The following is a 55,366-nucleotide window of genomic DNA, read 5'->3' as shown; positions in this document are numbered from 1 at the left end:
GTTTCGGCGATGCCCTGGCCGTCTTCCGTCAGGCTGATGCGGACCGAGCGACGGTCGATGCGCGAGCGCTGGTGGTTGATGAAGCCGAGGTCGACGAGCTTCTTGACGTTGTAGGAAACGTTGGAGCCGAGATAGTAGCCCCGCGAGCGCAGCTCGCCGGCCGTCAGTTCCGAGTTGCCGATGTTGAAGAGGAGAAGGGCCTGGACGGCGTTGACGTCGCTGCGGCCCTGCCGGTCGAATTCGTCCTTGATGACGTCGAGCAGGCGGCGGTGCAGGCGCTCGACGAGGTGCAGCGATTCCATGTACAGGGAGCGGATCGCATCTTCCTGCGGATCTTTGTGAGCAACGGTGTTGCCCGAGCTATTGGACGAAGCCTGTGCCTTGAGCTTGGTGTTCATGATGACGGTCTCTCTCTGTTTGGGTGGCGGTGGTTATGTTTTCCCGCCTTGAGGGAGACACTATCGAATACGTATAAAATTCTACTTAAACCGCAGCCTTAACATGAGCTTACCATTGGCGGCATCTGTGTCAGGGTGAATCAAATCTTGCAACCCGCCGCTAACGCATGCGCTGGTAGAGGATCACGCCCCGAAATGCGACGAAGATCAGAGCGGCCCCGCCATGCAGCACAAGGATCAGCGGCTTGGTGCCGAAGAGGTCGGGATAGAAGCCGAACATGACGATTTCGGTCGCCGCCGCCACGACCCAGATGACCGGTCCCCAGGACACCAGAAGCCACAAGCCCAGCGCCGCGACTGGATAGGCAACCGCGAGCGTCGCCGCTGCCACGCGCCATGGCACGGTCAAAAGATCGAACCGACCGGACCCGTTGAAGGAATAGCCGATCAGCAACGCCCAATAGTTCAGACCGAACCAGAAGCACGAAATCGCCACCAGCCGCAGGAAGACGCCGAACAGCGTCTCCGTCAGCGAGACCTTGGGGACATGGACAGAATCATTGGACATGGCGGCGACCATAAGGGCGGATGGCGGGTACCGCTAGACTGGGATGGGAGCAGGCGGCAACGTGATCGATCGTCACGTTTGTCCAGGCATGGCGGCGGGATCGCGGGAACCATGCCGCACGGCATGAATGACGATCTCGGCCTCGGTGATCTCGTAGAAAATCAGGTAGGGATAGGGCAACGCGATCAAACGACGAATCGGGGGATCTTGCGTACGGGCGCCGGCAGAAGGCTGATCCTGAAGCTGCTCGATTAAGGTCTTGATACGCTGCATGACTCGACGCGCGCCTTGCGGTGAACGCGCACCGATATAATCCGCAACGTTCTCGAGGTCGATCATCGCCGGTCTGGTGTAGCGAAGCCTCACAGACCGTGTGCGGCCCAGATAAGGCGCATGTCCTCGTCGGTTGCAAACTCGCCGCGGGAGGCTGCGCTCTTGGAAACGGCAATCGCTGCAAGCTCCCCCGCGCTCAATGGAACCGGCTCCGACTCCTCGCGGGCGAGGATCAGTATCGTGCGAGCGATCTCGTCCTGGACGACGGCAGGAAGAGCACGGGCGGCCTCAACGGCTTTTTCTAGGAGCTCGGTCATGCCCCATTATGCAGGAAACAGCGGCGCGGAAAAGCCGACTCTCCGGAAACTGTTGCATCGTGCCCCCACGATCGGACGCGCCAACACACGCATTACACGCAGAACCGGGGCGAGACGCCGCACCTCCGATGTTTTGCCTCCCTGCCCCCTCGTGATAAATGTTCGTCAAATGCTGCCTGGCGCGTGCTCGCGCAATTTTCGAAAGACGCCTCTCATGACCGACAAGACAGATATCGTGGACCTCATCACCGGACACCGCCGCATGCGCCGCAACCGAAAGGCGGACTGGACGCGGCGAATGGTGCGCGAGAACCAGCTGACGGTGGACGACCTGATCTGGCCGATCTTCCTCGTGCCCGGCACGAACGTGGTGGAGCCGATCGCGGCCATGCCCGGCGTCATGCGCCTCAGCGTCGACAAGGCGGTGGAGGCCGCACGCGAGGCGGCCGATCTCGGCATTCCCGCACTCGCCACCTTCCCGAATGTCGATATGTCGCTGCGGGACGACGCGGGCTCCCACAGTCTGGATGCCGACAACCTGATCAATCAGGCGACCCGCGCCATTAAGAAGGCCGTACCCGGCATCGGCGTCATCACCGACGTCGCGCTCGATCCCTTCACGAGCCACGGCCATGACGGCATTTTGCGCGATGGTGAAATCGTCAATGACGAGACCGTGTCCCGGATCGCCCGCGCCGCCGTCGCGCAGGCCGATGCCGGCGCCGATATCATCGCGCCCTCCGACATGATGGATGGCCGCATCGGCGTCATTCGTCAGGCTCTGGACGCCGCCGGTCACCAGAATGTCGGCATCATGGCCTATGCCACAAAATTCGCCTCGGCCTTCTACGGCCCCTACCGCGAAGCCATCGGCACCAGCGGCCTGCTGAAGGGCGATAAGAAGACCTATTATATAGACCCTGCCAATGCCACCGAGGCGCTCCGTGACGCCGCCCTCGACGTGGAGGAAGGCGCCGATATGATGATGGTGAAGCCCGGCCTGCCCTATCTCGACATCTGCTGGCGCATGAAAGACGCCTTCGGCCTGCCCGTCTTCGCCTATCAGGTCTCCGGCGAATATTCGATGATCAAGGCCGCCGGCGCGCAAGGCTGGATCGACGAGGAACGCGTCATGATGGAAACCCTGCTCGCCTTCAAACGCGCCGGCTGCGACGGCATTCTCAGCTATTTCGCGCTGGACGTGGCACGACTGCTGGCGCGAAAGGGATAATTGCGCCATGCAGAACCCAGGGGATCCGACCCTTGCCTTCTATGCGAAAGAGGCCAACGCCTATGCCGACTGGTCGGGCAAGGATCGGAACGTCGAGAACCTCGAGACGTTCACGGGCCTTCTCCCACCCGGCGCACGCGTGCTCGAACTCGGCTGCGGCGGCGGGCACGACAGCCGTCTGCTGATGGATCGCGGTTTCCATGTCCTGCCGACGGACGGCTCGCCGGAGATGGCGCGCGAGGCCGAACGGCGGCTCGGGCACCCGGTCCGCGTCATGCGCTTCATGGAACTCGATGAACAAACGGCATTCGACGGGGTCTGGGCCAATGCCTCCCTGCTGCATGCGCCCCGCGCCGAGCTTGCGGCCATCCTGCAGCGCATTCACAGCGCATTGCGGTCCGATGGCATCTTTTTCGCGACCTTCAAAGAGGGCAACGGGGAAGGCCAAGACAGCCTCGGCCGCCACTTCAATTTCCCTTCGCACGACTGGCTGCTAGAACAGTTCGACCTTCAGCCGTGGGCTCGTCTCAACATGCAGCGTCGGACATCGAATGGCTATGACGGGATCGATGTCTCTTTGATCACGGTCTGGGTCCGGAGATAGAACGTGCCATTGCAGAGAAGACCGCGCATTCCCATATTCCATGTATCGAAATGGAGACCCAGATGACCGTAAGCCATGATGACGTTCGCTTTCCCAGTACCGACTGGCGCGCCTATCGCGGTGTTCTCAGCCGTCGGGTCATTGCGTTCTGCGTCGATTACCTCTTCGTCGCGCTGCTGTGGATTCCCGCGGCCGTGGTCGTGTTCTTCCTCGGCATTTTGACGCTGGGCTTCGGCTTCCTGCTCTATCCCGCGCTGTTTGCCATCGTCGCGATGCTCTACTTCGGCGTCACCGTCGGCGGTCGTTCGCAGGCATCGCCGGGCATGGCCATGATGGGTCTGGCGATCGCGCGCACAGACGGTCGGCCGATGGATTTCATGACGGCGATCGTGCATCTGGTGATCTTCTGGATCGCGAACGCCTTTCTGACGCCGTTCATCGTGCTCATCGGCCTCTTTACGGATCGCGGCCGTCTGCTGCACGACTTCCTCATCGGCACTGTGACGGTGCGCCGTGACGGTTACCCTCTGCGCTAGAAGCGCCCACGCAGCCACACTGCCGCATCAATCCGACGTGTTTTCGACCGGTCGTGTTAACGGCCGGTTGACCTTTTTCATTCTTGAGCCATGCTGCTGTGATCGTATCGTATGGTCATGAAGTGTGATCGCCGCCCCAGATGAACATGAACACCCACACCGCGCCGTCTCCGCAGTTCTACCTCACGGCACCGGCGGCTTGCCCCTACCTGCCGCATGAGATGGAGCGGAAGGTGTTTACCCATATGGTGGGGGAGCGGGCGCCGGAGCTGAACGACCTCCTGACACAGGGCGGCTTCCGCCGCTCGCAGAACATCGCCTACCGCCCTGCCTGCGAAAGCTGCCGCGCCTGCGTTTCGGTGCGGATCGTCGCCGGCGAGTTCAAGGCGACGCGCTCGATGAAGCGGGTTCTGGCGGAGAATACGGATGTGGTGTCCACCGAATATCCGGCCGAGCCATCGAGCGAGCAATACGCCCTCTTCCGCCGCTATCTCGACCATCGCCACCAGAAGGGTGGCATGTCGGACATGTCTGTGCTCGACTATGCGATGATGGTCGAGGATACGCATGTGAACACCAAGATCATCGAATATCGCCTGCGCGTCGAAGGCGACGGGATTGCGGGCCGGGCCAACGGCCCGCTGATCGCCGCCGCACTGACCGACAAGATGGGCGACGGCCTCTCGATGGTCTATTCCTACTTCGACCCCGCCTTTTCCGACCGCTCCCTCGGCACGTTCATGATCCTCGATCACATCCGCAAGGCGAGGGATCGCGGCCTGCCTCACGTCTATCTTGGCTACTGGGTCAAAGGCTCGCGCAAGATGGACTACAAGACGAAGTTCCTGCCACAGGAGCACCTGATGGCGCGGGGCTGGGAGCGGTATGTCGGGCCTGCGGGCGAGGATGCGGCAGGCTGATCCGCCGGTCATCGGGCAGCTGGCAAACCCACATTTCGAGCTTCTTGTATGCGGGCCTGCTTTTTGTTATAACGTTGGTTATAACAAGGAGAACCACCATGAACGTCACCATTCGCAAGATCGGAAACTCCGAAGGCGTTATCCTGCCGAAGGACGTGCTGGATCGTATGGGCGTGAAGGCGGGGGACACGCTGACGGTGCGCATGACGGATAACAAACTGGAACTCATTCCAGAAACGGCATCCTTTTCGGAGCAGTTAAAGGCTGCCCGGATCGGCATGGAGAAGTACAAGAATGCGCTGAGAGAACTGGCAAAGTGACAGGGTACACTTGGCTCTCGCGCGAGGGTATCGAGGCCATTCACGACGAGCAACTCGCGGAACACGGCGGGCTGCCCGGCTTGAAGGACGAGAACGCGCTGGAAGCTGCGCTGGCGCGTCCGCTGCACAAGCACGCCTACGGCGAGGATGATATTTTCGTCCTCGCTGCGGCCTATCTTTATGGCATCACCCGAAACCATCCTTTTTCCGATGGCAACAAACGAACCGGCTTTCTGGCCGCCTTTACATTCCTGTTCATCAACGGATGGCTGCTGAACACCGAAGAAGCGATGGCCGTCGAGTTTGTCCTCGGCGTCGCCTCAGGAGAGATCGCGGAAGACGGGATCGGAAATTTCCTACAGGATTATTGCGAGCGACTAACCGTCTGACACATCACCGGACGGAACTCTCGGACCCCTTACCCCCCGAACTTCCCGCTCCGCGGAAAGCCCTTTGGCACAACGCGGCCCGCCGTCCCTCGATCGGCGATCCATTCGGCAAGTTCGGCGGCGGTCTTGGTGAAGCTGCGGCCGGCGCTGTCGGTCCAGGTCAGGCCATCGGCCAGCGTGAAGCAGCGGATGTCGGAGACGCCGCCGTCCTTGTAGCGCTGGAGGCGCACGCCCTTGCCACGGGTCATTTCCGGGATCTGCGCCAGCGGGAAGACGAGGAGCTTGCGGTTTTCGCCGATGATCGCGACCTGATCGCCCTTGACGGTCACGACCATCTTGGCCTCGTCCGGCATCGCGACGTTCATGATCTGCTTGCCCTTTCGGGTATTGGCCACCATCTCACTTTCGGAAATCACGAAGCCGTTGCCAGCGGCGGACGCGATCAGCACCTTGCGGGCGGGGTCGTGCACGAAGGCGGTCAGCACGTCCTGATCGTTTTCCATATCGACCATGATGCGCAGCGGCTCGCCGTGGCCGCGCCCGCCCGGCAGCTTGTCGCCGCCAAGCGTATAGACCTTGCCGCCGGTGGTGACGATCAGGATGCGATCGGTGGTGGAGGCCGGGAATGCGAACTTCAGTGCATCGCCTTCCTTGAACTGGAGCGTCGCCGTATCGGAGATGTGCCCCTTCAGTGCGCGGATCCAGCCTTTCTGCGAGAGGACGACGGTAATCGGCTCCTTCTCGATCATCGCCTGATGGATCGCCGCGTCGTCCGTGTCCGGCGCGTCGGCAAACACCGTGCGGCGGCGGCCGAGTTCGGTCGCCTTGGCGAACTTCTTCTTCACCTCGCCGATTTCGGAAGCCACTGTCTCCCATTGCTTTTCGTCGGAGGCCAGCAGCGCGTCGATCTCGGCCTTCTCTGCCGTCAGACCGTCGAACTCGGTGCGGATCTCGAACTCCTCCAGCTTGCGCAGAGAGCGCAGGCGCATGTTGAGGATCGATTCGGCCTGAAGGTCGGTCAGCGTGAACCGCTTGATCAAAGACGGCTTCGGCTCGTCCTCCTCGCGGATGATGCGGATAACCTCGTCAAGGTTGAGATAGGCGATCAGATAGCCGCCAAGAATCTCCAGCCGGCGCTCGATGGCGGCAAGGCGGAAGCGCGACCGGCGCTGCAAGACCTCGCGGCGATGCTGGAGCCACTCCGTGAGAATGTCGAAGATCGACATGACGCGGGGCACCCGGCCCATCGACAGCACGTTCATGTTCAGCGGAAAGCGGTTTTCGAGGTCGGTCAGCCGGAACAGCGATTCCATCATGATCGTCGGATCGACGCTGCGGCTCTTCGGCACCAGTACGACACGCACGTCCTCGGCCGACTCATCGCGCACGTCCTCGAGCAGCGGCAGCTTGCGGGCGATCAGCAGTTCGGCGATCTTTTCGATCAGCCGCGATTTCTGCACCTGATAGGGAATTTCCGTGACGACGATCTGCCAGACGCCGCGTCCGAGATCCTCCACGACCCATTTGGCCCGCACGCGAAAACCGCCACGGCCCGTCCGGTAGGCCTCGGTGATGCTGGCCTTGTTGTCGATGATGATGCCGCCGGTCGGGAAATCCGGACCGGGTACGAGTTCGACCAGCTCCTCGATCGTTGCATCCGGCTTGCGGATCAGGAGCAGCGCCGCATCGCAAAGCTCATGCGCATTGTGCGGTGGAATCGACGTGGCCATGCCCACCGCGATGCCGGACGAGCCATTGGCCAGCAGGTTGGGGAACGCACCCGGCATGACAACGGGCTCTTCGTCCTCCTCGTTATAGGTGGCGCGGAAATCGACGGCGTCCTGATCGATGCCTTCCAGAAGCAGCGCCGCGACCTCGGTCATGCGCGCTTCGGTGTACCGGTAAGCGGCGGCATTATCGCCGTCGATATTGCCGAAATTGCCCTGTCCATCGACCAGCGGATAACGCTGGGAGAAATCCTGGGCGAGCCGCACCAGCGCGTCGTACACCGACTGGTCGCCATGCGGGTGGAACTTACCGATGACGTCACCGACGATACGGGCGCATTTCTTGAAGGCCGTGTTGGGACGGATGCCCATCTCGCTCATCGCGTGGATGATGCGGCGATGCACCGGTTTCAGGCCGTCGCGAACGTCCGGCAGCGCGCGATGCATGATCGTGGAGAGCGCATAGGCAAGATAGCGCTCTTCCAGTGCCGCCTTGAGATCGACGGGCTGAATATGATCGTCTCCGCCCGACGGCGGCAAAAGGCTCTGTCCCATGGGTCGTAGCTACCTCAACAAACCGTGAACATCAAGTTGTCTCGCCGGTGCTATCCCCAGCAAACCACCGCCCGTGAAGGCGCCTGCCAAATAAAGCACGGTGCTTACCTGACATTTCTCCACCCGCCGCATATATTTCCGCCCAAATCGCCTTGGAGACATCGACCCCGATATCACAGGCTTTGCAAGGACCCAATGATGATGCAGTTTCCAAGACTTCGCTTCCTGATGGCAAGCGTCGCCCTCGCCGGCCTCGCCTCGCCCGCCTTTGCGCTCGACGGCGCCGACTTCGTCACCAAGCTGAACGCGGCCTATGCCACCAATGGTGCGACGCTCGCCTACGAGGCGGTCGATGTCAACGACGACAGCGTGGTCCTCAAGGGCGCCAGCGTCCAGAGCACGGTCAAGAAGACGGACGAACTCAAGATCGGCGACCTCACCTTCGATGGCGTCGAGGAGCTTTCTGATGGCGGCTACACCGTCGAGACGGTGGCCTTCCCGGATATCGACCGGGCCGCCGACGGCGCCCGCCTGACCGCCAAGGACATCGCGATCTCGGGCCTGCGCGTGCCCGCCAAGACCGGGACCGGCAGCATCGACGACCTGCTCTACTACCAATCGGCCGGAACCGGTCCGATCACCGTGGAGATCGGCGGCAAGACCGTGTTCGCCATCGACAAGTCTGAAAGCAACCTGACCCGCCAGGACGGCGACAAGGGCATCGATTTCGACGGCATCGTCAGTGGTGTGAAGGCCGACCTCTCGGACGTCAAGGACGCCAAGACCAAAATGGCGATCGAGAAGCTCGGCCTCCAGAATCCGACCGGCGAGTTCACCGTGGAAGGCAGCTGGGACCTCGACTCGGGCGTTTTCGCCATACGTGACAACTCTCTGAACGTCGACAATGTCGGACGCCTGTCGGTCGGCTTCAACGTTTCGGGCTACACGCTCCAGCTGCTGAATTCGCTGCAGGAAGCCTTCAAGGCGGCTGAGGCCAATCCCAACAAGGAGGCCGCCAACCAGGCGCTCGGCCTGTCGGCCATGGGCCTTATCCAGCAGATGAACTTCAATTCCGCCTCGATCCGCTTCGAGGATGCCTCGATCACCAAGCGCCTGCTCGATTACTTCGGTGCGGAACAGGGCGTGACGGGCGAACAGATGGCGCAGTCGATCAAGGGTCTCGCCCCGATCATGATCGCGCAGCTCAACCTTCCCGACTTGCAGAACCAGCTGACGGCGGCCATCACCGCCTATCTAGATGCGCCAAAGAACCTGACGATCACGGCAGAGCCTGCCAAGCCCGTCCCCTTCCCGATGATCATGGGCGCCGGCATGGGCGCGCCGAACACGCTACCGAGCGTGCTGGGCGTCAAGGTAACCGCGAACGACTGACGCTGCGGGATCGCTCCGAAACGACAAAGCCCGCCGGCCTCCCGATACGAAGGCCGGCGGGCTTTTCTTTTTCTCGCTCAGTGCGAGGCTTGCGGCAGAGCCGGAGCATCCGGCTTGTCGTGCACGGCGAACCGGTCGAGCATCGTCGCACTCGCCGCGTTCAGGCCGACGACATCGACGGGAACGCCGGAACGGCGGAACTTCAGCACCACCTTGTCGAGCGCGCCCACGGCGGTAATGTCCCAGAAATGCGCATCGGAGACATCGATCGTGACGCCGTCGGCTTTCTCGGAGAAGTCGAAGGCCGCGATGAAGGCATCGGCCGAAGCGAAGAAGACCTGGCCTTCGACCCGGTAGGTCCGGGCATTGGCATCGCCAAGGGGTACGACGCGGAAAAGCTTTGCGACCTTTCCGGCAAAGAACACGCCCGACAGGAGCACGCCGACGATAACGCCCTTGGCCAGATCATGGGTCGCGACGACCGTGACGACCGTTGCCAGCATCACCACGGAGGATGGCAGCGGGTTGCTCCTGAGATCGAGAATGGACCGCCAGGAGAAGGTGCCGATCGACACCATGATCATCACCGCGACGAGAGCGGCCATCGGGATGATGCGCACGATATCGTCGAGCACGAGGATGAGGAACAGCAGGAACGCGCCCGCGACGAACGTGGAAAGCCGCCCGCGACCGCCCGAGGAGACGTTGATGACCGACTGGCCGATCATGGCGCACCCGCCCATGCCGCCGATCAGCGCGGCGGCGATGTTGCCGGCGCCCTGGCCCACGCATTCCTGGCTCTTGTTGCTCGGCGTGTCCGTCATGTCATCGACGATCTGCGCCGTCAACAGCGATTCGAGCAGGCCGACGGCTGCCAGGGTCACGGAATAGGGAAAGATGATCCGCAGCGTTTCCCAGGTCATCGGCACGTCCGGCAGGCCGAGGACCGGCAGGCTGGAGGGCAGTTCGCCAAGGTCGCCGACGGTTCGCAGGTCGAAGCCCCCGAAGAAGGCGGCGGCCGTCAGCACCGCGATGGCAACCAGCGGCGACGGGATCGCCTTTGTCACATAGGGGAACAGGTAGATGATGCCGAGCCCGATGGCGATCATCACATAGGTCAAAGCGGGGACGCCGATCAGCTCGGGCAGCTGCGCCATGAAGATCAGGATCGCCAGCGCGTTGACGAAGCCGGTGATAACGGAGCGCGAGACGAAGCGCATCAGCCGCCCGAGCTTCAGGAAGCCACCCGCGATCTGCAAAATCCCCATGAGGATGGTGGCGGCGAAGAGATATTGCAGGCCATGGTCGCGCACGAGGCTGACCATGACGACGGCGGTGGCCGCCGTGGCGGCCGAAATCATGCCGGGCCGGCCACCGGTAAAGGCGGCGACGCAGGCAATGGCGAAGGAGGCAAACAGCCCCACCTTCGGATCGACCCCCGCGATGACCGAAAAGCCGATCGCCTCGGGAATGAGCGCCAGCGCCACGACGACGCCGGAAAGAATGTCGCCGCGAATGTTGGAAAACCATTCGTGGCGGTAGGTGGACAATGAGATCATGGATTGAACGTTTCGCAAACAGGAACGCACCAGCCGGGACGAGGTCCGAAGCGGTTATAAGGGCTGATGCTGTGCGTTGTCCGGCGGATCGGCGGCCGGAAGAGCCACCCGGGGATCGCACCCGGGTCCGTTGTGATGGCTTTCCATAAACCGGACACGCCCCTGACGCAACGCTAAAGTCCGCAGCGCCTTGCGAAGGCGCCGATGGGGAAACGGAAAAGGGCGATCCATGGCCGCCCTCCTATTCGTTGTATGTCGATCCGGCGTTTGCGGATCAATCCTTCTTCGGCTGCGGCACGACCCTCAAGGCCAGTTCGCGCAGCTGCGTCGGCGTCGCTTCGCTCGGCGCGTTCATCAGCAGGTCCTGTGCCTGCTGATTCATCGGGAACAGCGAGATCTCGCGCAGGTTCTTGGCGCCAACCAGCAGCATGACCACGCGGTCGATGCCGAAGGCGCAGCCGCCATGCGGGGGGGCGCCGTACTGGAACGCGCGGTACATGCCGCCGAAGCGGTCTTCCACGTCCTGCTTGGACAGGCCGACCAGCTCGAACGCCTTGACCATCAGCTCCGGCGACTGGTTCCGGATGGAGCCCGACGCGATTTCGAAGCCGTTGCAGACGGCGTCGTACTGATAGGCCTTGATCGTCAGGGGATCCTGCGTTTCCAGCGCCTCGAGACCGCCCTGCGGCATGGAGAAGGGGTTGTGCGCGAAGTCGACCTTCTTCTCTTCCTCGCTCCACTCGTAGAAGGGGAAATCCACGATCCAGCACAGTTCGAACCGGTCGCGGTCGACGAGGTTCAGCTCTTCGCCGGCCCGTGTGCGGGCTTCGCCTGCGAACTTGTAGAACTTGGCGGGATCGCCGGCGACGAAGAAGCAGGCATCGCCCGCCTCAAGCCCGAGCTGGACGCGGAGCGCCTCGGTGCGCTCGGGGCCGATGTTCTTGGCCAGCGGGCCGGAGCCTTCGACGGTCTCGCCCTCGGCACGCCAGAAGATATAGCCGAGACCCGGCTGGCCGGTGGATTGCGCCCAGGCATTCATCCGGTCGCAGAAGGCGCGGGACCCGCCGGTCTTCGCCGGGATCGCCCAGACCTCGACCTTCGGGTTGGAGGCAATCATGTTCGCGAAGACCTTGAAGCCGGAGCCGGCGAAATGCTCGGTGACGGCCTGCATTTCGATCGGGTTGCGCAGGTCCGGCTTGTCAGAACCGTACTTGCGGATCGCGACGTCATAGGGGATGCGCGGCCAGTCCTTGGTTACGGGCTTGCCCTCGGCGAATTTTTCGAACACGCCGGTGATCACGGGGGCCATCGTGTTCCAGACGTCCTCCTGCTCGACGAAGCTCATTTCCATGTCGAGCTGGTAGAACTCGCCCGGCAGGCGGTCGGCGCGCGGGTCTTCGTCGCGGAAGCAGGGTGCGATCTGGAAATACCGGTCGAAGCCGGCCACCATCAGCAGCTGCTTGTACTGCTGCGGCGCCTGCGGCAGCGCGAAGAACGTGCCGGGATGGATGCGCGACGGCACGAGGAAGTCGCGCGCGCCTTCCGGCGAAGACGCCGTGAGGATCGGCGTGGTGTACTCGGCAAAGCCTTCCGCGTTCATGCGGTTGCGCATGTCGGCGACGATCTGGGTGCGCTTGACGATGTTGCGGTGAAGCGTCTCGCGGCGCAAGTCGAGGAAGCGGTACTTGAGGCGCACGTCCTCGGGATAATCCGGCTCGCCGAAGATCGGCAGCGGCAGTTCCCTGGCGGCGGAGAGGACTTCGATTTCCTGAGCGTAGAGCTCGACCTCGCCGGTCGGCATGGTCTTGTTGATGGTTTCGGCCGTGCGGGCCTTGACGCGGCCATCGATGCGGATCACCCACTCGCCGCGCACGGCTTCGGCCGCCTTGAAGGCCGGGCTGTCGGGATCGACCACGACCTGGGTCAGGCCGTAATGATCGCGCAGATCGATGAACAGGACGCCGCCATGGTCGCGAACACGATGCACCCAGCCGGAGAGACGGACGTTCGCGCCGACATCGGTCTGGCGAAGGGCGGCGCAAGTGTGACTGCGGTAACGGTGCATGTGCGTTTCCTGGAACTGGCAAAATGCCGCACACGGGAAAACCATCGCTGTCCCGGCGGCGTCGAAATCGCGCGGAAAAGCGCATGGCAGGTCCGATTTGTCAAGGCGGAGCCTGCCCATAAGGCCGCATCATACGCCCGGGCGAGCCCTGCGACAACGCGGCAGGCGGGAAAGATGGCCTGCACAATTGCTGAACGGTGCGATCAAGTTTAAGGAGAAGCCCATTGATGTTTCCGGACCGGATCATGCCCGCCCTCACCCGCCGAACGCTCCTTAAAGCCAGTGCCGCCACCGCCGCATCCTTCGCGCTGGGTGCCGGCCTTGCTGCCCGTCCGGGTACGGCGGCGCCGCTCACCCTGAAGGCGCAGTTCGCAACCGCCGAGATCGCCGAGAGCGGCGCGGAGACACGGGTGATGACCTGGGGACTCGGCGATGATCCGGCCCCGTCAGGCGCGCCACCGGTTCTCAGAATGCGGCAGGGCCAGCCTTTCGCGGCAAGGCTCTTGAATACCCTCGACGAGCCGACCACCGTGCACTGGCACGGGCTTCGCATCCCCAACGCCATGGACGGCGTGCCGGAAATGACGCAACCTTATGTCTATCCGGGCGACGGCTTCGACTATGCCTTTACCCCGCCCGATGCCGGCACGTTCTGGTACCACCCCCATTGCAACACGCTGACCCAGATGGGTCATGGCATGACCGGCGTCATCGTTGTGGAGAACCCGGCCGACCCGGTGTTCGATGCGGAGATCGTGCTGAACCTGCGCGACTGGCGGCTGGGCGCCGATGGCGCGTTCATCGCCCCGTTCAAGCCGCGCGATGCGGCGCGCGGCGGCACCTATGGCACGGTGCGGACAGCCAACTGGCAGCGCACGCCGCAGTTCGAGGCACCGGCGGGAAGCCTCGTGCGGCTGCGGATCGCGGCAACCGACGTGACGCGCATCTACACGCTCGGCATCGATGCGCCCGCCGCCGTTCTGGCCCTCGATTCGAATGCGCTCGCAATGCCCGTGGCGCTGGATACGCTCGATCTTGGTCCCGGCCAGCGGGCCGATATCGTGGTGCGGATGCCGGATGGCGAGGGGCAGAGCGTGACGCTTCGTAACCTGCGCGGCTCCCAGCCCTGGACCATCGCGACGCTGGTCGCCCGCGGGTCCTCGCTCAGGCGCGATCTGGCGGATGCAAAAGCGCTGGCGTCCAACCCAATTTCACAGCCCGACATCGCCGGTGCCGAGCGCATCCCGCTCGATTTCACGGCGACGGCCGAGCACAAGGCCGTCGAGAGTATTTGCGGCTCGCTCGGCTATACATTCTGGGCGATCAACAAGGTGCCGTGGCCCGGGGATACACCGGACCCGGTCGCGCCGCTGGCGGAACTGAAACTCGGCCGGAGCTACGTCTTCCAGATCGCGAACCGCACGCCGCACGCCCACCCGATCCACCTGCACGGGCTGACGTTTCACGTCATCTCCTCCAACAAGCGCTCCGTGCTGCCGCCGCCGACGGACACGATCCTGTTGCAGCCGGACGAGCAGGCGGAGCTTGCCCTCGTCGCCGACAATCCCGGCGACTGGATGCTCCACTGCCACATCATCGAGCACCAGAAGACGGGTATGTCCTCCTATCTCAGGATAGCCTGATAGACCTCTGCCGCCACGCCGAATCACGGCTTTTTCATGTCGGTTGGTTGACATCCCCGCATCAAAAGAGAAGAGAGAGAAAACCCGCCTCCACATCCCGGAGATCCGATGGATATTATCGATACGACTGCGGCGCTGCAGGCAGCCTGCGACACGCTGGCCACCGCGCCTTATCTGACGATCGACACCGAGTTTCTGCGTGAGACGACGTTCTGGCCGCAGCTCTGCCTGATCCAGATGGCCGGCCCCGACATCGCCGTCATCGTCGATCCGCTCGCCAAGGGCCTCGACCTCGCCCCCTTCTTCGCGCTGATGGCCAATGCCGACATCATCAAGGTCTTCCACGCCGCGCGGCAGGACATCGAAATCATCTTCCATCTCGGCGGGCTCATCCCGCACCCGATCTTCGATACCCAGGTCGCGGCCATGGTCTGCGGCTTCGGTGACAGCGTCTCCTACGACCAGCTCGTCAGCCGGATCAAGGGCGAGCATATCGACAAGTCCTCGCGCTTCACCGACTGGAGCCGACGCCCGCTGACCGACAAGCAACTGGATTACGCGCTCGCCGACGTCACCCATCTGCGCGACGTCTACCACCACCTGAAGGCCGAGCTGGAGCGCGAAGGTCGCTCGCTGTGGCTGACGGAGGAGATGGCGGTTCTCGAATCGCGCGAAACCTACGACATGCACCCCGACGATGCCTGGCAACGGCTGAAGATGCGCCTGAAGAAGCCAATCGAGCTCGCCGTTCTCCAGCGCATCGCCGCCTGGCGCGAGCGCGAGGCGAGATCCCGCAACGTGCCGCGCGGTCGCGTGCTGAAGGACGACGCCCTCTACGAGATCGCCCAGCAGCAGCCGAAGGACGCCGAGGCCATGTCGCGGCTGCGCACGGTGCCGAAGGGCTGGGAACGCTCCAGCGCCGGCACCGCCATCATCGAGGCGGTCAACGAAGCGCTTGCTTTGCCCAAGGCCGACATGCCCCGCCTGCCCCGCCAGAACCAGACGAGCGACGGCGCTGCCGCCGCCATCGAGCTTCTCAAGGTTCTCCTGAAGCTCGTCGCGGAAAAGCAGGGCGTCGCCGCAAAGATCATCGCCAACAGCGACGATATCGAGCGGATCGCGTCGGAAGGCGAGAAGGCCGATGTCGGCGCGCTGAAAGGCTGGCGCCGCGAGCTGTTCGGCGAGATCGCGCTGAAGCTGATCAATGGCGACGTGGCCTTGCGCTTCGTGGACCGGAAGATCGAGGCTGTGGAATTGCCCGGTGCTCCGGCCTGAGGCCGGGTCACCGCTCCGGTTGGAAGCCGTACTTGCCTCTCGGCCCCAGACCCTTGTCGAAGGTCCCGAGCTTCGTGACGCAGACAGGTTCCACCTCAGGCGTCATGAAGGGTTTCGTCGTACCGTCGGGGGAAACCTCGACCGCAGAGACTGCCACCCGCCCGTGAACGGAGCCGTCGGGATCTATAAGATAGTTGAAGATACGGTCTGAGAGCAGGATGCGTCCGTCGCCCGTCTTGCACACCGCGATGCGCTGCATACCGCCGGTGTCCTGATCCATTTCGAACACGACCGGCGCGCGTCCTTTTGCGGTGACGGTGAGCGTCCGCAGGAATTCCGCGAGCAGCAGATGGTCTAGGTATCGTTCGAGCCGGAGATGAAGGCCATCGATGTCTGCCTCGGTGACATCGAACGGACCGCTCTCACCGCTGATCATCTTCCGCCGTTCGTTGATCTCCAAACCGATGGATACGGCTATGAGGGCCACACCACCGACAAAAACGAGAAGCAGCAGAAACAGGGCGCGGCGCCAGCGAGAGCTCTTTTCTGTCACGCGAACCGGCCCTTCCTCATACGGGTCCTTACGCGAACCGGAACGCGATCCGCTTGCCCGTCTGTTTCGCCAGCTGCTGCAAGCGTCCATCCAGTCTCTCACCTGCGAACTCGCTGTAATCGGCGGGCACCACGAAATCGAGGTCGATATTCGCCGCCGACGACGGGCGGAGGGCGAGGTTGCGGACCACGCCCGGCATGGAGGCGGAGAACAGGTAAGCAACGCGTAGCAGGGCGCCGAGGATCTTCGCCTGTTCCAGCATGCGCGCAGGCGTGATGGTGGAAAGCGGGCTGGTGGCGCCGTTGTCGTTCAGGCCGTCGTGCCGGTAATAATTGGCGAGCGCGATATAAGCGCGGCCGGCATGGGTGATACCGGAGAATGTGGAGTGGGCGATGATGTTCAGCGCCTGGAGGCCACGGTAATCGGGGTGCGCGCGCCAGGAAATATCGGCGAGCAGGCAGGCGGCCTGCCGGTAACGGGCTTCCTCCTCGGTTTCCGCGATGCCGAGGGCCGGCAGCACCCTGCCTGTCCAGTCCGCCAGCTCGCGGGCATGCTCCGGGGACCGGGCGCGCAGGATGGCCAGCTCGGAGGCGGCGGTCAGCAGCGGATCGGCGTTGCGCGCCTGCTCCGACAACAGCGAGAAGAGGTAACCCTCGCGCACGCCGAGAGCGGAAAACGAGATGCGCGCCGGCTTCAGAAGCGAGATCGTCTCCTGCAGGGCGATGGCGCCATAGGGCAGAAGATTGCGGCGGCTGCGGGAGATCGCAGCGAAGGCGGGGATCTTCAGGTCCTTGGGCTCGATGACCTCCGGCAGGAAGCTCATGGCCTCCTCATAGCTCATCTCGTAACCCTGCATCATGTGCAGCGGATAGTCGCGCAGTTCCATGTGCAGCTTGGCGATGGAGCGCCATGTGCCGCCAACGGCGTAAAAGGTGCGGCCGGCGCCGCGTTTCAGCACGTCGACGTTCTTCACCGTCTTGCGGACATAGGCACGCGCCCGTTCCAGCGAGCCGCCGGCATGTTCCGACAGGCGGATGCCGCCGAGCGGCAGGGTGATGCCGGTGCCAATGGTACGGCCGACGACGTCGACCAGTTCCAGCGAGCCGCCACCGAGATCGCCGACGACGCCATCGGGGTCGTGGTAGCCGCTGACGATGCCGAGTGCGGAGAAGTAGGCCTCCTCCTCGCCGGAGAGAACGCGGATCTTCTGGCCGAGAATGTGCTCGGCGCGGCGAATGAAATCGGGACCGTTGGAGGCGTCGCGGGCAGCCGCCGTCGCCAGAACGAAGCCGGTCGAGGCGCGCGCCTGGGTGGCGAGCGCCTTGAAGCGATGCAGCGCCTTCAGCGCACGTTCGACGCTCTCGGCATCCATCTGCCCGGTGGCATCGATACCCTTACCGAGTCCGCACATGACCTTTTCGTTGAACAGCACCGCAGGCGAGCGATTCAATCCCTCATAAATCACGAGCCGGATCGAGTTGGAGCCGATATCGACGACGGAAACAGGGGCGATGCCAGGCAAGCGCCCCTGAGCTTCGGATTCTACCATGCGGGTCCAGCTTTACTTTCTGCGGTCGCTGTCCCAGCCGGCGATAACCTTCGGCGCACTCGATTTCAGGGCCTCGCCCCGGCCGGACAGGCTGGGATTGGTCATGAAATAGACTTGTGCGTTGAACGGTTCGCTGTCCTTGGACACCGAGATCCGCCGTGAGGTGCCGTCCTCGAGAATTTCGTAGCTCTGCTGGTTATCGATGAGATTTGCCAGCATGATCTGCGACAGGACCTGTTCGTGCACGGTCCGGTTGACGAGAGGTACGAGAGTCTCCACGCGCCGGTCCAGGTTGCGCGGCATCATATCCGCCGAGCCGATATACACAAGCGCATGCTCGGAGGGAAGAGCATGGCCGTTGCCGAAACAGAAGATCCGGCTGTGTTCCAGAAAACGCCCGACGATGGACTTGACGCGGATATTCTCCGACAGGCCGGGCACCTGCGGACGCAGGCAGCAGATGCCGCGCACGATCAGCTCGACCTCGACGCCCGCACGGCTCGCGCGGTAGAGCGCATCGATGATCTCGGGGTCCACCAGCGAGTTCATCTTCATCCAGATGGAGGCCGGACGACCGGCGCCGGCATGCACGATCTCCTCCTCGATGTGCTTGAGGATGCGCGGACGCAGCGTGTGCGGCGAGATCGCCAGCTTCATGCCGGCCTCGGGCTCGCCATAGCCGGTGATGAAGTTGAAGATATTCGCCATGTCGTGGCCGACCACGGGCGAGCAGGTGAAGAAGGAGAGATCCGTGTAGATCTTGGCGGTGACAGGGTGGTAATTGCCGGTGCCGAGGTGGCAGTAGGTCCGCAGCTTGCCCTCTTCGCGGCGCACGACCATCGACATCTTGGCGTGGGTCTTCAGCTCGATGAAGCCGAAGACGACCTGCACGCCGGCACGCTCCAGATCGCGCGCCCAGCGGATGTTCGCTTCCTCATCGAAGCGTGCCTTGAGTTCGACCAGCGCCGTCACCGATTTGCCGGCGTCGGCGGCATCGATGAGCGCACGCACGATGGGGCTGTCGTTGGAGGTCCGGTAGAGCGTCTGCTTTATCGCAAGGACGTCAGGATCGCGCGCAGCCTGATGGAGGAACTGGACAACGACGTCGAAGCTCTCATAGGGGTGGTGAACCACCATGTCTTTTTCGCGGATGGCGGCGAAGCAGTCTCCCATGTGCTCTCGGACTCGCTCGGGAAATCGCGCGTTGTACGGCGCGAACCGCAGATCCTCCCTCGGAGCCTTGGTGATTTCCGACAGCGTGTTCAGGGCCAAGAGCCCCGGCAGCACGGCCACGCGGTTTTCCGGCACGCCGAGCTCAGAGATGACGAAGCGGCGCAGTTCCAGCGGCATTTCTGAATCGATCTCGATGCGGATGACCGAGCCCCGACGGCGACGCTTCAGGGCGGTCTCGAAGAAGCGAACGAGATCTTCCGCCTCTTCCTCCACCTCGATATCGCTGTCGCGGATGATGCGGAAGGTGCCGGCTCCCTTGACGTCGTAGCCCGGGAAAAGGCGACTGATGAACATGCCCACCACGTCTTCGAGCGTGATGTAGCGGATGGTGGAGCGCACGTCCGGCAGGCGTACGAAACGGTCGAGCGCCACGGGCAGACGCAGAAGTGCCGTCATCGGATCGCGGCCGGAGCGGCTGACGAGTTGCAGCCCCATTGTGAAACCGAGATTGGGAATGAAGGGGAAAGGATGCGCCGGATCGATCGACAGCGGGGTCAGCACCGGGAACATCGACTGGTCGAACGTCGTCTCCAGCCAGGTCCGGTCGTCGGCCGACAGCGAGACCGGGCGGACGATGAGAATGTCTTCCTTGGCAAGATACTGCTGGAGCACGGCAAGCGAGGCCTGCTGCTCCATCTGCAAGGTGTTGATCTCTTTCAGAATGTCGCCCAGCTGCTCGGCCGGCGTTTTGCCGTCCGGGCTGCGCACGACGACGCTTTGGCGCACCTGCGCCTCGAGACCGGCGACGCGGACCATGAAGAACTCATCGAGGTTGGCCGCAGAAATTGACAGGAAGCGGACGCGCTCCAAGAGCGGATGGGCGGTGTTCAGCGTTTCCTCGAGGACGCGGCGATTGAATTGCAGCCAAGAGAACTCGCGGTTGATGAACCGCTCCGGGCTGTTCAGCAGGTCAATGCCCTTATCGACCGCACCCTTGTCCACGGGGTTGGCCGCTGGGGTGGTCGTCTTTGCCGCAGCTGCAGTCGTGTCCATGTGCCGTTTCCTCATACGCTTTGCGAAAAGCTGCTAGACGAGTTTGACGACGGAACTGTGACAGTCAATCGTCTTGATCAGCGATTTCTTGTGTATCCGCTGCATTTCCAATTTTTTCAAGCACTTCGGCGGCCAGAGAGCGGCTGATCCGCGTGCGGCGGGCGAGCGCCAGACGATCGATGTCCTCGACCACCCTATGGGCGCTTTCCAGCGACCGCTCCATGCGGGCGACGAGGTAGGCGATCAGCCGTTCGTCGGGAAAAAGCTGGCGGTCGGCAAAGAGCTTCATCAGCACCTGACCGAGAAGATCGTCGTCCGGCTCGCTCGTCTCCACGACGGTGACCGCCTTCAGGCGCGAGGCGAGGTCCGGCAGTGCCACGCCCCAGGCGGCAGGCCGGCTGCGGGCGGTGACGAGGAGGTAGGTTCCGTTTTGGCGCACGCTGTTGATGACGTGAAAGAGCGTGGCCTCATCGAAGCCGCGACGATCGGCATCCTCGAACAGGACCGGGCCGCTTGCCGCGATATCGGGCGCATCGCTACCCTGCCGGAGATCGATGGCTGTCGCGCCGCTCGTCTGCGCCCAGATGGCGGCGAGATGCGACTTGCCCGAGCCCGGCGGTCCGACGAGCACCACGACGGGCGATGGCCAATGCGGCCAGCCGTCCACGATCGCCACCGCCGCCTCCAGCGAGGACGAGACGAGCAGGTCGTCCCGGCTGATCTGCGGCGCATGACCCAAAGGCAGCGGCAGCTGGTCGTCTCGGCGGTTCATGTGAGGCTGTGCGGTACGTTCGGCTGGGCTTCGATGGTCGTGTGGGTCGGCGGGCTGTGATAGACGTCGCTTTCCAGATAGCGCGCCAGCGCGAAGCGCACGAGGACGCCGAGGGCGGCCGCCGCGGGGACAGCCACGAGCAGCCCGACGAAGCCGAACAGCGAACCGAAGGCCAGCAGGGCGAACATGAGCCAGACGGGATGAAGGCCGACGCTGCTGCCGACCAGCTTCGGTTGCAGGATATTGCCTTCGAGGAACTGGCCCGAGAAGAAGATGCAGGCGACGACGATGACCCAGAAGTAATCCGGCCAGAACTGAACCAGCGCGACGCCCACCGCCAGCACCAGACCGACCATGGAGCCGACATAGGGAATGAAGCTGATGAGGCCGGCGAAGAAGCCGATGAGCAGGCCGAAATTCAGCCCCGCGACGGTGAGAAAGATGCCGTAATAGAGACCGAGGATGATGCAGAGCGAGCCCTGCCCGCGCACAAAGCCGGCAATGGAACTGTCCATGTCGGTCGCGATCTGGCGGACGGTGGAGAGCTGACCACGCGGGATCCAGCTGTCGACCTTGGCGACCATCCGGTCCCAATCGAGCAGCAGATAGAAGGCGACGACCGGCGTCACGACGAAAAGCGAGATGATATCGAGCAGCGCGACGCCGGAGTTCCACAACTGCTGTACCAGTGTACCGAGGAAGCTTGCGCCCTGCGCCATGAGGCGGGCTGAATTCTCGCGGATCGCGGGCAACTGGCTCTGAAGCCAGTCCGGCAGGATATCGGCTTGGGGGCTGGCGAGGAAATTCTGGAAGCTTGCGACGTAATCGGGAATTTTTGCGGTGAAGTCGGACGCCTGCGTGAAGATGATCGGGATGATCAGCACCAACGACAGGGCGAAGACGACGATGAAGCCGATGAGGATGACGATCGTCGCCATCATCCGGCTCAAGCCCCATTTTTCCAGCCGGTCGGCGATGGGATCGAGGAAGTAGGCGAGCGCCATGCCGGCGAGGAACGGCAGGAGGATGGAGGAGAAGACCATCAGGAAGGCAATGAAGAGGACGAAGAAGACAAGCCAGAAGATCGCCTGGCGGCGAAGTCCCTTCCCGCTGAACATGGTGGCCATCTGACGCTCCGATCCTGTTGACATCGCGGCGGCCCGTGGCACGCTTCCAATGAGATAGGCCCGAGATAGGACGGCGCAAGGCGGCCGGTCAAGCGCCGGTGATTCGCTATCCCCCAGGGATGACACAGGGATGACTCTGGGATCGCGCCAAGATCCATGCGGGAAAAAGCCTTGCGAGAGCGCCTGCACGCTTGCACTTGCCCGCACCACATGCCAATCGCAGGGCTTGAACGGGTGCGTGGAGAGCCAAACATGAGCCAGTCGGAACAGAACGGTCTGACCTACAGCGATGCGGGCGTCGATATCGATGCCGGAAACCTGATGGTCGAGAAGATCAAGCCGCATGTCCGCTCCACCCGCAGGCCCGGCGCCGATGGCGAGATCGGCGGCTTCGGAGGCCTGTTCGACCTGAAGGCTGCCGGCTTTACCGACCCGGTGCTGGTCGCCGCGAACGACGGCGTCGGCACCAAGCTGAAGATCGCCATCGACGCCAACAAGCACGACACCGTCGGCATCGATCTCGTGGCCATGTGCGTCAACGACCTCGTGGTGCAGGGCGCCGAGCCGCTGTTCTTTCTCGACTATTTCGCAACCGGCAAGCTCGACCCTGACCAGGGTGCGGCCATCGTCGCCGGTATCGCGGCGGGTTGCCGGGATGCCGGCTGTGCGCTGATCGGCGGCGAGACGGCGGAAATGCCGGGCATGTATTCCGGCGGCGACTACGATCTTGCCGGCTTTGCCGTCGGCGCGGCCGAACGCGGCCGGCTGCTGCCGGCTGGCGATATCGCCGAAGGCGACGTCATCCTCGGCCTCGCCTCCTCCGGCGTTCACTCCAACGGCTATTCGCTGGTGCGCAAGATCGTCGGTCTCTCGGGCCTTGCCTGGGACGCGCCGGCCCCCTTCGACACTGGCACCGAAGGCGCGACCCTTGCCGACGTGCTGATGACGCCGACGCGTATCTACGTAAAGCCGCTGCTGAACGTCATCCGCGAGACCGGCGGCATCAAGGCGCTGGCCCACATCACCGGTGGCGGCTTTCCCGAAAACATTCCACGCGTGCTGCCGAAGCATCTTGCAGCCGAAATCGACCTGGCGGCCGTCAATGCGCCGCCCGTGTTCTCCTGGCTTGCCCGCATCGGCGGCGTCGCGGCAACCGAGATGCTGCGCACCTTCAACTGCGGCGTCGGCATGATCGCCGTCGTGCCGGCGGAGCTTGCCGACAGCGTGACGGCGGCGCTTGCGGCCGAAGGCGAGACGGTGTTCCGCCTCGGCCGGATGATCGCCCGTAACGAGGGTGCGCCGGGCGTGGTCTACGAGGGAACGCTGACGCTGTGAGCGAGATAAGCATGAGCGAGGCTGCTTCGCGCAAGCGCGTCGTCGTGTTCATCTCCGGCGGCGGCTCCAACATGCTGGCGCTGGCGGATGCCTGCGCAGCGGACGACTATCCGGCCGAGATCGTCGGCGTGATCTCCGACCGCGCAACCGCCGGCGGCCTGGAGAAAGCTGCGGCGCGCGGCATTCCCACCGCTGCCTTCGAGCGGCGCGATTATGCCGACAAAGCGGCGCACGAGGCCGCTATTCTCGACCATGCCGAAAAGCTGCGTCCCGATCTCCTATGTCTTGCCGGCTACATGCGCCTGCTGAGCGGCGCCTTCATCGGCCGCTACGAAGGCCGCATCCTCAACATCCACCCGTCCCTCCTGCCCGATTTCCCCGGCCTGCACACGCATCAGCGCGCGCTGGATGCCGGCCGCACGGAAGCCGGCTGCACCGTTCATTTCGTCAACGAGGGCATGGACGAAGGCCCTGTCATCCTGCAGACCCGGGTGCCGGTTCTTGCCGACGACACGGCGGAAACGCTGGCGGCCCGCGTGCTGACGGTCGAGCACAAGACCTATGCAGAGGCATTGCGGATGGTGGCGCGCGGCGACGTTCGGACGGGCGGGTGAGGTGCGGTCAGCCCAGCTTGCCCGTCTGCATGTCTGGGCAAGGGCAGCGGCAAGCTGAGGCATTCAGGCCGTCGCGGCCCTCAGGCTCTCGCGATTCATCACCGCCCATTGCAGCAGCATAATCGTCTTGCCGTCGCAGATCTCGCCGGATGCAATCATCGACATCGCGTCGTCAAGGCCGAGTTCCACGACTTCGATGTCCTCGTCTTCCGATGCGAGGCCACCGCCCTCCTCCACCCGGTCCTCGATATCGATGACGGCGGCGAAGCAGTGGACGATTTCGGTGACCGCTCCGGGCGACATATAGGCCTTGAAGAGCGAGCGGACCGCGCCGACGCGATAACCGGTTTCTTCCATGGCCTCGCGGCGGATCGCATCCTCGGGCGCATCGCCATCCAGCAGACCAGCCGGCGTTTCGAGCATCCAGCCCGTGCCGCCATTGACATAGGTCGGCACCCGGAACTGGCGCACGAGTACCACGATATCGCGGCGGGGATCGTAGAGCAGGATCGTCGCGCCATTGCCGCGATCATAGGTCTCCCGCTTCAGCACCTTGGCGCGGCCTTCCGCGTCCGTGTAGCGGAAGGTGATATTGCGCAGGTGATACCAGTTCTTGGAGAGAGTCTCGTCCTTGAGGATCTCGATGGTCACGGTCTCGAACTTGCTCATGCGGGCTCTGCCATTCCAGGGGTTTCGTCGCGCCTCAGCCAGATGCGGTTGTCGTGGAAGGCGGCGCCGCCATAGGGCGCGACGCTATCGGCACCGGTCAGCACGTTGATGCCTTCGCCGTCGAGATGGGCGCCGTTCGGCCACAGACCCTCGGCAATCACCACCCCCGGCCGCGTGCCGCCGCCGATGCGGGCGTGGAGGCGGATCTCACCCCTGACATTCCCCAGCCTGACGATGTCGCCATCCGCAATGCCCAGACGCGCGGCATCGGCCGCATGGATCATCACCTCCGGGCGGCCTTCCTTCTGCACCGAACCCGGCGTTTCGGCAAAGCTCGAATTAAGGAAGGAGCGCGCCGGTGATGTCGCAAGGCGGAACGGGTGATCGGCATCGGCGGCTTCGATGAGGTCGGCGTGATCGGGATAGACCGGAAGGCCTTCGACCGGACCGAGCATGCCCACGGCGGCCGGCGGACGATTGGGCGCGGGCGTGCCGGTCCAGTCGGCGCGGAAGCGGAAGCGGCCATCGGGATGGGCAAAGCCCTCGATGAAATGGGCGGTGGCGAAATCCGGCTGGACATCCAGCCACTTCGCTTCCTTCAGGTGCTCGTAGCCGCTGTCGTAGTTGACGAGGATGCGATCGATATGGTCGCGCTCGCCAAGGCCGAAACCGGGGCGGTCGGCAATCCCGAGGCGCCTTGCCAGTTCCTCGATGACGAAGAGATTGGTGCGCACCGTTGCCGGCGGCTCCACCAGCTTCGGCCCGAGCAGGATATGCTGATGGCCACCGCCGCGGTAGAGATCGTCATGCTCCAGGAACATGGTGGCCGGCAGCACGATATCGGCAAGCTTTGCCGTGTCGGTCATGAACTGCTCGTGCACCGCGACGAACAGGTCGTCGCGCAGGAAGCCGCGTTTGACCCGTCGCTGCTCGGGGGCGACGTTGACGGGATTGGTGTTCTGGATGAGGAGCGCCGTAACCGGACCCCGATGACGCAGCGCCTCGGCATCGCCGGTCAGCACGCGGCCGATCTGCGACTGGTCGAGCATGCGGATATCGGGGTCCACCATGGCGGTACCCATCAGTTCGCGCTTGTCGAAGCGGAAGACATCGTTGTTGGAATGGAAGGCGCCACCGCCCTCGTGCTTCCACGATCCGAGCACGGTCGCGATGCTGGCGGCCGCATGGATGGCGACGGCCCCGTTGCGCTGGCGGGTGAAGCCGTAGCCCAGCCGGAAATAGGTCTTTGGCGTCGAGCCCACGAGTTTCGCGAACGCTTCGATCTCCTCGACAGAAAGGCCCGTTATCTCCGACGCCCAGGCCGGGTCGCGGCTCTGGAGATGCGCTTCCAGTCCGGCCGGATCGTCCGAATGGGTGGCGAGGTAGGCGCGGTCGGCGGTGCCGTCGCGGAAGGCGATGTGCATGACGGCGCAGGCGAGCGCCGCATCCGTGCCGGGGCGCACGGTCAGCGCCATGTCGGCCTGCTTCATCGTCGGGTTGTCGTAGATGTCGATCACGACGATCTTCGCCTTGCGCTCCTTGCGGGCGCGGATGGCGTGGGTCATCACGTTGACCTGCGTGGAGACCGCGTTGGTTCCCCAGATGACGACGCAATCCGACAGCGCCATCTCGCGCGGGTCGGGACCGCGCAGCGCGCCGGTACCCATGGTAAAGCCGGTCCAGGCGGGATTGGTGCAGATCGAGCCGAAGAAGCCGGAATAGCGCTTGGCATGGCGCAGGCGCTCGATACTGTCGCGCTGCACCTGCCCCATCGTGCCGGCGTAGAAATAGGGCCAGACGGCTTCCGAACCGTGCCGCGCCTCGGCCTTGAGGAACGCCTCGGCGATCTCGTCGAGCGCCGCGTCCCAGGAGATCTCCCGGAAACCGCCCTCGCCCTTGCTACCGACGCGGCGCTGCGGCACGAGCAGGCGGCCGGGATGGTAGATACGCTCGGAATAGCGCGCCACCTTGGCGCAGATGACGCCGGCGGTATAGGTATTGGCGGCGGCACCGCGCAGCCGGCCGATCCGGCCGTCCGGGGTCAGGTCCACCTCCAGCGCGCAGGCCGAGGGACAGTCGTGCGGACAGACGGAGTGTCCGACCGCGTTTCCCGTTTTGATGGGCTTCTCGGCTCTTACGGGGTTTTCCGCTTTGATGGGGGTCGCAAGGTTCATGGGTTTTCTATAGGACATCGCCAAAGCCACTCAAAGCGCTTTGCCCTTTGCATCTCAACATTTCATCAAGGCGATCACCAGAGATCATGAATTATCGGCACATCTACCATGCGGGCAATTTCGCCGACGTGCTGAAGCATGCGGTGCTCGCCCGTCTCGTCACCTACCTGAAGCAGAAGGACAAGGCGTTTCGCGTGCTGGATACCCATGCCGGCATCGGGCTCTACGACCTTTCAAGCGAGGAAGCGCAGAAGACCGGGGAGTGGCGCGACGGCATCGGCCGGCTGCTGGCGGACCCGCTGCCGCCCGCGGTCGCGCCTCTTCTCGCGCCCTATCTGGAAGCAATCGCCGCGCTGAACCCCGAAGGCGGGATGACGCATTATCCGGGCTCGCCGAAGCTGACGCGCCTGCTGATGCGGCCGCAGGACCGGCTTTCGGCGATGGAGCTTCACCCCGACGACTACGAGACGCTGCACCGGCTGTTCGACGGCGACTATCAGAGCCGCATTACCGAACTGGACGGCTGGCTGGCGCTCGGCGCGCATCTGCCGCCCAAGGAGAAGCGCGGGCTGGTGCTGGTCGATCCGCCTTTCGAGGAGCCGGGCGAATACGACCGGCTGGAGAAGGGTCTCGCCAAGGCCTATCGCCGCTTTCCCGGCGGCACGTTCTGCCTCTGGTATCCGCTGAAGCAGGGCGCGCCCATCGCCGATTTCCACGAGAACCTGACGGCGCTGAACATACCGAAGATGCTCTGCTGCGAGCTGACGGTGAAGAGCGACCGCGGCACGACAGGTCTAACCGGCACCGGCCTCATCATCGTCAACCCGCCCTTCACGCTGAAAAGCGAGCTGGACGTGCTGCTGCCCTTCCTCAAGGATCGCCTGAAGCAGGACCGCTTCGCCTCCGCGCGCGCCATCTGGCTGCGGGGGGAAGAGCGCGATCTTCCAGAGGATGACGACGAGGCCTGATCGAGCAGGGACTTTGCCGTGCAGCGCTTGACGCAAAGCCCCTGCCCGACGCAATCTCCCGCAGCGCAACGAAGCGTCAAGGGCGAAACGGGAGACGACGATGACGAAGGATCTCCCCATCCCTGTAAGCGGCACTGTACGTGGCCAGCTTTGCCCCGCTGCGCGGGGGTTCCCGGCATGATGCAGCGGCTTCTCTCCTCCGTGCGGATCGTGATGGCACTGGTCTTGGGCCTTCTGGTATCGGGCTGTGGTGATGAGCCGGCGGAGAGGCAAGCTACGGCAACGCCACCCATTCTCCAGCAGGCGCCTAAGCCACCGGCAAAGCCGTCTTCCCAGACACCCTCTCAGGCCCCGAAAAACACGCCTGCGGCCACGCCCGGAAACGTGCCGATGGGAAGCGGGTTCGATTTCTACGTCCTCTCCCTCTCCTGGTCGCCGACCTGGTGTGAGGAGAACGACCGCGCGGGCAAGACGGCGCAGTGCAATGGCACACGGACATACGGCTTCATCGTCCACGGTCTGTGGCCGCAGAACGAGCGGGGCTTTCCCGCCTTCTGCCCCTCGCGCGACAGCGACCGCGTGCCTGATGCGCTCGGCCGTGGCCTGTTCGACATCATCCCCTCCATGGGCCTGATCGGGCATCAGTGGCGCAAGCATGGGACGTGTTCGGGGCTCGACCAGCGCGCCTATTTCTCCGTGCTCCGGGCAGCGCGCGATCGGGTGCACTTACCGGCAAGCACAGAGAACGCCGACGCGCGGCGGCGGATGAGCCCGGCGGCCATCGAGACGGCGCTGGCGGACGCCAATCCCGGGCTGACCCGGCAAGGCGTCGCGGTGACCTGTGGCGACGAGAAGCTGGAGGAGATCCGCATCTGCTTCACCCGCGACCTTGCCTTTCGAGCCTGCGGCGAGGTCGATCGCGGCGGCTGCCGGGCGCGGGACCTGACCATCCCTGCTGCGGGCCGACGATGACGTTTCCGACAGCAATCCCATCCCGAACCCCACACAGCAGACGAACGGACCGCCGATGAAGATCCTCTACTCCCCCGCCTCGCCCTACTCGACCAAGGTGCGCATGGCCGCGCACTATGCCGGGCTGCCGGCCGAAAGCGTGCTGACGGACACGAATTCGAACCCGCCGGACCTGATCGCCAGCAATCCGCTGGGCAAGATCCCGACGCTGGTGCTCGACAGCGGTCAGGCCATATTCGACAGCAGCGTCATCATGCATTTCATCGATCGCGAAACGAAGGGCATGCTCTATCCGCGCAATGCGGAAAAGCGCGTGCAGGCAGAGGTGCTGGAAGCCCTCTGCGACGGGATCTGCGACAGCCTGCTCGCCATCGTCTATGAGAAACGCTTCCATCCGCCGGAAAAGGTCCACGAGCCCTGGATCGAGCGTCAGTGGGAGAAGGTCGAGCGCGCGCTGGACTATCTAGACGCCAACATGCCGAAGACGGGCGCGAAGCTCCATGCCGGCCATTTCGCGCTCGCCGCGACGCTGCGCTACATCGAACTGCGCTTTGCCGGCGAATGGCAGAAAGGTCGCTCGAAGCTGAAGAACTGGCCGGACAAGTTCGAAAAGCAGTTTCCGGATTACAAGCTTTTCAAGGCGTGATCCCGACAGGCCCCGACATGTGCCCATGGCCAAACAGAAAGGCGCCACCGTTTCCGGTGGCGCCTTTCTTCGTTCGTGTCGCCAGATTCGATCAGCTTTCTTCCTGGAACACAGCTTCGCGCTTGGCCTTGATGCTCGGCAGGAAGACCACGATGAGCACGGCGGCGGCCAGGAGCAGGAGGCCGGCGCTGATGGGGCGGGTGACGAAGGTGGAGGGGTCGCCGCGTGAGAGGATCATGGCGCGGCGCAGGTTTTCCTCCAGCAGCGGGCCGAGCACGAAGCCGAGCAGCAGCGGGGCCGGTTCGCAGCGCAGCTTGACGAGGAGATAGCCGGCAATGCCGAAGAAGGCGACGGCATAGAGGTCGTAGACATTGGCGTTGACGCTGTAGACCCCGATGGCGCAGAAGGCCATGATGATGGGGAACAGCACGTAGTATGGCACCGTCAGGAGCTTCACCCAGAGGCCGATCAGCGGCAGGTTCAGCACCACCAGCATCAGGTTGCCGATCCACATGGAGGCGATGATGCCCCAGAACAGGGCTGGCTGCTCGACGGCGACGTTCGGGCCGGGGACGATGCCCTGGATGATCATCGCGCCGACCATGAGCGCCATGACCGGGTTTGCCGGAATGCCGAGCGTGAGAAGCGGGATGAACGAGGTCTGGGCACCGGCATTGTTGGCCGATTCCGGACCGGCGACCCCGGCGATGGCGCCCTTGCCGAATTCTTCCGGGTGCTTGGAAATGCGCTTTTCCACGGTGTAGGAGGCGAAAGCCGCAAGGATGGCGCCGCCACCGGGCAGGATGCCGAGCGCCGAGCCGATACCGGTGCCGCGCAGGACGGGGCCGACCATCTGACGGAAATCGTCCCGCGTCGGCATGAGGCCGGTGACCTTGCTGATCAGCACGGTGCGCGTCATCTCGCCTTCGAGATTGCGCAGGATCTCGGCCACGCCGAAGACGCCGACGGCCACCGCGACGAAGTTCAACCCGTCCGCATATTCGCGAATGCCGAGCGTGAAGCGCGGCGTGCCGGTGTAGATATCCGTACCGACGAGGCCGAGCAGCAGGCCGAGCGAGACCATGGCCAGCGCCTTGACGATGGAGCCGTGGGCGAGCGCAATAGAGGACACGAGGCCGACGACCATCAGCGAGAAATATTCGGCGGCGCCGAACTGGAGCGCGACGGCGGTGAGCGGCGGGGCGAAGATGGCGACGAGGAAGGTGGAGACGGTGCCGGCAAAGAAGGAGCCGAGCGCCGCGATGGCGAGCGCCGCGCCCGCCCTGCCCTTGCGCGCCATCTGGTAGCCGTCGATGGCGGTGACGGCGGAAGAGGACTCACCCGGCATATTGATGAGAATGGCCGTGGTGGAGCCGCCATACTGCGCGCCGTAATAGATGCCGGCGAGCATGATCAGCGAGGAGACCGGCTCCAGCTGGAAGGTGATCGGCAGGAGCATGGCGATGGTGGCCGTGGCGCCGATGCCGGGGAGAACCCCGATGAGCGTGCCGAGGAGTACGCCGATGAGGCAGAAGAGAAGGTTTTCCGGCGTGCCGGCCGTCGCGAAACCCAATGCGAGATTGCTGAAGAGATCCATGGTCGAAGATCCTTAAAACCGCAGCCAGGGGCCGAAGCGTTCGAACGGAAGGCCCAGCGCGTAGCTGAAGACGGCGACGGAAAAGAGCGTGATGGCGATCGACAGAACGATCGCGCCGACCAACTTCATGCGCTGCGAGGCGAAGGACGCGATGAAGGCGGCGATGAACAGCGATGGCACGAAACCGAGGCCCCGGACCGTGAGGCCAAAGACGATGGGTGCGGTGAGAATGAAGAGCATGCCGCGCCAGGCCAGAGGCTCGATCGGCTCGCTTTGCGTGCGGGTCGCCTGAAAGAGGATGATGAGGCCGAGGCCGGTCAGGAACAGCGCGAGGACCAGCGGGAAATAACCCGGCCCCATGCGAAACGTCGTGCCGAGGTCGAGCGACAGCGACTGCGCGACGAAGAAGAGACCGAGGGCGATGAACAAGATGCCGCAGAGGGCATTCGTCCGGTCGAGACGGAGTGGTTTCATGGTGTTCCCCCAATGGACGGAAGCGCAGGTGGCCCATCGGCTTCCTGCGGCGGCTGGTGCTTGTGTTGGCTGGTCGAGGCGCGCGATCAGGCGGCTCCTCGGCTATTCCCCCCTTGCGGCAGCCCCTCACCCTAGCCCTCCCCCCGCCTGCGGGGTGAGGGGACGTGCCTCGCTTGACGAAGACGCAAGGGGCTGTCGCACGGTCCCTTCGCCCCGCTTGCGGGGAGAAGGTGCCGGCAGGCGGATGGGGGGCAGCCTGCATCCCGGTCCGTCGATGCGGCCTCGATCAGTCGGCGTACTGACCGGCCTTTTCGATGATCGGCTTCCAGCGGGCGATTTCGCCTTCGAGCTTGGCCTTGAGGGCGGCGGGCGTTGCATCGGCGTCCGACGACGGCTTGGTGCCGAGTTCGGCGAAGCGGGCGGCGACGTTCTCATCCTTCAAGGCCTTTTGCAGCGCGCCTTCCAGCTTGGCGATGGCTTCCGGCGGCGTGCCCTTGGGCGTGTAGACGCCGTGCCAGATGCCGACTTCGAAGCCCGGCAGACCGCCTTCGACGGCTGTTGGCATGTCCGGAAAGATGTCGAGGCGTGTTGGCGACGTAACGGCGAAGGCCTTGATGGTGCCGCCCTGGATCTGCTTCGTCGTGTTGGTGGTCTGGTCGCACATGATGTCCACCTGGCCGCCGAGAAGATCGGTCATCGCCGGGCCTGTGCCCTTGTAGGGGACGGTGACGAGCGGCGTCTCGATGGCGCTCATGAACAGCATGCCGCAAAGGTGGGAGGCCGCGCCGATGCCGGCATTGGCGACCGTCACGGTATCCTTGTTGGCCTTGGCATAGGCGACGAGGCTCTTGAGGTCGGTCGGCTCCAGGTCCTTGCGCGCGACGATGGTCATCGGCACTTCGGTGACAAGGCCGACATAGTCGAAGGCGTTGAGCGTGTCATAGGCAAGCTTGCGGTAAAGCGTGGCGCTGGTGGCCATGCCGATGTGGTGCAGGAGCACGGTGTAGCCATCAGCCTCGGCGCTGGCTACACGGCCGGCACCCAGCGTGCCGCCGGCACCGCCGACATTCTCCACGATGACCTGCTGACCGAGGTCCTTCGACATGGATTCGGCAACGAGGCGCGCGACCGTATCCGTCGGCCCGCCGGCGGCGAAGGGCACGACCATGGTGATGGTCCGCTCCGGATAGTCCGCCTGCGCGGCGCCTGCAAAAACGGTTGCGGCAAGCGCTGTGGCTGCCAGAAGTGACGAGAAACGCGTCATGATGTCCTCCCTAGACGTGATCGACATGCCGGCAAGGCTCCTCCTCTGCCGGTCATGGAATGGACGCGAGTGTCCCGTTCAGGCGGAGGTGTGCAACCGCTATTGGAAGCGTCGCGCTGCGGAACGACGCTTTTGCGCCGCACCATGGGTGGAAACGGCCCCTTTACCATTTGCGATGGGTGGAAACCGACACATGAGCCCGTCATTCCGGTCCATCATCGAAGGTCGCGCGCTTGTCGAGGCCGTATTTCTGCATCTTTTCGTACAGCGTCTTGCGGGAGATTCCGAGGGTCTCATAGACCGGGCGCAGCGCGCCACCATGCGCGGCGAGCGTTCGGGCGATCAGACCGCGTTCGAAGGCGGCGACGCGGGGCGCGAGCTTGCTCTCCTCCTCGCGATCGTCCGTCGCTGGCTCCAGGCCGCGGGCATCAAGGCCGAGCACGAGGCGGTCGGCGGCGTTGCGCAGCTCGCGGACATTGCCCGGCCAGCGCCGATGGGCCACCTCGGAAACGATGGCGGGCGGTACGTCCATATCCTCGCGGCCATAGCGGGCCGAAGCCTCGCGCACGAGCTGGAGGAAGAGCAGCGGGATATCGGCGGCACGCTGGGCGAGCGACGGCACGTGCAGCGTGACCACGTTCAGGCGGTAGAACAGATCGGCCCGGAAGCGACCGGCTGCCACCTCCGCTTCCAGATCGACCTTGCTGGTGGCGACGAAGCGGACATCGAGCGGCACCGTCTCGTTGGAGCCGAGACGCGTGATGGTGCGCTCCTGAAGCACGCGCAGGAACTTCGCCTGAAGCTCGATCGGCATGGAGCCGATCTCGTCCAGCAGGATGGTGCCGCCGCGGGCATGCTCGAACTTGCCGTAGCGGGCGCGGATCGCCCCCGGAAAGGCGCCGGCCTCATGGCCAAAGAGTTCGCTTTCGATCAGCGTTTCGGGCAGGGCAGCGCAGTTGATGGCGATGAAGGGGCGGTTGGCACGGGCGCTGATATCGTGAAGCGCGCGGGCGGCGACCTCCTTGCCGGCGCCGGTTTCGCCGATGATCAGCGTATCCGCGTCGGTCGCCCCGATGGCGCGCAGGCGGTAACGCAGATCGACCATGACGGGCGTCCGTCCGGGCATGCGCGCCTCGATATCGTCGCGCTTGCCGGCAACCGCGCGCAGGCGGCGGTTTTCGAGCACGAGGCCGCGCCGGTCGCGGGCGCGGCGGATGATGCCGGCAAGCGCCTGCACGCCGAAGGGCTTCTCCATGAAATCATAGGCCCCCTCCCGCATGGCCTTTACGGCCAGCTGCACATCGCCATGGCCGGTGACGAGGATGACGGGGATTTCGTGGTCGATCTCGCGGATGCGCTGCAACAGCGTCATGCCATCCATGCCGCGCATCCGGATATCGCTGACGACGACGCCGGCAAAGCCGTAACCGACGCGGGCGAGCACATCCTCGCCGGCCGCGAAGGTCTCGACGGTCAGGTCCTGAAGCTCGAGCGCCTGCGCCGTGGAGCGGCGCAGCTCCTCTTCGTCATCGACCAGAAGAACGGTTGCCGCTTCGCTCGTCATTACTCAGCTGCCTCGCTTATGCTGGCCATCCGGTCGAGTTCGATGCGGAACATCGCGCCCCCTTCAGGGTGATTTTCCACGGAAAGGCGTCCACCGAAGTCCTTGACGATGTTGTAGGAAATGGAGAGCCCGAGGCCGAGCCCCCGGCCCACGCCCTTGGTTGTGAAGAACGGATCGAAAATGCGCTCGGCAATCGCCTTGGGTATGCCCGGCCCGGCATCGCGGACTGTGATCGCCACGCGGTCTTCCGCCGTCGTCGCGGTCACCGTGATCCGCCTGTCTTCAAGACCCTCCACCGCATCGGCCGCGTTGGAGATGATGTTGACCAGCACCTGCTGAAGGCGAACGGAGCCGGCGCGCACCAGCGGCGCAGGCTCTCCGAGCGCGACGACCAGCTCGGCATCCGCAGAGGCGAGCCGGGCCGAGACGATCTCCAGCGTGTCGCGCAGCACCTCGTCCAGCGCCACCGGCCCGAGCTTCTCGTTCGGCTTGCGGGCGAAATTGCGCAGGTGGCGGCTGATCGAGGCCATCCGGTCGATCAGGTTGGAAATACGCCTGAGATTGTCCTTCGCCTCGTCGATCCGGTTCCGCTCGATCAGCAGCGAGGCGCTTTCCGCATAAGTCTTGGCGGCCGCGAGCGGCTGATTGAACTCGTGCGAAAGCGCCGCCGACATCTGCCCGAGTCCGGCCAGCTTGCCGGCCTGCACCAGATCGGCCTGGGTGCTACGCAGCTGGGCGTTGAGGTCAGCAAGGTCGGCCGTGCGCTCCTCGACGCGCCGTTCCAGTTCGGCCTTCGCCTCGATCTGCATCTGCATGCGCTCGTTGCGACGCGCGTGCCGCTGGAGAAGAACGGCGAAGCTGAGGCCGGCAAGGCAGAGGAACAGGAACACGGCAGCGACCGCGACATTGGTCTGGGAGCGCACCCAGCGCATGTCCATCAGCACGCGAACCGTCCAGTCGGCATCGCTGACATATTCGGAGAGGACGAGATAATCCCGCGTGGCGCCGCGTGTGGGAATCGCCATCAACGTGTGGTCGCCGATGCGCGATCTGACGACGCCGAGGTCCTTGAGGTCGGCCTCGGCGTAGCGCCGCGAGGCTTCGGTACGGCGGAGGCGTTCGGGCGTCAGGGCCAAGATGCTGGCGTAGAGCCATTCCGGATTGCTGGTCATGAAGATCACGCCTTCCGGATCGGACACGAAGATCTCGTATTCGCCGCCCCGCCAGGACGCCTCGATCATGTCGATATCGACCTTGAAGACGATGACGCCGGCGACCCTGCCGTCGATGTCGATGGGTGCTGCAAAGAAATAGCCGCGCTTGAACGACGTGGTGCCGCGAGCATAGAAGCGCGAGCGCTTCCCCTCCGCCGCCTGCCGGAAATAGGGGCGGTAACTGAAATTCTCCCCGACGAAACTTGTCGCCCGGTCGTAATTGCTGGCGGCGATGGTCTCGCCGTCGCGGGTCATGACGTAGATGTCGGACGAGCGCAGGAGACCGTTGATCTCCTTCAGAGTGCGATTGGCGCTGTCGCGGAGGCTCTGATCCCCCGGGCTGGAGATGAGCCGGCGGATATCGTCGTTATCGGCGATCAGCGCCGGCAAGGCCTCATAGCGGCGGAGATGGCCCGACAAGGCAGCGACCGCAAGGCGCAGAGCCGTTCCTGCCTGCAGCGAGGCCTCGGCCATGAAACGGCGACTGGCATAGGCGTTGCCCCAGACGGCAAGGCCTGTGGCGGCGATGACGACCAGCACCACCGGCACGACCAGACTGCGGCGCAGGCTCTTCAGCATTTCCTCGTATTCCTCCCCAACGCGTCCCCTCGCCGTACTTGTACCTGGTCCCGGCGCTCTCCCCGCCGAGCCATAGACGTGAAGAGACAGCCTATAGAGAAGGGACTTGCTTTCCAAGCTCTTGCGGATCGGCCGGTGCCACGCGGACCGCGCGAAAGCCGTCGGCTGCGATACCGTCGCAGAGACCCGACCATTCGCAGCCGGCACAGGCCGCCCGGATGCCGCCGGCGGCAAAGTGGGTCCGCAGGAGGGCAACCTGGGCTGCATCGAGGACGAGCGGCACGCCGGCATGGATTTCGCAGCCAAGCAGCGCCGCCACATCCGCTGCGGCTCGACGGTCGCGAGCGATCACGCTGTCGTTGAAGCAATGCGGGTTCGGGGTCTCCAGCAGCGGGCGACAGATGTCGTCGGGTCCATCCACAACGTCGAGCACCTCGCCGGCACTGATCCGCGCGGCGATGGCATCGTAGTTGCGAACGAAGGCCGGGCTGTAGCCCTTGCCGATATAGGTCAGCATGCAGAGGAGATGATGCGGGCGCAGGCGAAGGGTCATCGGACAGTTTTCCATAAGGAAGGTTCGGCGTCGCACCCTGGAGACGAGTCGTTGAACCCGCATACGAAAAAACCGCCTGCAGCGGAAGCTGCACGCGGTTTCTTGCGTTCGAATTCGACCTCCCGGTCTTATCCGTCGATCAGAACTTCACGCCCATACCAACCTTGACGCTGTGTTCGTCATAGCCGGAGGAGAAGTTGCGGCCGGGAACGCTGAAGCTTTCCTTGCCGTAGTCGGTGTAACGGTATTCGACGCGGGCCGTGACGTTGTCGGTGACGAAGGCTTCGGCACCGGCACCGGCCGTCCAGCCGATTGCCGTGTTCTTGTCAGAACCGCCGAGCTGCCGGGCCTTCAGGCTCGAAGCAGCCACACCGGCCGTGCCGTAGAGCAGAACCGGGTTCACGTCGTAACCGACGCGACCGCGGAGCGAGCCGTTGACGCCCTGTTCCATGCTGCGGCCGGTACGGCTTGCATCGTTGTCGCCGTAGTTGATGTCGGCTTCAGCACCGTAAACGATCTGGCCTTCCTGCATGTTGTAGCCGCCGTACAGACCGCCGCCGAAGCCAGCTGCGCTGTTGTCGCCGGTGCCCTTGAACTTGCCATGGCCCCAGTTGGCGGTACCACCGACATAAGCGCCGGCCCAGTTCTTGACGGCCGGAGCCGTGTAGTCGGCAGCCGGTGCTGCGGGAACTTCGTCGATGGCGTCAGCTGCGTTGACAGCCGAGAAAGCGACGAGAGAGAAGGCCGAAGCCATGAGAGTGGTGACGAGAGTACGCATACTAGATCTCCTTATCAGACCGGCGCTGGACCGATTTCCTTATCATCCGATGCGGCGCCGGTAATTTCGTTCAACCCCGCTCGGTTGAGATGAAATTGATGTCCAAATGCGGATTTCCAAGAGCCGAATTGTGAAATGATTGAGGCAGAGACATGGCTGAAAAACGATGTTGTTTCAATGCAACAGGCATTTGGTTAACCATGCTCGCACTATACTAACGTCTCACCTTTGTTCCTTGCATTTTCGTCAATTTCGCGCCGTCTCGTTCACTTTGCATTAACGGATGATCCGGTGGTTTTGCCGTGCGTACGTTGTTCTTTTATGATCTGGCTCCGGCTGCGATCAGAATCGTGAAGGGCGAACGCGCGTGAGACATCTTCTGAAAACGGCATTGGTAACGGGCGGGGCAAAACGGATCGGCCGCGCGATCGTCGAGGATCTGGCGCGTCACGGCTTTGCCGTCGCCATCCATGCCAATGGTTCGCTGGATGAGGCACAAGCGCTCTGTGCCAGCCTTCAGGCGGAAGGCGGCACGGCTGCCGTCGTGCAGGCGGACCTCTCCCGTGCTGAGGATCTCGGCCGGCTGGTGCGCGATGCGGCGGACGCCATCGGCCCGCTCGGCCTGCTCGTCAACAATGCCTCCATCTTTGCCAAGGACAGCCTCGATGCGTTCGATGAAACCGTGTGGGACCGGCACTTTGCCCTGCACGTCAAGGCGCCCTCGGTTCTCGCGGGCCATTTTGCTGCGCAGATGCCGGCGGATGCGACAGGGCTGATCGTCAACATGATCGACCAGCGCGTCTGGTCTCCCAACCCGCGATTTTATTCCTATATGTTATCAAAGTCGGCGCTGCTGACGGCGACGGTGACGATGGCGCAGTCGCTCGCGCCGGCGATCCGTGTGAATGGTATCGGTCCAGGCCCGACCCTGCCGAACGACCGGCAGAACGATGCCGACTTCAGGGCGCAGGTCGATTCGCTCATCCTGAAGGTCGGCCCGGGACTTGGGGATTTCGGGCGCACCATTCGCTATATGTTCGACACGCCGTCGATGACCGGGCAAATGATTGCGCTGGACGGCGGCCAGCATCTGGCGTGGCAGACGCCGGACCAAATGGAGATCGTGGAATGAACGGACGGGCGCCGCAGGATGGCGGCATCTTGTACGACGAAACGGTGAGCGACGACGACGAGGATGCGAGCGAGATGGTCGAAGCTTCCTCGCCGGCGGCCGATATCGACTGGGCAGAAACCTCTGCCGTTCCCGACGGGTTACGCGGTGCCGAGCTGATCCAGGCCTTCGTCAAGCTTTTGCCCAACAGCCCCGGCGTCTACCGCATGTTCAACGAGGCGGGCGATGTGCTCTATGTCGGCAAGGCGCGCAGCCTGAAGAAGCGCGTCAGCAACTATGCGCAGGGGCGCGGCCACTCCAACCGCATCGCCCAGATGATCCGCCAGACGGCGAACATGGAGTTCGTGACGACGCGCACCGAGATCGAGGCGCTGCTGCTCGAAGCCAACCTGATCAAGCGGCTGCGGCCGCGCTACAACGTGCTTCTGCGCGACGACAAGTCGTTCCCCTATATCCTCGTGACCGGCGACAGCCGGGCGCCCGCGCTCTACAAGCATCGCGGCGCGCGCAACCGCAAAGGCCAGTTCTTCGGCCCCTTCGCCTCGGCGGGCGCGGTCGGGCGCACCATCAATTCGCTGCAGCGCGCCTTTCTCTTACGCACCTGCACGGACAGCGTCTTCGAAAGCCGGACGCGTCCCTGTTTGCTGCACCAGATCAAGCGTTGTGCGGGGCCTTGTACGCACGAGATCAGCGACGACGATTATGCGGAGCTGGTCACCGAGGCCAAGGACTTTCTGTCGGGCAAGAGCCAAGCCGTGAAGGCGACGATTGCGTCCGCGATGAGCGAGGCGTCCGACAATCTCGACTTCGAACGTGCAGCCCTCTACCGCGACCGGCTGGCGGCGCTCAGCCACGTGCAGAGCCATCAGGGCATCAACCCCTCGGGCGTGGAGGAGGCGGACGTCTTCGCCATCCACCACGAGGGCGGCGTGTCCTGCATTCAGGTGTTCTTCTTCCGCACCGGCCAGAACTGGGGCAACCGCGCCTATTTCCCCAAGGCCGACCCATCGCTCGCTCCGGCCGAGGTGCTGGCGGCGTTTCTGGCGCAGTTCTACGACGACAAGCCCTGTCCGAAGCAGATCCTGCTGTGCGAGACCGTGGCCGAGCAGGATCTTCTGGGTCAGGCGCTGTCGGAGAAATCCGGGTTCAAGGTGGCGATTCTCGCGCCGCAGCGCGGCGAGAAGAAGGATCTCGTCGATCACGCCATGACCAATGCGCGAGAAGCCCATGGTCGCAAGCTGGCGGAGACCGCTTCGCAGGGCCGCCTGCTGGAGGGCTTCATGCAGACCTTCAAGCTGGACCGCGTGCCGCGGCGCATCGAGATCTACGACAACTCCCACATCATGGGCACCAATGCCGTCGGCGGCATGGTGGTCGCGGGGCCGGAAGGCTTCGTGAAGGGGCAGTATCGCAAGTTCAACATCAAATCGACCGACATCACCCCGGGCGACGACTTCGGCATGATGCGGGAGGTGATGACGCGGCGTTTCTCGCGCCTCCTGAAGGAGGAAGGCAAGCCCGACCGGAGCGTCGAGCCCGGCGAGGACGCCAGCTTCCCTGCCTGGCCAGATGTGATCCTGATCGACGGCGGACAGGGGCAGATGACGGCGGTTCGGGCCATCCTGAAAGAGCTCGATATCGAGGACTGCGTGATCGCGATTGGCGTCGCCAAAGGCGTGGACCGGGAAGCCGGCCGCGAACGATTCTTCCCGCCGGTCGCCACGGCTGGCGGTCTGACGGTCGGGCGGGACGGCTTTACTTTGCCGCCGCGCGATCCTGTCCTCTACTTCATCCAGCGGATGCGGGACGAGGCCCACCGGTTTGCCATCGGCAGTCACCGGGCGCGGCGAAAGCGCGAGATGGTCAAAAACCCGCTCGACGAGATCGCGGGCATCGGTCCGACGCGTAAGCGCGCTTTGCTCCACCATTTCGGCACCGCGAAGGCCGTGTCGCGCGCGGGCATGAACGACCTTGTTGCCGTCGAAGGCATATCGGAAGCCGTGGCGAAGCTCGTTTACGATCACTTCCACGAGGATGGTGCCACCGCGTCCCGGAGCTAAAGGCTCAGCCTTCGCTCTTCTCAACGGCGGCGTGACCGCCATCTTCGCTGGCGGCGTGGAAACGGGCCTCGAACTCGCGGCGGAGGGACCGTCGAATGTCGGCCGCTTTCTGCCGGCGGACGGCCATTTCCGTCCTGGGCTCGATGGCGGGAATGACGGCTGGGCGACCCTCGTCATCCACGGCAACCATGGTGAAGTAACAGGAATTGGTGTGACGACGAACGCCGGAGCGGATGTCTTCGGCCTCGACGCGGATACCCACCTCCATGGATGTCCGGCCGGTCTGGTTGACGGAGGCGCGAAACGTCACAAGTTCGCCGACGAGAATCGGCTGGCGAAACACGACCTGATCGACCGACAAGGTCACCGCGTAGCGCTTGGAATAGCGCGAGGCACAGGAAAAGGCCACGCGGTCGAGAAGGTTGAGCAGCGCGCCGCCGTGGACCTTGCCGGAAAAATTGGCCATGTCGGGCGTCATCAGCACGACCATCTCCAACTCTCCCGCTTCATGCGTCGCGTTCGTCTCGTCCATCCTGCATCCTTTCCTGCCTGCCTGGATATCCGGGACACTACAGCGCCTGCCGGCTTTCGCAACGCGTCGTGCGCGTATAAGGTCGGCGTCATGCGCGCATCGCCTTTTCTGGGGAAGGTCGCAGATCAGGGCGGGCGTGTCGCGGTGGTTCACGGACTGTTCAGATGAATTCCGCCACAATTGCCGCTCATTCATCAAAAACCGGTTGACCTCCGGGTCACGACGTCTTTCATCCCGCCTGTACGAAATGCGTACCCAGTCCAGAGACCGAGTTGACATGCGAACCGTGCCCGTCGCCTACAATATTCCCAATCTCCTTACCTACGCGCGCATTCTCGCGGTTCCTCTGATCGTTCTGTGCTTCTTCATCGAGGGCAAGCTGCAAAGCTCGGACTTTGCCCGTTGGACGGCGCTCGGCCTGTTTGCGGTGGCCTCGATCACCGACTTCTTCGACGGCTATCTCGCACGGATCTGGAAGCAGACATCCAATATCGGCCGCATGCTCGACCCGATCGCCGACAAGCTGCTGGTCGCCTCCGTGCTGCTGCTGGTGGCCGCCGATGGCACCATTGCCGGCTGGTCGATCTGGGCCGCGATCATTATTCTTTGCCGCGAAATCCTCGTGTCGGGCCTGCGCGAATATCTGGCAGCGCTGAAGGTCAGCGTGCCGGTAACGCGGATCGCCAAGTGGAAGACGACGATCCAGATGGTAGCCATCGCCCTGCTGCTGGCAGGCCCCGCCGGCGACAAGGTTCTGCCCTATACGACGGAAATCGGCATTATCATGCTATGGCTCGCGGCGGCGATCACGCTCTACACCGGCTACGACTATTTCCGGGCCGGCCTGAAGCATCTGGTGGATGAATGAGAGAGGTCAAGCTCGTCTATTTCGCCTGGGTCCGCGAACGCATTGGCGTCGGTGAGGAGATCGTATCTCTTCCCGACACGGTCGTCACCGCCGGCGATCTCATCGTTTTCCTCAAGACCCGCGGCGAGGATTACGAAGCAGCGCTGGAGCATGAGAACGTCATTCGCGTGGCCATCGACCAGGAGCATGTGGATCATGACGAACCGCTCGGCTCGGCCCGCGAGATCGCGCTCTTTCCGCCGATGACGGGTGGCTGACGAGATGGCTTCGGTGACCGTTCGCGTGCAGGCCGAGGATTTCGACACAGCCGCCGAGATCGAGGCGCTTTCGGTAGGGCGGACCGATATCGGCGCGGTGGTGACCTTTTCCGGCCTCTGCCGGGAGGAAAAAGGCCAGCTGGCGGCGCTGGAGCTGGAGCATTACCCCGGCATGGCGGAAGCCGAGATCCGGCGGATCTGCGAAGAGGCCGTTACGCGCTTCGATCTTCAGGGCGCAACCGCCATCCACCGCTTCGGCCGCATCGACCCCGGCGCGCGCATCGTCCTCGTCATCGCGGCCTCCACCCATCGCCAAGCGGCCTTCGACGGCGCATCCTTCATCATGGACTATCTGAAGACCGCAGCGCCCTTCTGGAAGAAGGAGCATCTTAAGGACGGCACCGCCCGCGGCTGGGTCTCGGCCAAGGACGCGGACGATACGGCGCAGGAGCGGTGGGGGAAAAGCTGAGGCGACGGTGCCGCAGACCGGCAACGCAAACGAACGACAAAAGGCCGAGGCATCACTGCCCCGGCCTTTCGTCGTTCCCGTTCTTTCGACCGGTATCAGCCGACGATTTCGGTGGCCGAGAACCAGTATGCGATTTCTTCGGCAGCGGTTTCCGGAGCGTCGGAGCCATGAACGGAATTTTCGCCGATCGACAGGGCGTGCGTCTTGCGGATCGTGCCTTCGTCGGCGTTGGCAGGGTTGGTCGCGCCCATGATTTCGCGGTTCTTCAGAATGGCGTTCTCGCCTTCCAGAACCTGAACGATCGTCGGGCCGGACGTCATGCCTTCGACCAGTTCGCCGAAGAAGGGGCGTTCCTTGTGCACGGCGTAGAAGCCTTCGGCTTCGCGCTGGCTCATCCAGACGCGCTTGGAGGCGACGACGCGCAGGCCGGCGTCTTCGATCATCTTGGTGATCGCGCCAGTCAGGTTGCGCTTCGTTGCGTCCGGCTTGATCATCGAAAAGGTGCGTTCAATCGCCATGGTGTCAAATCCCTAGGAGTTGCGTTCGTTTGACCGGTTCCTTAGCGAGCCGCCGCGTGCAAGACAAGGGGAATGGCGCGCCGCCGCCGTATTTCGGCGATGGCGCTCCGCAGACAGGAGCCTGCATCAGGCAGCCTCTGCCACACCGGCCGGGGAGATGGCGCGGCCAAGACCGTCGTGGAGATCGAGGCACCGCTCGAACCATTCGGACACCGCATCGCCCGGCTCCAGCAAAGGCCGGGGCGACGTGATGCGAGCCCATTGCAGCGCGCCGAAGACGATATAATCCGCAAACAGCGGTGTCTCGCCGCCGATGAAGGACTGCTTCTTCAGCATGAAGCGCAGGGGGGAGAGCTTGTCCGTGAAGGCCGCACGCTCCTCGGGTGCCGCGGCCACGACCTCTTCGAGCGTCTTTCCAAAGGCCGCCTCGCGGCTCTTGCGGAAATAGGCCTTATCCTCGGGCGCAAGCCGGTCGTGGATATCCATGAGAATGATGCGGACGATCGCCGGATGCAGAACCGTCTGGGAGAAGGCTTCCACGAAGCGGGCCGTCGCTTGGCCGCCCTCCCCGGCAAACAGCGTGGGCCGATCCGGATAGGCCGCGTCCAGATGCAGGGCGATGGCAAAGCTGTCGACGATGGACCGCTCGCCATCGATAAGATACGGCACCATCTTCGTCGCACCGGCTTCAACCTTGGGAATCTCGGTAAAGCCCAGCGGCACAAAGCGGCAGTCGAGCCTCTTGTGGGCAAGCGCCATCACGACCTTCCAGACATGCGGTGAAAACGGTCGTTCCCGATCTTCGCCACACAGGCCGTACAGCATTCTCGTCATGGCGGGTCTCCGGAAGGGTCTCGTTTCGCGGCCATCTGAGCGCGGACGGGACGCGAAAGCAAATCAGCAAATTTCATGAATGGCATCATGCCTGTTGAACCCTTGGCAAGGTAGGGTTGGGTTTTCCGCAGCGCAGGAGCCGCCATGATCGATCATTTCCGTATGTTCGCCGCCTATAACAGCTGGGCCAACGGCCGCATCTATGCCGCAGCCGACGTGCTCGGTGAAGAGGGACGCCGCAGGCAGACCGGCGCCGCCTTCGGCTCCCTGCATGGAACGCTCAACCACCTGCTCGCCACCGACCGGATCTGGATGAAGCGGTTCACGGGCAAGGGCGACGCACCGACCACGCTCGACGCGGTCCTCTTCGAAGATTTTGAAGCACTGAAGGCCGCGCGGATGGCGGAGGACCGGCGGCTTGCGGCGTGGATCGACAGCCTCGGCGCGGACGACCTCGCCGGCGTGTTCACCTACACGCCGATCAGCATTCCCGAGCCGATCACCCAGGCGCTCAGCCCCTGCCTTGCCCACCTCTTCAACCACCAGACACACCATCGCGGCCAGTGCCATATGATCCTGACCTCGCTTGGTCAGCCGAGCGTGGTGCTGGACCTCGTCTTTTTCCAGCGCCAGCAGAAGGGCTGAGGTGTCAGAGCGTGTAGATGTGCAACTGGGTGCGGCGACCGTCGTCCACATCGAGGATGCGGTCGGCGGCGCGGCCGGGGACGGTGAAGCTGTTGCTGACGAAGAGAGTGCCCGAGCGCATCTCGCGCCGCGCCTTTTCGAACAGACGCGCCATCGGCACCGGAGAAAGGAAGCAATAGACCACGTCGTAGGTGCAGAGGTCGGCATCCCACAGGCTGCGATAGACGATGCGGGCATTGGGGAGGCGGCTGAGGGCGATGCGGAGCTTCGAGGCGGCGACAACCAGCGGTGCCGTCTCCAACCCACTGACCTCGACGCCCGGGTGGGCACGGGCGAGGAAGGTGACGACACCGCCCATGCCGCTGCCGAGATCGACAACGCTCTTTGCCCCGGAAGCGGCCACCAGATCGGCGAGCGCCTGCCAGGTTCGTCGGTTGGTGAGATAGAGCGGTACCTGCTCGGAGGCGCTGTTCCAGTAGACCAGCGCGCAGAGCACGAAGGCCGCGAGATAGGCCCAGGCGGGGACGGCATCGCCATAGACCACCGCGACCGGCAGCAGAACCTGCACGACGAGCCAGATGCGCGGCATGCGCAGGAGGAACCCGAGGCCGGCGGCGGCAGCACCCTGCCCGAGCAGGACGGGAAGCGTGCCCGGCGTGATCCAGCGCGACAGCGAGAGGACGGCGACGAGGACGAGCGCCTGACAGGCGAGGACCTTGATCCAGGGAAGAAGCTGGTTGCGCAGGACGCTCATGACAGACGTTCCGTTTCCTGTGGTTCGACGCTCGTCTCATCCGAGCGCAGGCACTGCCGCAACCGATTCGCATCTGGGCAGTGGGTTGCGAAGCTATCGCAGGTTTTCCCGTTTTCACGAGAGAGAAAAGGTGGGTATGTTTTTGCCGGCAGGACGACTCTCTGCTCACTTCAACGTCAGGAGGACGAGAAGAGTGCTGACAGGGGAGGCCTTGAAGTTTACGTAAGCATATCGGGATATAGTGCCGGAAACGACCGGCGAACGCGGCATGCGCAGGATGGATAGAGACGTGGCAACGAGAGAACAGATCAGCCGAAGCGGCACGGGCGTCAGAAACGACCGGCATGTCGCGGAGCAGACCAACGGCGTGGTGCAGCGTGTGGCGCAGGCCATGGCGCATCTCGGCGTGCAGCCCTTGCCGCGCAATTACGAGCTGTTCTACGACGCGATGTCCGGCGGACCGTCGGGCCTCAGCCGCGATCTCGCGGCACTGGGGGCCGCCCCTTCGCAAAAGGCGCTCGACGCGATCGGCCATCGGCGCAAGCTACCCGGGCATATGGGGCAGGCGCTTGGGCAGGCCCAGCAAGCGGCCATGGAAGCGATACAGACCATGACGACGGCGATCTCGGGGGAAAGCCGGCCCAAGGCCGAAGCCTTCGACGCGCTTGATGCCTTCCTGCAAAGGCTCGATGCGGACCCCGTCATGTCGATGTCGGACTTCGCCGAGGAGGCTCGCGCGCTGCGCCAGACGCTGACCCAACTGCGCAAGCGCGAGAAGCGGCTGGTGGAGGCGCTGGAAACCACGGTCGCAGCACTCGGCGATGCACAGGGGCGGATTGCAGCCGACCAGCGGGCGGTGCTTCGCGACGCATTGACGGGGCTGCCGAACGGCACAGCGCTTTCGATGAAGATCGCGGGTCTGTTCGACGAGGCCGACGTGACGACAAAGCCGGCTGCGCTGGTTCTGGTGATCGTGGAGCGGTTGAAGATGCTCACCGGACAGCATGGGCCGGAGACCGGCGAGAAGGCCGTGAAGAAATGCGCCGCGATCTTCCGCAAATCGGTGAAGAAGAGCGATGTCGTGGCACGCATCGGATATGACGCCTTCGCATTTCTGCTAAACGATGTCAGCGAGCAGAACGCGCAGGCCATCGCGACCCGTATCCGCGATGCCGTGCAGTCTCTCCAGATCCGCCTCGCCAGCCGCGAATTCACCACCGAGGCGCTGTCGCTCTCCGCCGGCATCGCGACGACGGCCACCGTCAACGGGCCGCAGGACCTGATGCATCATGCCGAAATGGCGCTGACCGTGGTCCGTGCGGACGGGCGACAGGGCATCCTGCGGTGCACGCCGATGATGTGCGCGCAGATCGCCGGGCTGCAACGGGCGTAAAGGCGGAACGGGAGTCCTGCGGCTTCTCTTGCCTTCCGGCCCTACATCGGCCAAAACGCCGGCATGATTACGATATCCAATCTCTCGGCCCGCATCGCCGGACGCCTCCTGATCGACCACGCCAATATATCGCTCCCCGAGGGGACGAAAGCCGGCCTCGTGGGGCGCAACGGCGCGGGCAAGTCCACGCTGTTTCGCATCCTGACCGGGCAGATGGAGAGCGAGAGCGGCTTCATCTCCATTCCCAAGAACGCCCGCATGGGACAGGTGGCGCAGGAAGCGCCGGGGACGGAAGAGCCGCTGATCGAGATCGTGCTGAAGGCCGACAAGGAGCGCGAGGCGCTGCTGGCGGAGGCAGAGACGGCCACCGACCCCAACCGGATCGCCGACATCCAGATGCGGCTTGCCGATATCCAGGCGCATTCGGCCGAAGCCCGCGCGGCCTCGATCCTTGCTGGTCTCGGCTTCGACCATGAGGCGCAGCTGCGCCCGGCCTCGTCCTTCTCCGGCGGCTGGCGCATGCGCGTGGCGCTGGCGGCCGTGCTCTTCTCAGAGCCGGATCTGCTGCTGCTCGACGAGCCGACCAACTATCTCGACCTCGAAGGCACGCTGTGGCTGGAGGATTACATCCGCCGCTACCCGCACACCGTCATCATCATCAGCCACGACCGCGACCTGCTCAACACCGCCGTCAACGCCATCATCCATCTCGACCAGCAGAAGCTGACCTTCTACCGCGGCTCCTACGACCAGTTCGAGCGCCAGCGCGCCGAGGCGATGGAGTTGCAGACCAAGGCGAAGGTGAAGAACGATGCGGCGCGCAAGCACCTGCAAACCTTCATCGACCGCTTCAAGGCCAAGGCCTCGAAGGCCCGGCAGGCGCAGAGCCGCGTCAAGGCGCTGGAGCGCATGGGCACGGTCGCCTCGGTGATCGAGGACCATGTGCAGCCGATCACGTTTCCGGTACCCGAGAAGCAGCCGGCGTCGCCGATCATCCAGTTGCAGAACGCCTCCGTCGGCTACACGCCGGGCAAGCCGATCCTCAAGAACATTACGCTGCGGATCGACAATGACGACCGCATCGCGCTGCTCGGCTCGAACGGCAACGGCAAGTCCACCTTCGCGAAGTTCGTCTCCGCGCGGCTGGATGCGGATGGCGGCGAGATCAAGCTGGCGCCGAACCTGAAGATCGGCTTCTTCGCGCAGCACCAGATGGACGACCTCGTGCCGGCCGATTCGCCCGTCGAGCATGTCCGCCGCCTGATGCCGGGCGTTCCCGAGGCCAAGGTCCGCGCCCGCGTGGCGCAGATGGGGCTCGCGACCGAGAAGATGTCGACAGCGGCCAAGGATCTCTCCGGCGGCGAAAAAGCGCGCCTTCTGATGGGTCTCGCGGCCTTCCACCACCCCAACCTGCTGATCCTCGATGAACCGACCAACCATCTCGACATCGACAGCCGGCGCGCGCTCATCGAGGCGCTGAACGATTACGACGGCGCCGTGATCCTGATCTCGCACGACCGCCACCTGATCGAGGCGACCGTCGACCGTCTGTGGCTGGTCAACAACGGCACGGTGTCGAATTTCGACGGCGATATGGAGGAATACCGGAGCCTCATCGTCTCTTCTGGTAAAAAAAAAGACGAAAAGCCTGAGGTAATCGAGGACGCTACGTCGAAAGCCGATCAGCGCAAGGCGAATGCGGAGAAACGCGCCACCCTCGCGCCGCTGCGCAAGAAGATCAACGATATCGAGTCCTTGACGGCAAAGCTTGAGAAGCAGATTCAGGCGCTTGATGCAGAGCTTGCGGACCCCGTGCTCTACGAGAAGTTCCCCGCGAAGGCCGCCGAGAAGGTGAAGCAGCGCGGCGAGACGGCGGCGAAGCTGAGCACGGCCGAAGAGCAGTGGCTGGACCTGTCCGCGCAATATGAGGAGGCGATGGCCGGCTGACGGCCCGCTTCCTGTTCTTATCCCCTCGACCGGCTTCAACGGAAAGGCAGACACCCCATGCACCTTTACCTCGAGACCGACGACGACGCCCGCACGCTCGACTTCGTGGCGCACGAGAATGCGCATGCGGACGCCGTACTGAAGACGGAGGCCTTCGAAGCGGACGCTGCAGCCTTCAAGGCGATGATGGAGCGCGACGACCGGCTGATCCATTTTTCCCGCCGAGGCGACTGGCTGAATACGTTCCGCAAGACGGCCGGAAACCCGATGGGCGTCTGGCAGAGGCTGCCGGCAACCGAGGCCCCGGTGCCGGAGGCGGCATGGGAGACGATGTTCGACCTCGACGCCTACAACGCCGCCGAAGGCCGCACATGGATCTGGCGCGGTGCCGTCACCTGCCCCTGGGATCCGTCGCGCGTGCTCCTGTCGCTGTCGGACGGCGGATCGGACCTGCGTATCTTCCGGGAGTTCGACTGCGAGACCCTCGCCTTCGTGGAAGGCGGGTTCTCGACACCGCTCGCCCGGTCGCATGCCACGTGGGAAAGCCTCGACCACATCCTCTATTTCGGCTCGATCGACCGGATATCGGCCACACAATCGAGCTGGCCGCGGGTCGGTCGGCGCGTGGCGCGCGGGCAGGATGTTGCAAATGCTGCGACCGTCTTTGCTGCGGAGGACAGCGACGTCACCGGATATGCGGCAGTTTATGGCTCTGAGATGCTGCACGTTTCCAGCGACGACAGCCTTTCCAGCAACGATAGAGTGGCGATCTTCACGGCCGTCCACACCATCGGCACGGCCAGCCATGTCGTCTCGAAAAACGGCGGAACGCCGGTGCGGATCGACATCCCCAAAGAGAGCGACGCGGACTGTAACCCTCGGTTCTGCCTGTGGCGGGCAAAAACGGATGAGCGGGTTCCAAGCGGCTCACTGGTGCTGCAGGAGCTTCCCGAGCGGCTCGGCAGCGACCAGCCGCCTGCGCCGGCGCGCGTCCTGTTCACGCCATCAGGTCGTCGGTTCTGCACCGGCTTCATGCTGCTTCGCGACTGGTGCGTCTTCACCGTCGCCGACAATATGACACCGCGCCTGTTTCTGCTCGATCTGGCAACCGAGGGCGCCGAACCGTTCGAATTGGCGTTGCCAGGCGGTGTGGAAACCCTATCCTATCATCCGCTCTATTCGGACCTGCATCTGGGCGACGACACCCTGATCGTTTCGGGACAAGGCTTCCTGCAACCGCCGACGCTCTATCGGCTGGAGTTGTCCGACCGGACGACGCCGCTGGCGCTGCACCCCGTTGCAGACTCGCCGAGCTATTTCGACGCGAGCGGCATGTCGAGCCAGCTGCTGGAAGCGATGTCGGACGACGGGACGGCGGTACCCTACAGGCTCGTCCTGCCCGCAACCTTCGAGATGGGCGCCCTGCCCGTGCTTCTCTACGGCTATGGCGGTTTTGAAGTGCCGTTGCAGCCTTACTACTCTGGCGTCACCGGCCGCTGGCTGGAACAGGGCGGCGCCTATGTGCAGGCCTATATTCGCGGCGGCGGCGAGTTTGGCGCAGAGTGGCACCGTGTGGCGAAGCGCGATGGACGGCACCGGGCGTTTGCCGACTTCGCCGCCATCGCCTGCGACCTCGTTGCCCGCGGCTACACCAAACCCCGCAATATCGCCTGCAATGGCGGCAGCAATGGCGGACTTCTGACCGGGGTGATGCTGACGCGCTATCCCGACCTCTTCGGCGCTGTGTGGTGCCAGGTACCGGTGCTCGATATGCTGCGCTTCCACACCTTCCCGGCCGGACGGGCGTGGATGGACGAATATGGCGACCCCGACAATGCGCAGGACCGCGACGCGATGCTGGCCTATTCGCCGCTACAGGCCGCGCGCCCGGCGACGGAGGTCGCCTACCCGCCGATCTACATCGAAAGCTCCAGCAATGACGACCGGGTACATCCCTCGCATGCCCGCCGCTTTGCCGCACGGCTGCGGGAGCTTGGCCACGATCCGCTGTTTCACGAATTCACATCCGGTGGCCATGGCGGCGAAGGCGACACGGCGGCCTCCGCTGCCCGAATCGCGACGGGCTACAGCTTCCTGCGACAGACGATCATGAAGCCTGTCGCAAAGGAATGATGCGGGCTAACCAAGCTCGCCTAACCCAATTCGAAAGTGGTGATGCCGAAGATGCGGGAGAGCGGCAGGTCGGGAACCTCGCCGCGATACATGCGCGCCGTCTCGAACACGGGTTGCAGATTGTAGCGATCGCAAAGTGCCTTTGCAGCGCCGTTCGGCTCGGGGATATCGAGGAAGATCTGGCCGTCGCCGCCCATCTCGAGGCCGGTCGCGACCAGCTTTCGGAACAGGAGATCGGCACCGGTTTCCGTATCGGCGAACAGCGGCCCGATCTTCTGGCCCTCGCGGCAGGTGCGAATCGTGCCGTAGCCCTGTACGTCCGTGCCGCGCAGGAGCGCGATGCTCTGCCGGGTCGGCTGGGTCTTCAGCCATTGCCCGAGGAAGGCCTCGCGTCGCGCTGGCGAAAAGCGAGCGTCGTAGTCGATAAGCAGCGGCAGATGAACGGGGGCGACCTCGACCAGATCCGTGCCGGGCGGCGCTGTCACCTGCGGCGTTCCGCCATAGCGCATGTTGGCATGGGCATAGGCAAAGCCGGAACGCTGATAGCGTGCCTGCTGGGCGACGACGCCGTCGAGGCCGACGATGCGGGTACCTTGCGCGGAAAGCGCCGCCTGCCACAGGGCATAGCCAAGCCCCTGTCCCCGGAAGTCGGGATGCGCCATGTAGAAGCCGAGGAAGGCGTAATCCGGGCCGAAGCGGACGACCGAGATGGCCGCCGCGAGCGTGCCGTCCGCCTCCGCTACCCAGAAACCCTCAGGGTCGGCCGCGTAAAACGCGGCGGCATCGTCGAGGCCGGGATTCCAGCCTTCGCGCGCGGCCCATTCGATGATCTCGTCGATTTCGGCACGGGTGGCGTTGCGTATCGTCGGGGACATGCGATTTCCTTGGTTCGTTCTTTCGGGCGGTCATCATTGCAAGGCCGGACCGCCTTGCCCGCTCCGGCCTTTCTGGTACAAAGCCGGACATAAGTCATACAATCTGGCGGAACACCCATGAACCCCATCTCTATTGCTGTCGTCGGCGTTGGCAAGATCGCGCGCGATCAGCATCTGCCATCCATTCACAACAATCCCGGATACCGGCTGGTCGCGGCCGCAAGCCGGCACGGCAGCGTCGATGGCGTCGAGAACTTCACCGCCATCGAGGACATGCTGGCCACCATGCCGGAGATCGAGGCGGTCTCCCTCTGCATGCCACCACGCGTTCGGTTCGACGCCGCCTACAAGGCGCTGGAAACTGGCAAGCACGTCTTCCTCGAAAAGCCGCCGGGTGCGACGCTGAGCGAGGTCGCCATCCTCGAGGCACTGGCGAAGGAGAAGAACGTCACGCTGTTTACGAGCTGGCATTCGCGCTTCGGCCCCGCCGTCGAGCCGGCACGGGCTTTTCTCGCCGAAAAGACGATCCGCCGCGTCGATATCATCTGGAACGAGGACGTGCGACGCTGGCACCCGAACCAGGACTGGATCTGGGAGGCGGGCGGCCTTGGCGTGTTCGATCCCGGCATCAATGCCCTCTCCATCATGACGCATATCCTGCCCATGCCAGTCTTCGTCACCCGCTCGACGCTCGAAATCCCCGAAAACCGCGATGCGCCGATTGCAGCACAGATCGACTTCCAGAGCGCGTCGGGCATTCCCGTGACCGCCGACATGGACTGGCGCCGCCAGTCGAGCGACGACCGCTGGGACATCATCGTGGAGACGGATGCCGGAACGATGATTCTCGGCAATGGCGGCGCCCGCCTTTCGGTCGATGGCGTGATGCGCGCCGACGAGCAGGAAACGGAATATCCGACACTCTACGCCCGTTTCCACGACCTCGTGCGCGCCGGGCGCTCCGAGGTCGATGTTGCCCCGCTCCGCCACATCGCCGATATCTTCATGCTCGGCAGCCGGAAGACGGTCGAGGCTTTCTACGACTGAGGTTGAGGGTGTCGGACCTTCGGCCGTCCGGACCGACAAATATCCGTTTGTTATTCCGCATATATACCGAAGAGTGAGACCTTAGGTCCGCCAGGTCAGAGACCCGCCATCTCGATGTCTTGGGGTGGCTTGCACATATGTGCCTGCTCGCAGACGGCAATAAGCGGATCTCGCACGGTGTCGAGACCGTTCGGGCACACGCGACAGTGTGGATTGTTCGTGTTGCGACGTTGAACATGTCGCGGAGGCTCACCCCAGCCGCGATCTGTCTTCAAAGGCTAAAACTCCAAAGCACCTTTACCTGCACCGCCAATCCCTCGAACGACCGTGTCAGATGAGGACGGACGCCGAAGCGTCCGTCCATTATTTCGTGCTAGATCAACCGGCAAGCGGTGCGCCCCAGCCGCCCCAGATGTAGATGGAGAAGAAGAGGAAGAGCCAGACGACATCGACGAAGTGCCAGTACCATGCGGCGGCTTCGAAGCCGAAGTGTTGCTGGGGGGTGAAGTCACCCCTCAGCGCGCGGATGAGGCAGACCGCGAGGAAGATGGTGCCGACGAGGACGTGGAAGCCGTGGAAGCCGGTGGCCATGAAGAAGGTTGCGCCGTAGATCGAGTCCTTGAAGGCGAACGGCGCGTGGAGGTATTCGTAGGCCTGCACGAAAGAGAAGAGCACACCCAGCACGACCGTCAGCGTCAGGCCGTTGATGAGGCCTTTGCGGTCGCCGTGGAGCAGCGCATGATGCGCCCAGGTGACCGTGGTGCCAGACAGCAGCAGGATGACGGTGTTGTAAAGCGGCAGGTGCCATGGATCGAGAACCTCGATGCCCTTTGGCGGCCACTGTCCACCGGTAAAGGCAGTGCGGGTCGCCTGGATGGCCTCGCCGGGGAACAGGCTGGCGTCGAAATAGGCCCAGAACCAGGCGACGAAGAACATCACTTCCGACGCGATGAACATGATCATGCCGTAGCGCAGATGCAGCGACACGACGCGGGTGTGATGACCCTCATGGGCCTCCTTCACCGTGTCCGCCCACCAGGCGTACATCGTGTAGAGCACGATCGCGAGGCCGATGAAGAGAATCCACGGATTGGCCCATTCCAGGCCGAACATCTTGAACGAGCCGCCGGAGAGATAGCGCATATAGGCGACGCCGCCGAAGGCCATGACGAAGGCGCCGATGGAGGCGAGCAGCGGCCAGGGGCTGGGATCGATGATGTGATAGTCGTGGTTCTTCTGATGCGTGTCGGCCATGTCGTTCTCCCCGTCGTCCCCTCGCCTGAAGCGGTCCGGTCTTGCCGTTCCACTCTTCCCGAACGCCCGCGAGATTACAAGCGTGCGATCGGTCTCCTGATGTCGTTCACGCCCCGCCGGCCCTGCCGGTGCGGCGCGTTAAAGTTTTCTGTCCGGCACGGTGCCGTCCTTGGGCTTCAATGCAGCGACCGGCTTTGACGGCTGGCGCGCATAGAAGGTGTAGGACAAAGTGAGCGTGCCGATGTCTTTCGTTTCAGCCGCCTTGACGATCTCCGGATCGACGAAGAAGACGACGGGCATCTCCAGTTCCTCGCCCGGCTGCAGCGTCGTCTCGGTGAAGCAGAAGCACTGGACCTTGTTGAAATAGGCGCCACCCTGCATGGGCGTGACGTTGAAAACGGCCTGCCCCGTCGTCGGGACGTTCGCCATGTTCTTCGCCTTGAATTCGACCTGCACCGTCTCGCCGATCTTCGGCGAGATCTCGCGCACGACCGGCGTGAAGCGCCAGGGCAGATCGCCGGACGTATTGGCATCGAAGGTGACGCGGATGGTCCGGTCGAGGATCGTGTCGGAAGCCTGCTCGACGCGCTTCGTCGTGCCGTTATAGCCGGTAACCTTGCAGAACATGTCGTAGAGCGGCACGGCGGCATAGGCCATGCCGACCATGCCCACGACGAAGGCGACGCAGGCGCCGACGATCACGCCATTGCGGCGTTCAGCCTGTGAGGTTGGTCGTGCCGGATGCGATACCATGGCCGTCCTTCTCCTAGTGCGTAAGGCCGTTGGAAAATTTGACGAGCGTAACGATGTAGAACAGGGCCACAAGGCCCAAGAGCACAAGGCCGAGCGCGATGTTGCGGCCGCGTCGGGCGCGCTTCTGGGCAGGGGTTAGCGTGATGAAATCCATCAGAAGCCCTTTCCGAAGGCTTGCAGCAGCGCCAGCACCGCGCGGTCGGCGAGAAGCGCCGAGAAGATCGCGAAGAGATAGATCAGGGAGAAGGCGAAGAGCTTCTTGGCCGGCAGCATCTTCTCGTCCGTCTCGGACATGGACTGCACCTTGATGGCATACCAGACGAAGCCGAGGCCGAGCGCCAGCGCGACGATGCCGTAGCCGATGCTGGCAAAGCCAAGCAGCGTCGGACAGATGCCGGCCACCGCCGTCAGCACGGCATAGACGAGGATCTGCACCTTGGTCGCGGGAATGCCCTTGACGTTCGGCAGCATGGGTACGCCGACGGCACCGTATTC

Annotated in this window: 54 protein-coding genes and 1 other annotated feature (2 of these 55 cut by a window edge); of the genes, 24 read left to right on the top strand and 30 right to left on the bottom strand. The window is 63.8% G+C overall.

What is annotated here, in order from left to right; translation table 11 throughout:
• The 4 genes from GA0004734_RS09295 to GA0004734_RS09280 all read right to left on the bottom strand — a co-directional run.
• Positions 1-398: the 5' portion of a transcriptional regulator LdtR gene (locus GA0004734_RS09295; RefSeq protein ID WP_092933166.1), read on the bottom strand. Its footprint begins 139 nt before the window's first position; only the first 398 of its 537 coding nucleotides appear in the window; its start codon is at positions 396-398; the stop codon falls past the left edge of the window.
• Positions 399-558: 160 nt separating this feature from the next.
• Entirely contained in the window at positions 559-966 is a 408-nt protein-coding gene (locus tag GA0004734_RS09290) for a DUF6163 family protein (RefSeq protein ID WP_092936118.1), read from the bottom strand.
• 72 nt (positions 967-1,038) lie between these two features.
• The gene (locus GA0004734_RS09285) at positions 1,039-1,332 is read right to left on the bottom strand and encodes a type II toxin-antitoxin system RelE/ParE family toxin (protein ID WP_092933164.1); all 294 of its coding nucleotides are present in this window, start codon (positions 1,330-1,332) and stop codon (positions 1,039-1,041) included.
• A complete protein-coding gene (locus GA0004734_RS09280; protein WP_092933162.1) occupies positions 1,329-1,556 on the bottom strand; it encodes a hypothetical protein in 228 nt (75 codons plus the stop codon). Before GA0004734_RS09280 ends, GA0004734_RS09285 begins: the two co-directional genes overlap by 4 nt.
• Before the next feature lie 214 nt (positions 1,557-1,770).
• Between GA0004734_RS09280 and hemB the strand changes: the two genes are divergently transcribed.
• The 6 genes from hemB to GA0004734_RS09250 all read left to right on the top strand — a co-directional run bounded on the left by hemB (position 1,771) and on the right by GA0004734_RS09250 (position 5,556).
• Positions 1,771-2,787, top strand: coding sequence for a porphobilinogen synthase (gene hemB, locus GA0004734_RS09275; RefSeq protein ID WP_092933160.1), 1,017 nt, complete (start codon positions 1,771-1,773; stop codon positions 2,785-2,787).
• A gap of 7 nt (positions 2,788-2,794) precedes the next feature.
• Positions 2,795-3,391 (top strand): class I SAM-dependent methyltransferase, encoded by a 597-nt coding sequence (locus tag GA0004734_RS09270; protein WP_092933158.1) that lies wholly within the window; start codon positions 2,795-2,797, stop codon positions 3,389-3,391.
• A gap of 62 nt (positions 3,392-3,453) precedes the next feature.
• Positions 3,454-3,927 (top strand): RDD family protein, encoded by a 474-nt coding sequence (locus tag GA0004734_RS09265; protein WP_092933156.1) that lies wholly within the window; start codon positions 3,454-3,456, stop codon positions 3,925-3,927.
• Positions 3,928-4,073: 146 nt separating this feature from the next.
• Positions 4,074-4,847 carry an arginyltransferase gene (locus GA0004734_RS09260; protein ID WP_092936116.1) on the top strand — a complete coding sequence of 258 codons (774 nt, stop codon included), beginning with the start codon at positions 4,074-4,076 and terminating at the stop codon, positions 4,845-4,847.
• Positions 4,848-4,945: 98 nt separating this feature from the next.
• Positions 4,946-5,167 (top strand): AbrB/MazE/SpoVT family DNA-binding domain-containing protein, encoded by a 222-nt coding sequence (locus tag GA0004734_RS09255; protein ID WP_092933154.1) that lies wholly within the window; start codon positions 4,946-4,948, stop codon positions 5,165-5,167.
• Positions 5,164-5,556 (top strand): type II toxin-antitoxin system death-on-curing family toxin, encoded by a 393-nt coding sequence (locus GA0004734_RS09250; RefSeq protein ID WP_092933152.1) that lies wholly within the window; start codon positions 5,164-5,166, stop codon positions 5,554-5,556. Before GA0004734_RS09255 ends, GA0004734_RS09250 begins: the two co-directional genes overlap by 4 nt.
• A gap of 29 nt (positions 5,557-5,585) precedes the next feature.
• Here GA0004734_RS09250 and parC read toward each other — a convergent pair whose 3' ends face one another.
• A complete protein-coding gene (gene parC / locus GA0004734_RS09245; RefSeq protein WP_092933150.1) occupies positions 5,586-7,838 on the bottom strand; it encodes a DNA topoisomerase IV subunit A in 2,253 nt (750 codons plus the stop codon).
• Positions 7,839-8,036: 198 nt separating this feature from the next.
• Here parC and GA0004734_RS09240 point away from each other — a divergent pair, with 198 nt between their 5' ends.
• Positions 8,037-9,230, top strand: a complete 1,194-nt coding sequence (locus tag GA0004734_RS09240) for a hypothetical protein (protein ID WP_092936114.1) — start codon at positions 8,037-8,039, stop codon at positions 9,228-9,230.
• A 77-nt stretch (positions 9,231-9,307) separates the two neighbouring features.
• Here the strand turns inward: GA0004734_RS09240 and GA0004734_RS09235 are convergent, their stop codons facing one another.
• Together GA0004734_RS09235 and aspS are read right to left on the bottom strand one after the other, a co-directional pair.
• Entirely contained in the window at positions 9,308-10,789 is a 1,482-nt protein-coding gene (locus GA0004734_RS09235; RefSeq protein ID WP_092933148.1) for a SulP family inorganic anion transporter, read from the bottom strand.
• Positions 10,790-10,863: 74 nt separating this feature from the next.
• Positions 10,864-10,921, bottom strand: a sequence feature (sul1 is cis-regulatory element that is thought to sense ions involved in sulfur or methionine metabolism; They are found in Alphaproteobacteria).
• Between the two features lie 142 nt (positions 10,922-11,063).
• Positions 11,064-12,854, bottom strand: coding sequence for an aspartate--tRNA ligase (gene aspS / locus GA0004734_RS09230; protein WP_092933146.1), 1,791 nt, complete (start codon positions 12,852-12,854; stop codon positions 11,064-11,066).
• Between the two features lie 245 nt (positions 12,855-13,099).
• On the opposite strand from aspS, the gene GA0004734_RS09225 reads away from it, so the two are divergent.
• Entirely contained in the window at positions 13,100-14,497 is a 1,398-nt protein-coding gene (locus GA0004734_RS09225) for a multicopper oxidase family protein (protein WP_092936112.1), read from the top strand.
• A gap of 114 nt (positions 14,498-14,611) precedes the next feature.
• Positions 14,612-15,772, top strand: a complete 1,161-nt coding sequence (rnd, locus tag GA0004734_RS09220; protein WP_092936110.1) for a ribonuclease D — start codon at positions 14,612-14,614, stop codon at positions 15,770-15,772.
• Between the two features lie 7 nt (positions 15,773-15,779).
• Here the strand turns inward: rnd and GA0004734_RS09215 are convergent, their stop codons facing one another.
• The 5 genes from GA0004734_RS09215 to GA0004734_RS09195 all read right to left on the bottom strand — a co-directional run bounded on the left by GA0004734_RS09215 (position 15,780) and on the right by GA0004734_RS09195 (position 21,999).
• The gene (locus GA0004734_RS09215) at positions 15,780-16,325 is read right to left on the bottom strand and encodes a hypothetical protein (RefSeq protein ID WP_092933144.1); all 546 of its coding nucleotides are present in this window, start codon (positions 16,323-16,325) and stop codon (positions 15,780-15,782) included.
• Between the two features lie 28 nt (positions 16,326-16,353).
• Entirely contained in the window at positions 16,354-17,874 is a 1,521-nt protein-coding gene (gene ppx / locus GA0004734_RS09210) for an exopolyphosphatase (RefSeq protein WP_092933142.1), read from the bottom strand.
• Between the two features lie 12 nt (positions 17,875-17,886).
• The gene (locus tag GA0004734_RS09205) at positions 17,887-20,100 is read right to left on the bottom strand and encodes an RNA degradosome polyphosphate kinase (RefSeq protein WP_092933140.1); all 2,214 of its coding nucleotides are present in this window, start codon (positions 20,098-20,100) and stop codon (positions 17,887-17,889) included.
• A gap of 64 nt (positions 20,101-20,164) precedes the next feature.
• Entirely contained in the window at positions 20,165-20,872 is a 708-nt protein-coding gene (gene hdaA / locus GA0004734_RS09200) for a DnaA regulatory inactivator HdaA (RefSeq protein ID WP_092933137.1), read from the bottom strand.
• A complete protein-coding gene (locus GA0004734_RS09195; protein ID WP_092933135.1) occupies positions 20,869-21,999 on the bottom strand; it encodes an AI-2E family transporter in 1,131 nt (376 codons plus the stop codon). The genes hdaA and GA0004734_RS09195 overlap by 4 nt, the downstream gene beginning before the upstream one ends.
• Positions 22,000-22,251: 252 nt before the next feature.
• Between GA0004734_RS09195 and purM the strand changes: the two genes are divergently transcribed.
• Positions 22,252-23,334 (top strand): phosphoribosylformylglycinamidine cyclo-ligase, encoded by a 1,083-nt coding sequence (purM, locus tag GA0004734_RS09190; RefSeq protein WP_092933133.1) that lies wholly within the window; start codon positions 22,252-22,254, stop codon positions 23,332-23,334.
• An 11-nt stretch (positions 23,335-23,345) separates the two neighbouring features.
• A complete protein-coding gene (gene purN, locus GA0004734_RS09185) occupies positions 23,346-23,948 on the top strand; it encodes a phosphoribosylglycinamide formyltransferase (protein WP_092933131.1) in 603 nt (200 codons plus the stop codon).
• A 63-nt stretch (positions 23,949-24,011) separates the two neighbouring features.
• Here purN and GA0004734_RS09180 read toward each other — a convergent pair whose 3' ends face one another.
• Positions 24,012-24,617, bottom strand: coding sequence for an NUDIX domain-containing protein (locus GA0004734_RS09180; protein ID WP_092933129.1), 606 nt, complete (start codon positions 24,615-24,617; stop codon positions 24,012-24,014).
• Entirely contained in the window at positions 24,614-26,809 is a 2,196-nt protein-coding gene (locus tag GA0004734_RS09175) for a molybdopterin-containing oxidoreductase family protein (RefSeq protein ID WP_092933127.1), read from the bottom strand. Before GA0004734_RS09175 ends, GA0004734_RS09180 begins: the two co-directional genes overlap by 4 nt.
• Before the next feature lie 68 nt (positions 26,810-26,877).
• On the opposite strand from GA0004734_RS09175, the gene GA0004734_RS09170 reads away from it, so the two are divergent.
• The 3 genes from GA0004734_RS09170 to GA0004734_RS09160 all read left to right on the top strand — a co-directional run bounded on the left by GA0004734_RS09170 (position 26,878) and on the right by GA0004734_RS09160 (position 29,377).
• Positions 26,878-27,759: a 23S rRNA (adenine(2030)-N(6))-methyltransferase RlmJ gene (locus tag GA0004734_RS09170; RefSeq protein ID WP_092933125.1), complete on the top strand. Its 882-nt coding sequence runs from the start codon at positions 26,878-26,880 to the stop codon at positions 27,757-27,759.
• Between the two features lie 390 nt (positions 27,760-28,149).
• Positions 28,150-28,731 carry a ribonuclease T2 family protein gene (locus GA0004734_RS09165; protein ID WP_245292381.1) on the top strand — a complete coding sequence of 194 codons (582 nt, stop codon included), beginning with the start codon at positions 28,150-28,152 and terminating at the stop codon, positions 28,729-28,731.
• A 55-nt stretch (positions 28,732-28,786) separates the two neighbouring features.
• Positions 28,787-29,377, top strand: a complete 591-nt coding sequence (locus GA0004734_RS09160) for a glutathione S-transferase (protein ID WP_092933123.1) — start codon at positions 28,787-28,789, stop codon at positions 29,375-29,377.
• Between the two features lie 91 nt (positions 29,378-29,468).
• Here GA0004734_RS09160 and GA0004734_RS09155 read toward each other — a convergent pair whose 3' ends face one another.
• The 7 genes from GA0004734_RS09155 to GA0004734_RS09125 all read right to left on the bottom strand — a co-directional run bounded on the left by GA0004734_RS09155 (position 29,469) and on the right by GA0004734_RS09125 (position 37,400).
• A complete protein-coding gene (locus GA0004734_RS09155; RefSeq protein ID WP_092933121.1) occupies positions 29,469-30,974 on the bottom strand; it encodes a tripartite tricarboxylate transporter permease in 1,506 nt (501 codons plus the stop codon).
• A 12-nt stretch (positions 30,975-30,986) separates the two neighbouring features.
• Positions 30,987-31,448, bottom strand: coding sequence for a tripartite tricarboxylate transporter TctB family protein (locus GA0004734_RS09150; protein WP_092933119.1), 462 nt, complete (start codon positions 31,446-31,448; stop codon positions 30,987-30,989).
• Positions 31,449-31,734: 286 nt separating this feature from the next.
• Positions 31,735-32,712 (bottom strand): tripartite tricarboxylate transporter substrate-binding protein, encoded by a 978-nt coding sequence (locus GA0004734_RS09145; RefSeq protein WP_092936106.1) that lies wholly within the window; start codon positions 32,710-32,712, stop codon positions 31,735-31,737.
• 202 nt (positions 32,713-32,914) lie between these two features.
• Complete coding sequence (locus GA0004734_RS09140; protein ID WP_092933117.1) at positions 32,915-34,276, bottom strand: sigma-54-dependent transcriptional regulator; 1,362 nt, start codon at positions 34,274-34,276, stop codon at positions 32,915-32,917.
• Entirely contained in the window at positions 34,276-36,069 is a 1,794-nt protein-coding gene (locus GA0004734_RS09135; RefSeq protein ID WP_092933115.1) for a sensor histidine kinase, read from the bottom strand. Before GA0004734_RS09135 ends, GA0004734_RS09140 begins: the two co-directional genes overlap by 1 nt.
• 91 nt (positions 36,070-36,160) lie before the next feature.
• Positions 36,161-36,622: a DUF1284 domain-containing protein gene (locus GA0004734_RS09130; RefSeq protein ID WP_092933113.1), complete on the bottom strand. Its 462-nt coding sequence runs from the start codon at positions 36,620-36,622 to the stop codon at positions 36,161-36,163.
• 139 nt (positions 36,623-36,761) lie between these two features.
• Entirely contained in the window at positions 36,762-37,400 is a 639-nt protein-coding gene (locus GA0004734_RS09125; protein ID WP_092933111.1) for an outer membrane protein, read from the bottom strand.
• A gap of 367 nt (positions 37,401-37,767) precedes the next feature.
• On the opposite strand from GA0004734_RS09125, the gene GA0004734_RS09120 reads away from it, so the two are divergent.
• Positions 37,768-38,532, top strand: coding sequence for an SDR family oxidoreductase (locus GA0004734_RS09120; RefSeq protein WP_092933109.1), 765 nt, complete (start codon positions 37,768-37,770; stop codon positions 38,530-38,532).
• Positions 38,529-40,592: an excinuclease ABC subunit UvrC gene (gene uvrC / locus GA0004734_RS09115; RefSeq protein WP_092933107.1), complete on the top strand. Its 2,064-nt coding sequence runs from the start codon at positions 38,529-38,531 to the stop codon at positions 40,590-40,592. The genes GA0004734_RS09120 and uvrC overlap by 4 nt, the downstream gene beginning before the upstream one ends.
• Before the next feature lie 4 nt (positions 40,593-40,596).
• Here the strand turns inward: uvrC and GA0004734_RS09110 are convergent, their stop codons facing one another.
• Positions 40,597-41,124, bottom strand: a complete 528-nt coding sequence (locus GA0004734_RS09110) for an acyl-CoA thioesterase (protein WP_092933105.1) — start codon at positions 41,122-41,124, stop codon at positions 40,597-40,599.
• A gap of 277 nt (positions 41,125-41,401) precedes the next feature.
• Between GA0004734_RS09110 and pgsA the strand changes: the two genes are divergently transcribed.
• Genes pgsA through GA0004734_RS09095 form a run of 3 tightly spaced genes read left to right on the top strand, consistent with a single transcriptional unit; the run spans position 41,402 to position 42,718 of the window.
• Positions 41,402-41,992 (top strand): CDP-diacylglycerol--glycerol-3-phosphate 3-phosphatidyltransferase, encoded by a 591-nt coding sequence (gene pgsA, locus GA0004734_RS09105; protein WP_092933103.1) that lies wholly within the window; start codon positions 41,402-41,404, stop codon positions 41,990-41,992.
• Positions 41,989-42,249, top strand: coding sequence for a molybdopterin converting factor subunit 1 (gene moaD, locus GA0004734_RS09100; RefSeq protein ID WP_092933101.1), 261 nt, complete (start codon positions 41,989-41,991; stop codon positions 42,247-42,249). The genes pgsA and moaD overlap by 4 nt, the downstream gene beginning before the upstream one ends.
• Positions 42,250-42,253: 4 nt before the next feature.
• Positions 42,254-42,718, top strand: coding sequence for a molybdenum cofactor biosynthesis protein MoaE (locus GA0004734_RS09095; protein WP_092936104.1), 465 nt, complete (start codon positions 42,254-42,256; stop codon positions 42,716-42,718).
• 95 nt (positions 42,719-42,813) lie between these two features.
• Here the strand turns inward: GA0004734_RS09095 and ndk are convergent, their stop codons facing one another.
• Positions 42,814-43,236 carry a nucleoside-diphosphate kinase gene (gene ndk, locus GA0004734_RS09090; RefSeq protein WP_092933099.1) on the bottom strand — a complete coding sequence of 141 codons (423 nt, stop codon included), beginning with the start codon at positions 43,234-43,236 and terminating at the stop codon, positions 42,814-42,816.
• 126 nt (positions 43,237-43,362) lie between these two features.
• Positions 43,363-44,070 (bottom strand): glutathione S-transferase family protein, encoded by a 708-nt coding sequence (locus tag GA0004734_RS09085; RefSeq protein WP_092933097.1) that lies wholly within the window; start codon positions 44,068-44,070, stop codon positions 43,363-43,365.
• Positions 44,071-44,214: 144 nt separating this feature from the next.
• On the opposite strand from GA0004734_RS09085, the gene GA0004734_RS09080 reads away from it, so the two are divergent.
• Positions 44,215-44,715, top strand: coding sequence for a DinB family protein (locus tag GA0004734_RS09080; RefSeq protein ID WP_092933095.1), 501 nt, complete (start codon positions 44,215-44,217; stop codon positions 44,713-44,715).
• A gap of 4 nt (positions 44,716-44,719) precedes the next feature.
• Here GA0004734_RS09080 and GA0004734_RS09075 read toward each other — a convergent pair whose 3' ends face one another.
• A complete protein-coding gene (locus GA0004734_RS09075; RefSeq protein WP_092933093.1) occupies positions 44,720-45,469 on the bottom strand; it encodes a class I SAM-dependent methyltransferase in 750 nt (249 codons plus the stop codon).
• A 289-nt stretch (positions 45,470-45,758) separates the two neighbouring features.
• Between GA0004734_RS09075 and GA0004734_RS09070 the strand changes: the two genes are divergently transcribed.
• From GA0004734_RS09070 to GA0004734_RS09060, 3 genes are all read left to right on the top strand, one after another.
• Entirely contained in the window at positions 45,759-46,862 is a 1,104-nt protein-coding gene (locus GA0004734_RS09070) for a GGDEF domain-containing protein (protein WP_175386285.1), read from the top strand.
• A gap of 63 nt (positions 46,863-46,925) precedes the next feature.
• The gene (locus GA0004734_RS09065; RefSeq protein WP_092933089.1) at positions 46,926-48,809 is read left to right on the top strand and encodes an ABC-F family ATP-binding cassette domain-containing protein; all 1,884 of its coding nucleotides are present in this window, start codon (positions 46,926-46,928) and stop codon (positions 48,807-48,809) included.
• A 57-nt stretch (positions 48,810-48,866) separates the two neighbouring features.
• Complete coding sequence (locus tag GA0004734_RS09060; RefSeq protein WP_092933087.1) at positions 48,867-50,942, top strand: prolyl oligopeptidase family serine peptidase; 2,076 nt, start codon at positions 48,867-48,869, stop codon at positions 50,940-50,942.
• 20 nt (positions 50,943-50,962) lie between these two features.
• On the opposite strand, the gene GA0004734_RS09055 is transcribed toward GA0004734_RS09060, so the two are convergent.
• The gene (locus tag GA0004734_RS09055; protein ID WP_092933085.1) at positions 50,963-51,817 is read right to left on the bottom strand and encodes a GNAT family N-acetyltransferase; all 855 of its coding nucleotides are present in this window, start codon (positions 51,815-51,817) and stop codon (positions 50,963-50,965) included.
• Between the two features lie 117 nt (positions 51,818-51,934).
• Between GA0004734_RS09055 and GA0004734_RS09050 the strand changes: the two genes are divergently transcribed.
• Positions 51,935-52,864, top strand: a complete 930-nt coding sequence (locus GA0004734_RS09050; protein ID WP_092933083.1) for a Gfo/Idh/MocA family protein — start codon at positions 51,935-51,937, stop codon at positions 52,862-52,864.
• A gap of 378 nt (positions 52,865-53,242) precedes the next feature.
• On the opposite strand, the gene GA0004734_RS09045 is transcribed toward GA0004734_RS09050, so the two are convergent.
• The 4 genes from GA0004734_RS09045 to GA0004734_RS09035 form a co-directional block, all read right to left on the bottom strand.
• The gene (locus GA0004734_RS09045; RefSeq protein ID WP_092933081.1) at positions 53,243-54,118 is read right to left on the bottom strand and encodes a cytochrome c oxidase subunit 3; all 876 of its coding nucleotides are present in this window, start codon (positions 54,116-54,118) and stop codon (positions 53,243-53,245) included.
• Positions 54,119-54,256: 138 nt separating this feature from the next.
• Entirely contained in the window at positions 54,257-54,871 is a 615-nt protein-coding gene (locus GA0004734_RS09040; protein ID WP_092933079.1) for a cytochrome c oxidase assembly protein, read from the bottom strand.
• Positions 54,872-54,884: 13 nt separating this feature from the next.
• Positions 54,885-55,025: a hypothetical protein gene (locus GA0004734_RS25925; RefSeq protein ID WP_092933077.1), complete on the bottom strand. Its 141-nt coding sequence runs from the start codon at positions 55,023-55,025 to the stop codon at positions 54,885-54,887.
• Positions 55,025-55,366, bottom strand: partial view of a heme o synthase gene (locus tag GA0004734_RS09035; RefSeq protein ID WP_092933075.1) — the end only. 612 nt of this gene lie beyond the right edge of the window; 342 of the gene's 954 nt are visible here — the last part of the coding sequence; the start codon falls outside the window, past its right edge — the gene reads right to left on this strand; the stop codon is at positions 55,025-55,027. Before GA0004734_RS09035 ends, GA0004734_RS25925 begins: the two co-directional genes overlap by 1 nt.

This window comes from Rhizobium sp. 9140 (genome assembly GCF_900067135.1).
Classification (GTDB): Bacteria; Pseudomonadota; Alphaproteobacteria; order Rhizobiales; family Rhizobiaceae; genus Ferranicluibacter.
Note: the sequence above shows the minus strand (reverse complement) of the source record. Positions and strands in the feature narration are given on the sequence as shown.

What these genes read in the sequence shown, in the direction of transcription:
- parC (WP_092933150.1), bottom strand. Translation starts at nt 7,838, where the DNA reads ATGGGACAGAGCCTTTTGCCGCCGTCGGGCGGAGACGATCATATTCAG.
- GA0004734_RS09255 (WP_092933154.1), top strand. Translation starts at nt 4,946, where the DNA reads ATGAACGTCACCATTCGCAAGATCGGAAACTCCGAAGGCGTTATCCTG.
- hdaA (WP_092933137.1), bottom strand. Translation starts at nt 20,872, where the DNA reads ATGAACCGCCGAGACGACCAGCTGCCGCTGCCTTTGGGTCATGCGCCG.
- purN (WP_092933131.1), top strand. Translation starts at nt 23,346, where the DNA reads ATGAGCGAGGCTGCTTCGCGCAAGCGCGTCGTCGTGTTCATCTCCGGC.
- GA0004734_RS09165 (WP_245292381.1), top strand. Translation starts at nt 28,150, where the DNA reads ATGGGAAGCGGGTTCGATTTCTACGTCCTCTCCCTCTCCTGGTCGCCG.
- GA0004734_RS09130 (WP_092933113.1), bottom strand. Translation starts at nt 36,622, where the DNA reads ATGACCCTTCGCCTGCGCCCGCATCATCTCCTCTGCATGCTGACCTAT.
- GA0004734_RS09235 (WP_092933148.1), bottom strand. Translation starts at nt 10,789, where the DNA reads ATGATCTCATTGTCCACCTACCGCCACGAATGGTTTTCCAACATTCGC.
- GA0004734_RS09050 (WP_092933083.1), top strand. Translation starts at nt 51,935, where the DNA reads ATGAACCCCATCTCTATTGCTGTCGTCGGCGTTGGCAAGATCGCGCGC.
- GA0004734_RS09125 (WP_092933111.1), bottom strand. Translation starts at nt 37,400, where the DNA reads ATGCGTACTCTCGTCACCACTCTCATGGCTTCGGCCTTCTCTCTCGTC.
- GA0004734_RS09150 (WP_092933119.1), bottom strand. Translation starts at nt 31,448, where the DNA reads ATGAAACCACTCCGTCTCGACCGGACGAATGCCCTCTGCGGCATCTTG.
- GA0004734_RS09155 (WP_092933121.1), bottom strand. Translation starts at nt 30,974, where the DNA reads ATGGATCTCTTCAGCAATCTCGCATTGGGTTTCGCGACGGCCGGCACG.
- GA0004734_RS09055 (WP_092933085.1), bottom strand. Translation starts at nt 51,817, where the DNA reads ATGTCCCCGACGATACGCAACGCCACCCGTGCCGAAATCGACGAGATC.
- ndk (WP_092933099.1), bottom strand. Translation starts at nt 43,236, where the DNA reads ATGGCGATTGAACGCACCTTTTCGATGATCAAGCCGGACGCAACGAAG.
- GA0004734_RS09160 (WP_092933123.1), top strand. Translation starts at nt 28,787, where the DNA reads ATGAAGATCCTCTACTCCCCCGCCTCGCCCTACTCGACCAAGGTGCGC.
- GA0004734_RS25925 (WP_092933077.1), bottom strand. Translation starts at nt 55,025, where the DNA reads ATGGATTTCATCACGCTAACCCCTGCCCAGAAGCGCGCCCGACGCGGC.
- aspS (WP_092933146.1), bottom strand. Translation starts at nt 12,854, where the DNA reads ATGCACCGTTACCGCAGTCACACTTGCGCCGCCCTTCGCCAGACCGAT.
- GA0004734_RS09280 (WP_092933162.1), bottom strand. Translation starts at nt 1,556, where the DNA reads ATGACCGAGCTCCTAGAAAAAGCCGTTGAGGCCGCCCGTGCTCTTCCT.
- GA0004734_RS09080 (WP_092933095.1), top strand. Translation starts at nt 44,215, where the DNA reads ATGATCGATCATTTCCGTATGTTCGCCGCCTATAACAGCTGGGCCAAC.
- GA0004734_RS09065 (WP_092933089.1), top strand. Translation starts at nt 46,926, where the DNA reads ATGATTACGATATCCAATCTCTCGGCCCGCATCGCCGGACGCCTCCTG.
- ppx (WP_092933142.1), bottom strand. Translation starts at nt 17,874, where the DNA reads ATGGTAGAATCCGAAGCTCAGGGGCGCTTGCCTGGCATCGCCCCTGTT.
- GA0004734_RS09095 (WP_092936104.1), top strand. Translation starts at nt 42,254, where the DNA reads ATGGCTTCGGTGACCGTTCGCGTGCAGGCCGAGGATTTCGACACAGCC.
- GA0004734_RS09180 (WP_092933129.1), bottom strand. Translation starts at nt 24,617, where the DNA reads ATGAGCAAGTTCGAGACCGTGACCATCGAGATCCTCAAGGACGAGACT.
- GA0004734_RS09045 (WP_092933081.1), bottom strand. Translation starts at nt 54,118, where the DNA reads ATGGCCGACACGCATCAGAAGAACCACGACTATCACATCATCGATCCC.
- GA0004734_RS09270 (WP_092933158.1), top strand. Translation starts at nt 2,795, where the DNA reads ATGCAGAACCCAGGGGATCCGACCCTTGCCTTCTATGCGAAAGAGGCC.
- GA0004734_RS09170 (WP_092933125.1), top strand. Translation starts at nt 26,878, where the DNA reads ATGAATTATCGGCACATCTACCATGCGGGCAATTTCGCCGACGTGCTG.
- pgsA (WP_092933103.1), top strand. Translation starts at nt 41,402, where the DNA reads ATGCGAACCGTGCCCGTCGCCTACAATATTCCCAATCTCCTTACCTAC.
- moaD (WP_092933101.1), top strand. Translation starts at nt 41,989, where the DNA reads ATGAGAGAGGTCAAGCTCGTCTATTTCGCCTGGGTCCGCGAACGCATT.
- GA0004734_RS09110 (WP_092933105.1), bottom strand. Translation starts at nt 41,124, where the DNA reads ATGGACGAGACGAACGCGACGCATGAAGCGGGAGAGTTGGAGATGGTC.
- GA0004734_RS09075 (WP_092933093.1), bottom strand. Translation starts at nt 45,469, where the DNA reads ATGAGCGTCCTGCGCAACCAGCTTCTTCCCTGGATCAAGGTCCTCGCC.
- GA0004734_RS09085 (WP_092933097.1), bottom strand. Translation starts at nt 44,070, where the DNA reads ATGACGAGAATGCTGTACGGCCTGTGTGGCGAAGATCGGGAACGACCG.
- purM (WP_092933133.1), top strand. Translation starts at nt 22,252, where the DNA reads ATGAGCCAGTCGGAACAGAACGGTCTGACCTACAGCGATGCGGGCGTC.
- GA0004734_RS09240 (WP_092936114.1), top strand. Translation starts at nt 8,037, where the DNA reads ATGATGCAGTTTCCAAGACTTCGCTTCCTGATGGCAAGCGTCGCCCTC.
- GA0004734_RS09260 (WP_092936116.1), top strand. Translation starts at nt 4,074, where the DNA reads ATGAACACCCACACCGCGCCGTCTCCGCAGTTCTACCTCACGGCACCG.
- uvrC (WP_092933107.1), top strand. Translation starts at nt 38,529, where the DNA reads ATGAACGGACGGGCGCCGCAGGATGGCGGCATCTTGTACGACGAAACG.
- GA0004734_RS09135 (WP_092933115.1), bottom strand. Translation starts at nt 36,069, where the DNA reads ATGCTGAAGAGCCTGCGCCGCAGTCTGGTCGTGCCGGTGGTGCTGGTC.
- GA0004734_RS09195 (WP_092933135.1), bottom strand. Translation starts at nt 21,999, where the DNA reads ATGGCCACCATGTTCAGCGGGAAGGGACTTCGCCGCCAGGCGATCTTC.
- GA0004734_RS09225 (WP_092936112.1), top strand. Translation starts at nt 13,100, where the DNA reads ATGCCCGCCCTCACCCGCCGAACGCTCCTTAAAGCCAGTGCCGCCACC.
- GA0004734_RS09040 (WP_092933079.1), bottom strand. Translation starts at nt 54,871, where the DNA reads ATGGTATCGCATCCGGCACGACCAACCTCACAGGCTGAACGCCGCAAT.
- GA0004734_RS09205 (WP_092933140.1), bottom strand. Translation starts at nt 20,100, where the DNA reads ATGGACACGACTGCAGCTGCGGCAAAGACGACCACCCCAGCGGCCAAC.
- GA0004734_RS09175 (WP_092933127.1), bottom strand. Translation starts at nt 26,809, where the DNA reads ATGTCCTATAGAAAACCCATGAACCTTGCGACCCCCATCAAAGCGGAA.
- GA0004734_RS09290 (WP_092936118.1), bottom strand. Translation starts at nt 966, where the DNA reads ATGTCCAATGATTCTGTCCATGTCCCCAAGGTCTCGCTGACGGAGACG.
- GA0004734_RS09060 (WP_092933087.1), top strand. Translation starts at nt 48,867, where the DNA reads ATGCACCTTTACCTCGAGACCGACGACGACGCCCGCACGCTCGACTTC.
- GA0004734_RS09145 (WP_092936106.1), bottom strand. Translation starts at nt 32,712, where the DNA reads ATGACGCGTTTCTCGTCACTTCTGGCAGCCACAGCGCTTGCCGCAACC.
- GA0004734_RS09140 (WP_092933117.1), bottom strand. Translation starts at nt 34,276, where the DNA reads ATGACGAGCGAAGCGGCAACCGTTCTTCTGGTCGATGACGAAGAGGAG.
- GA0004734_RS09265 (WP_092933156.1), top strand. Translation starts at nt 3,454, where the DNA reads ATGACCGTAAGCCATGATGACGTTCGCTTTCCCAGTACCGACTGGCGC.
- hemB (WP_092933160.1), top strand. Translation starts at nt 1,771, where the DNA reads ATGACCGACAAGACAGATATCGTGGACCTCATCACCGGACACCGCCGC.